This window comes from Marilutibacter spongiae, assembly GCF_014145325.1.
GTDB lineage: Bacteria > Pseudomonadota > Gammaproteobacteria > Xanthomonadales > Xanthomonadaceae > Marilutibacter > Marilutibacter spongiae.
On sequence record NZ_JACHTF010000016.1, the window covers coordinates 57,672 to 101,201 of the forward strand.

General features: G+C 70.1%; 45 protein-coding genes (1 of these 45 cut by a window edge). 29 read left to right on the top strand and 16 right to left on the bottom strand.

The features are described from left to right. The 3 genes from recD to H4F98_RS13570 all read left to right on the top strand — a co-directional run. Positions 1–1,109 carry the 3' portion of an exodeoxyribonuclease V subunit alpha gene (recD, locus tag H4F98_RS13560; protein WP_182688369.1) on the top strand. 748 nt of this gene lie to the left of the window's left edge, so only the last 1,109 of its 1,857 coding nucleotides appear in the window; the start codon falls outside the window, past its left edge; its stop codon occupies positions 1,107–1,109. Positions 1,110–1,356: 247 nt separating this feature from the next. Further along, the gene (locus tag H4F98_RS13565) at positions 1,357–2,067 is read left to right on the top strand and encodes a DUF899 family protein (RefSeq protein WP_182688370.1); all 711 of its coding nucleotides are present in this window, start codon (positions 1,357–1,359) and stop codon (positions 2,065–2,067) included. A gap of 91 nt (positions 2,068–2,158) precedes the next feature. Further along, positions 2,159–2,569 carry a VOC family protein gene (locus H4F98_RS13570; protein ID WP_182688371.1) on the top strand — a complete coding sequence of 137 codons (411 nt, stop codon included), beginning with the start codon at positions 2,159–2,161 and terminating at the stop codon, positions 2,567–2,569. A gap of 265 nt (positions 2,570–2,834) precedes the next feature. Here the strand turns inward: H4F98_RS13570 and H4F98_RS13575 are convergent, their stop codons facing one another. Together H4F98_RS13575 and H4F98_RS13580 are read right to left on the bottom strand one after the other, a co-directional pair. Continuing rightward, positions 2,835–3,611, bottom strand: a complete 777-nt coding sequence (locus H4F98_RS13575; RefSeq protein ID WP_182688413.1) for a M23 family metallopeptidase — start codon at positions 3,609–3,611, stop codon at positions 2,835–2,837. Positions 3,612–3,699: 88 nt separating this feature from the next. Beyond that, a complete protein-coding gene (locus H4F98_RS13580; protein ID WP_182688414.1) occupies positions 3,700–4,665 on the bottom strand; it encodes a L,D-transpeptidase family protein in 966 nt (321 codons plus the stop codon). Between the two features lie 845 nt (positions 4,666–5,510). On the opposite strand from H4F98_RS13580, the gene H4F98_RS13585 reads away from it, so the two are divergent. From H4F98_RS13585 to H4F98_RS13600, 4 genes are all read left to right on the top strand, one after another. After that, the gene (locus tag H4F98_RS13585; protein WP_182688372.1) at positions 5,511–6,932 is read left to right on the top strand and encodes a carbohydrate-binding protein; all 1,422 of its coding nucleotides are present in this window, start codon (positions 5,511–5,513) and stop codon (positions 6,930–6,932) included. 263 nt (positions 6,933–7,195) lie between these two features. After that, positions 7,196–7,417 (top strand): hypothetical protein, encoded by a 222-nt coding sequence (locus H4F98_RS13590; RefSeq protein ID WP_182688373.1) that lies wholly within the window; start codon positions 7,196–7,198, stop codon positions 7,415–7,417. Between the two features lie 20 nt (positions 7,418–7,437). Further along, positions 7,438–7,932: a nuclear transport factor 2 family protein gene (locus tag H4F98_RS13595; protein ID WP_182688374.1), complete on the top strand. Its 495-nt coding sequence runs from the start codon at positions 7,438–7,440 to the stop codon at positions 7,930–7,932. A gap of 129 nt (positions 7,933–8,061) precedes the next feature. Further along, positions 8,062–8,241 (top strand): hypothetical protein, encoded by a 180-nt coding sequence (locus H4F98_RS13600; RefSeq protein ID WP_182688375.1) that lies wholly within the window; start codon positions 8,062–8,064, stop codon positions 8,239–8,241. 56 nt (positions 8,242–8,297) lie between these two features. On the opposite strand, the gene H4F98_RS13605 is transcribed toward H4F98_RS13600, so the two are convergent. Together H4F98_RS13605 and H4F98_RS13610 are read right to left on the bottom strand one after the other, a co-directional pair. Then, positions 8,298–9,431: a M23 family metallopeptidase gene (locus H4F98_RS13605; protein WP_182688376.1), complete on the bottom strand. Its 1,134-nt coding sequence runs from the start codon at positions 9,429–9,431 to the stop codon at positions 8,298–8,300. Between the two features lie 35 nt (positions 9,432–9,466). Beyond that, a complete protein-coding gene (locus tag H4F98_RS13610) occupies positions 9,467–11,374 on the bottom strand; it encodes a DUF885 domain-containing protein (protein ID WP_343064773.1) in 1,908 nt (635 codons plus the stop codon). A 238-nt stretch (positions 11,375–11,612) separates the two neighbouring features. Here H4F98_RS13610 and H4F98_RS13615 point away from each other — a divergent pair, with 238 nt between their 5' ends. The 7 genes from H4F98_RS13615 to H4F98_RS13645 all read left to right on the top strand — a co-directional run bounded on the left by H4F98_RS13615 (position 11,613) and on the right by H4F98_RS13645 (position 16,621). Then, positions 11,613–12,401, top strand: coding sequence for an ABC transporter ATP-binding protein (locus H4F98_RS13615; protein WP_182688378.1), 789 nt, complete (start codon positions 11,613–11,615; stop codon positions 12,399–12,401). A gap of 70 nt (positions 12,402–12,471) precedes the next feature. Further along, complete coding sequence (locus H4F98_RS13620; RefSeq protein ID WP_182688379.1) at positions 12,472–13,221, top strand: MlaE family lipid ABC transporter permease subunit; 750 nt, start codon at positions 12,472–12,474, stop codon at positions 13,219–13,221. A 42-nt stretch (positions 13,222–13,263) separates the two neighbouring features. Continuing rightward, entirely contained in the window at positions 13,264–13,812 is a 549-nt protein-coding gene (gene mlaD / locus H4F98_RS13625) for an outer membrane lipid asymmetry maintenance protein MlaD (RefSeq protein WP_182688380.1), read from the top strand. A gap of 37 nt (positions 13,813–13,849) precedes the next feature. Next, positions 13,850–14,506, top strand: coding sequence for an MlaC/ttg2D family ABC transporter substrate-binding protein (locus H4F98_RS13630; RefSeq protein WP_182688381.1), 657 nt, complete (start codon positions 13,850–13,852; stop codon positions 14,504–14,506). A 2-nt stretch (positions 14,507–14,508) separates the two neighbouring features. After that, positions 14,509–14,805 (top strand): STAS domain-containing protein, encoded by a 297-nt coding sequence (locus tag H4F98_RS13635; protein ID WP_182688382.1) that lies wholly within the window; start codon positions 14,509–14,511, stop codon positions 14,803–14,805. A 230-nt stretch (positions 14,806–15,035) separates the two neighbouring features. Continuing rightward, positions 15,036–16,094, top strand: a complete 1,059-nt coding sequence (locus H4F98_RS13640) for an MlaA family lipoprotein (RefSeq protein ID WP_182688415.1) — start codon at positions 15,036–15,038, stop codon at positions 16,092–16,094. 116 nt (positions 16,095–16,210) lie between these two features. Further along, on the top strand, positions 16,211–16,621 hold the full coding sequence (locus H4F98_RS13645; RefSeq protein ID WP_182688383.1) for a hypothetical protein: 411 nt from the start codon (positions 16,211–16,213) through the stop codon (positions 16,619–16,621). A gap of 14 nt (positions 16,622–16,635) precedes the next feature. Here H4F98_RS13645 and H4F98_RS13650 read toward each other — a convergent pair whose 3' ends face one another. Then, entirely contained in the window at positions 16,636–18,105 is a 1,470-nt protein-coding gene (locus tag H4F98_RS13650) for a DNA recombination protein RmuC (RefSeq protein ID WP_182688384.1), read from the bottom strand. 123 nt (positions 18,106–18,228) lie between these two features. On the opposite strand from H4F98_RS13650, the gene H4F98_RS13655 reads away from it, so the two are divergent. Further along, positions 18,229–18,579 carry a GFA family protein gene (locus tag H4F98_RS13655; RefSeq protein WP_182688385.1) on the top strand — a complete coding sequence of 117 codons (351 nt, stop codon included), beginning with the start codon at positions 18,229–18,231 and terminating at the stop codon, positions 18,577–18,579. A 48-nt stretch (positions 18,580–18,627) separates the two neighbouring features. On the opposite strand, the gene H4F98_RS13660 is transcribed toward H4F98_RS13655, so the two are convergent. Beyond that, on the bottom strand, positions 18,628–18,990 hold the full coding sequence (locus H4F98_RS13660) for a helix-turn-helix domain-containing protein (RefSeq protein WP_182688386.1): 363 nt from the start codon (positions 18,988–18,990) through the stop codon (positions 18,628–18,630). Positions 18,991–19,340: 350 nt separating this feature from the next. On the opposite strand from H4F98_RS13660, the gene H4F98_RS13665 reads away from it, so the two are divergent. Both H4F98_RS13665 and H4F98_RS13670 read left to right on the top strand, forming a co-directional pair. After that, complete coding sequence (locus H4F98_RS13665) at positions 19,341–20,183, top strand: hypothetical protein (RefSeq protein ID WP_182688387.1); 843 nt, start codon at positions 19,341–19,343, stop codon at positions 20,181–20,183. A gap of 39 nt (positions 20,184–20,222) precedes the next feature. Beyond that, the gene (locus tag H4F98_RS13670; protein ID WP_182688388.1) at positions 20,223–21,077 is read left to right on the top strand and encodes a hypothetical protein; all 855 of its coding nucleotides are present in this window, start codon (positions 20,223–20,225) and stop codon (positions 21,075–21,077) included. 588 nt (positions 21,078–21,665) lie between these two features. Here H4F98_RS13670 and H4F98_RS13675 read toward each other — a convergent pair. Together H4F98_RS13675 and H4F98_RS13680 are read right to left on the bottom strand one after the other, a co-directional pair. Next, positions 21,666–21,872: a hypothetical protein gene (locus tag H4F98_RS13675; RefSeq protein ID WP_182688389.1), complete on the bottom strand. Its 207-nt coding sequence runs from the start codon at positions 21,870–21,872 to the stop codon at positions 21,666–21,668. A 322-nt stretch (positions 21,873–22,194) separates the two neighbouring features. Further along, positions 22,195–23,364, bottom strand: coding sequence for a class I SAM-dependent rRNA methyltransferase (locus H4F98_RS13680; RefSeq protein WP_182688390.1), 1,170 nt, complete (start codon positions 23,362–23,364; stop codon positions 22,195–22,197). Positions 23,365–23,642: 278 nt separating this feature from the next. On the opposite strand from H4F98_RS13680, the gene H4F98_RS13685 reads away from it, so the two are divergent. The 3 genes from H4F98_RS13685 to H4F98_RS13695 all read left to right on the top strand — a co-directional run bounded on the left by H4F98_RS13685 (position 23,643) and on the right by H4F98_RS13695 (position 25,987). Then, a complete protein-coding gene (locus tag H4F98_RS13685; protein WP_182688391.1) occupies positions 23,643–24,599 on the top strand; it encodes a TerC family protein in 957 nt (318 codons plus the stop codon). Between the two features lie 70 nt (positions 24,600–24,669). Further along, positions 24,670–25,449: a rhomboid family intramembrane serine protease gene (locus H4F98_RS13690; RefSeq protein ID WP_182688392.1), complete on the top strand. Its 780-nt coding sequence runs from the start codon at positions 24,670–24,672 to the stop codon at positions 25,447–25,449. A 64-nt stretch (positions 25,450–25,513) separates the two neighbouring features. Then, entirely contained in the window at positions 25,514–25,987 is a 474-nt protein-coding gene (locus tag H4F98_RS13695; RefSeq protein ID WP_182688393.1) for a cytochrome c oxidase assembly factor Coa1 family protein, read from the top strand. Between the two features lie 18 nt (positions 25,988–26,005). On the opposite strand, the gene H4F98_RS13700 is transcribed toward H4F98_RS13695, so the two are convergent. Beyond that, a complete protein-coding gene (locus H4F98_RS13700; protein WP_425487609.1) occupies positions 26,006–27,490 on the bottom strand; it encodes an ABC transporter permease/substrate-binding protein in 1,485 nt (494 codons plus the stop codon). Then, positions 27,487–28,224 carry an ATP-binding cassette domain-containing protein gene (locus tag H4F98_RS13705; RefSeq protein WP_182688394.1) on the bottom strand — a complete coding sequence of 246 codons (738 nt, stop codon included), beginning with the start codon at positions 28,222–28,224 and terminating at the stop codon, positions 27,487–27,489. Before H4F98_RS13705 ends, H4F98_RS13700 begins: the two co-directional genes overlap by 4 nt. A gap of 69 nt (positions 28,225–28,293) precedes the next feature. Here H4F98_RS13705 and H4F98_RS13710 point away from each other — a divergent pair, with 69 nt between their 5' ends. From H4F98_RS13710 to H4F98_RS13730, 5 genes are all read left to right on the top strand, one after another. Then, on the top strand, positions 28,294–29,994 hold the full coding sequence (locus tag H4F98_RS13710) for a M28 family metallopeptidase (RefSeq protein WP_182688395.1): 1,701 nt from the start codon (positions 28,294–28,296) through the stop codon (positions 29,992–29,994). Between the two features lie 68 nt (positions 29,995–30,062). Continuing rightward, complete coding sequence (locus H4F98_RS13715) at positions 30,063–31,079, top strand: TIGR00266 family protein (protein WP_182688396.1); 1,017 nt, start codon at positions 30,063–30,065, stop codon at positions 31,077–31,079. 91 nt (positions 31,080–31,170) lie between these two features. Then, positions 31,171–31,527, top strand: a complete 357-nt coding sequence (locus H4F98_RS13720; RefSeq protein WP_182688397.1) for a DMT family protein — start codon at positions 31,171–31,173, stop codon at positions 31,525–31,527. A gap of 55 nt (positions 31,528–31,582) precedes the next feature. Further along, complete coding sequence (locus H4F98_RS13725) at positions 31,583–32,623, top strand: patatin-like phospholipase family protein (protein WP_182688398.1); 1,041 nt, start codon at positions 31,583–31,585, stop codon at positions 32,621–32,623. Positions 32,624–32,733: 110 nt separating this feature from the next. After that, positions 32,734–33,285, top strand: a complete 552-nt coding sequence (locus tag H4F98_RS13730; RefSeq protein WP_182688399.1) for an outer membrane beta-barrel protein — start codon at positions 32,734–32,736, stop codon at positions 33,283–33,285. Between the two features lie 531 nt (positions 33,286–33,816). Here H4F98_RS13730 and H4F98_RS13735 read toward each other — a convergent pair. Then, on the bottom strand, positions 33,817–34,308 hold the full coding sequence (locus H4F98_RS13735; protein ID WP_182688400.1) for an Lrp/AsnC family transcriptional regulator: 492 nt from the start codon (positions 34,306–34,308) through the stop codon (positions 33,817–33,819). 156 nt (positions 34,309–34,464) lie between these two features. Here H4F98_RS13735 and phhA point away from each other — a divergent pair, with 156 nt between their 5' ends. Both phhA and H4F98_RS13745 read left to right on the top strand, forming a co-directional pair. Continuing rightward, the gene (gene phhA, locus H4F98_RS13740) at positions 34,465–35,358 is read left to right on the top strand and encodes a phenylalanine 4-monooxygenase (protein ID WP_182688401.1); all 894 of its coding nucleotides are present in this window, start codon (positions 34,465–34,467) and stop codon (positions 35,356–35,358) included. An 86-nt stretch (positions 35,359–35,444) separates the two neighbouring features. Then, entirely contained in the window at positions 35,445–37,034 is a 1,590-nt protein-coding gene (locus H4F98_RS13745; protein ID WP_182688402.1) for a DUF389 domain-containing protein, read from the top strand. 9 nt (positions 37,035–37,043) lie between these two features. Here the strand turns inward: H4F98_RS13745 and H4F98_RS13750 are convergent, their stop codons facing one another. From H4F98_RS13750 to H4F98_RS13770, 5 genes are all read right to left on the bottom strand, one after another. Then, positions 37,044–37,487, bottom strand: coding sequence for a hypothetical protein (locus H4F98_RS13750; protein ID WP_182688403.1), 444 nt, complete (start codon positions 37,485–37,487; stop codon positions 37,044–37,046). Between the two features lie 68 nt (positions 37,488–37,555). After that, complete coding sequence (locus H4F98_RS13755; RefSeq protein ID WP_182688404.1) at positions 37,556–38,341, bottom strand: LytR/AlgR family response regulator transcription factor; 786 nt, start codon at positions 38,339–38,341, stop codon at positions 37,556–37,558. Beyond that, positions 38,334–39,650, bottom strand: a complete 1,317-nt coding sequence (locus H4F98_RS13760; protein ID WP_182688405.1) for a histidine kinase — start codon at positions 39,648–39,650, stop codon at positions 38,334–38,336. The genes H4F98_RS13755 and H4F98_RS13760 overlap by 8 nt, the downstream gene beginning before the upstream one ends. 144 nt (positions 39,651–39,794) lie before the next feature. Then, a complete protein-coding gene (locus H4F98_RS13765; protein WP_182688406.1) occupies positions 39,795–40,493 on the bottom strand; it encodes a helix-turn-helix transcriptional regulator in 699 nt (232 codons plus the stop codon). Positions 40,494–40,578: 85 nt separating this feature from the next. Continuing rightward, complete coding sequence (locus H4F98_RS13770) at positions 40,579–41,349, bottom strand: NIPSNAP family protein (RefSeq protein ID WP_182688407.1); 771 nt, start codon at positions 41,347–41,349, stop codon at positions 40,579–40,581. A gap of 568 nt (positions 41,350–41,917) precedes the next feature. Here H4F98_RS13770 and H4F98_RS13775 point away from each other — a divergent pair. Together H4F98_RS13775 and H4F98_RS13780 are read left to right on the top strand one after the other, a co-directional pair. After that, positions 41,918–42,223 carry a hypothetical protein gene (locus H4F98_RS13775; RefSeq protein ID WP_182688408.1) on the top strand — a complete coding sequence of 102 codons (306 nt, stop codon included), beginning with the start codon at positions 41,918–41,920 and terminating at the stop codon, positions 42,221–42,223. A 103-nt stretch (positions 42,224–42,326) separates the two neighbouring features. Continuing rightward, positions 42,327–43,367 carry a class 1 fructose-bisphosphatase gene (locus H4F98_RS13780; RefSeq protein WP_182688409.1) on the top strand — a complete coding sequence of 347 codons (1,041 nt, stop codon included), beginning with the start codon at positions 42,327–42,329 and terminating at the stop codon, positions 43,365–43,367. Positions 43,368–43,530: the final 163 nt, after the last annotated feature.

Below are 43,530 nucleotides of genomic sequence, written 5' to 3' on the forward strand. Positions count from 1 at the left end.
GTCTGCTTGGGACGATTCCCGAATCGCCCGCCTTCCGCCACGACGCCGCGAACCCGCTGCCGCTGGACATCGTCGTCGTCGACGAAGCCTCGATGGTCGACCTGCCGTTGATGGCCAAGCTCGTCGACGCGGTGCCCGACGGTGCCCGCCTCGTCCTGCTCGGCGATCCCGACCAGTTGCCGTCGGTCGAGGCCGGCGACGTCCTCAGCGGGGTGTTGCGTGCGGCCGAAGGCGCTCGCGCGACGGCCCCGTCCCCCACGCCCGCGACGGGCGACCTGTTCGCCGACGCGACACCCATCATCGCCGGAAAACACGGCGCGTTCGCGGCCGCGCACGTACACCTGGAGCGGGCGTACAGGCAGGCCAGCGCGCTCGACCTCGCTCCGCTCGCACGCGCCATCCGGGAAGGCGACGCCGCGGGCACGCTGGCCCTGCTGCGCGGCGGCACGCTGGCCGGGATCCACTTCCACGAGGACCAGGTCGACCCCTTGCAGCAGCATCGAAGCCGACTGCTGGCCCACTGGAATGCCCTGGCCGAGGCCAAGGACCCCGTCGCCGCGCTGGCGCTCGCCGGTCGCCTGCGCCTGCTGACCGCGCTGCGCGAAGGCCCGCAGGGGGCCCGCACGCTCAATGCGCGCATCGAAGCCCTGCTCACCGGCGGCGGTACCCGCGCGCGTGTCGGCGGCCACTTCCACGGCCGCCTGCTGCTCATCACCGAGAACAGCATCCGCCACCGCCTGTTCAATGGCGACATCGGCATCTGCCTGCGCGACGGGCAAGGCGCGCTCGCGGCCTGGTTCCCCGACGGCGAGGCCGGCGGCACGGGTGCCCGCGCATTCCATCCCGCCGCCCTGCCCGCGCACGAGAGCGCCTTCGCGATGACGGTGCACAAGGCCCAGGGCAGCGAGTTCGATGAGGTCTGGCTGCAGCTGCCCGAGCACGACAACCGCGTCCTCTCGCGCGAGCTGGTCTACACCGGCATCACCCGTGCCCGCCGCGCACTGCACCTGGGCGGCAGCGCTGCGCGCATCGAGGAGGCACTCGGGCGGCACGCCAGCCGCGTATCGGGACTGGCCTGGCGCCTGGGCGTGGCCGCGCCCGAGGCGTGAGCCGGCGCGCTACGCCTGGCGTAGGGTGCAACAAACGAAGGGCACTGCACCGTCAGCGCCAGCCCCCGGCGGACGGTTTCTCCTGGGTCCTGGGAAGGGTCGAGCGAAGCGGTACCCATCGCCCGCTCCGGTCGCGTGTCGATCCAGCGCGCGCTCGACCGTCGTCCACGTGGAGGCGGCACGAGCCGTGCCCGGGTGCCGGCCTCTTTGCAGCACGCCCCACAGCCCCGGCGCACTGGAGAAGACGATGTCCGATCAAGACAGGCGGGTTCCCGCCGCGACCCTGGCCTCGAAGAACGAAAGCCACTTCCCCAACGAAAGCGATGCCTACCGTAGCGCACGCAACGCGCTGCTGGCCGAGGAGATCGAGCTGCGCCGGCATATATGGCGCGTCGGCGAAATGCGCAGGGCCTTGCCTCCCGGTGGCGAGGTGACGACGGATTACCGGTTCGAGGGCGCCCATGGCGCCGTCGGGCTGGACGCGATGTTCGGCGACAAGGACACGCTGATTGTCTACAACATGATGTACGGACCGACGCGCAGGCGCGGCTGCCCGATGTGCACGACCCTGCTGTCTTCCTGGGATCCGATCGTGCCGCATCTGGAACAGCGGCTCGCGCTGGCGGTGGTGGCACGCTCGCCGTACCCGCGCATCGCCGCGTATGGCATCGAGCGCGGATGGAAGCACTTGAAGCTCTACGCCGACCCCAGCGGCGACTTCACCCGCGATTTCGTCGGCGACCGCGACGCGGACATGCCCGCCTACACCGTCTTCCATCGCGACGGCGCCACGATCCGCCACTTCTACAGCGCCGAGGGCAGCCCGGCGATGGCCGACCCCGGCCAGGACCCGCACACCGCCCCCGACATGAACCCGCTGTGGATCCTGCTGGACACGACCCCCGGCGGGCGCGGCACCGACTGGTACCCAACGCTGGACGACAAGACCCGGCCCTAGATAGGGTGGCTCACTGCCGCATGCCGCGCGTGCGGAAGGCATGGGCGATCGAGCGCCCTCCTTTCCCCTCTCATCCAGGAAGCCGTTGCCGATGTTCAGTCATGTCATGGTGGGATCCAACGATATCGAACGCTCCGCAGGCTTCTATGGCGCCGTGCTCGGCGTGCTGGGCGCCGGCGAGCCCTTCCGCGATGTTTCGCCCAGCGGCCACGTGCGCCTGTTCTATCGCCACGACGGCAGCACCTTCTGCGTGAGCGAACCCATCGACGGCGCGCCGGCGACCTGCGGCAATGGCGGCACCATCGGCTTCAAGTGCACGTCGCCCGAGCAGGTGCACGCATTCCACGACGCCGCAGTCGCCGCCGGCGGCACCTCCATCGAGGACCCCCCCGGCCTGCGCAGCAACGACAAGGGGGCCTTGTACCTGGCCTACGCGCGCGATCCCGACGGCAACAAGCTCTGCGCATTGTTCCGCCCCCGCCCGGCACCGAAAGTGGCGTAACCATGGCGGGGCCGCGGCTGGCGTCCGGCCTCGAGCCCGGCAGCGTCAGCGTGCTCCGCCACGCGCCCGCGGCGTTCCTGCGGATGATCGCGATCCACCCGCGGGCCCACGCCCAGGGAACCCCGGCGACGCAGGAGGGGTCGAGCGGAGCGATACCGATCGCCCACTGCAATCGCCACGCCTGGCGCGGCCTCGAAAGCCGGGCGTCGCGTGGGTCACGACGGCCGCATCCCAGCGTTCGCCGGGATGACGGACTGGGCTGCCTTCAATTCCCGATGGCACGCCCCGTCATGGGGCGCATGGGCGGGCCTTGTTCGCCCGCCAGCAGGGGATAGGGATTGATCGGGTCACCCTCCCACCAATGCCGCTCGGGCCCGAGCCTGAAGATCGCGAAATGCAGGTGCGGGGCGTCTTCAGCCGCGTTGCCGGTGCTGCCCACGTAGCCGATCACCTCGCCCTGGCGAAGCGGCTGGCCCTCTTGCAGCCCGGTCGCGTAACGATCCAGGTGCGCGTAGTAGTACGCATAGCGTCCACTGGGCTCGAACTGGTAGACCGTCAGTCCCCCGCGATCGCTGTCGAAGAGTTTTTCCACCGTGCCGTCGGCGACCGCGACCACGGGCGTGCCACGCGGCGCCATGATGTCGATCGCATCGTGCCGCCGGCCTTCGCCACGGGCGTCGTCGTAGGTGTTGGCGAGCGCTCGCGCGACCACGCCCTGGACCGGAATGCGGAGTCCGGCCGGCGCCTGGCCGGCGCTGGGCGCTGGCGTTGCAAGGTCGGGGGTCGGCGTCGCCGCTGCGGTCGGCGCGCCGGCCTGACCGGCAGGCGGTGCGGGCACCGAAAGGTCCGCGGGCTCCTCCGCCGGCGGCTGCGCTGTCGCTTCCCGCGGCGGCACGGGCACCGCGTCATCGGCCGGCGCGACCGGCGCATGGCTGACGTGCGGACTCGCCTCCGGCGCTCGACCCGACCCGCGGTGCATGGCGAAATAGGTGAGGTTGGCGCCCAGGAGCAGGCCGACCAGCACCAGCAGGAAGGACCTCAGCACGCCGGTCTCCGGCGCCCCCGGGGGCTGGCGCCCGACACATGCCGACCGCTTACGGATGCATCCACGATGCCGCGCGCGCCGCCCATCACTCGCGCAGGACCGCGACCGTACCCGGGGCGACCGCCTCTGAGAGCGCCCTCGCGCTCCAGTTGGTCATGCGGATGCAGCCATGCGATGCGGTCTTGCCAATCGTGGACGGTTCCGGCGTGCCATGGATGCCGTAGTGCGGCTTGGACAGGTCCACCCACACCACGCCGACCGGGTTGTTGGGGCCGGCCGGGATCACCGCCTTGTCGTCGGAGGCGTCGGCGTCCCAGAACAGGTCCGGGTTGTAGTGGAACACGGGGTCCCTGGCCACGCCGTTGATCGTCCATTCGCCGATCGGCAGTGGGTCGTGTTCGCTGCCCATGGTCGCCGGGTACTGCGCCAGCACCCTGTCGGCCGCATCGACCAGCATGATGACCGCGTCGGACTTGTCGACCACCACCTTGCCCGCCTGGGGCAGCGGCGCGACGCCGTCGAGCACGTTCGGGACGCGGATGGACTCGCCCGCGGCGAAGCGCGCGCCCGGATTGAGCCGGCGCAGCAGGTCCGGACTTGCGTGGAAGCGCTCGCCGAGCGCTTCCACCGGCGATTCGTAGCCCAGGGCCTCGAGCTTGGCCTTGGCCTCCATGTCGTCGGGCATCTCGACGAACGGGCCGGCGACGTCCGCCGCCGCGATCGTGCGCTCGACGGTCGGCGCGGGCGCCCCGTCGGTCAGCGCGCGCCAGGTGGCGGCATCGAGCTCGCCGCTGGCGTCCAGCCCCGCATGGCGCTGGAAGCCGGCGATCGCGCGCGCCGTATTGGAGCCGAACACGCCGTCGATCTCGCCCGGGGAGAAATGCGCGCGATCGAGCAACACCTGCACGCGCAGCCAGCCGTCGGCGCGCGGGTCGTCTTCGGCAGGCGGCGAAGCGGACGGAGCGTCCGCGGGCGGCGCGGCGCGAGGTGCCTGGGACGCGCTCGCGCCGGCCTGTTGCGACAGCGCCGGCAGGGGCAGGCACAGGGACATGGCCAGGGCCAGCATGCCCAGCCGCGTGCGCGGCAGCGGGGCGGACGGTACTCGATCTTGCGGGTCGATCACGGGCATCACCGGTTCGCGAAGGTGCCGACGATGCTGCGCGAGCGGATCGGGGCTCCACGTGAAATCCATCGCCCAGGCTTGCTCGCAGCTGAAGCCACGGTGTCGCTCACTTCCTCCTCACGCGACGTGTATCGGCGCCCCGGGATGGGTCGGGCACGCTCCCCATCAACCGGGGGAATGCCGCGCCTGGCCCGGCATCCAAGCCCCGGTGTCGCATGGAAGGCAAGTTGGGGTTCCAGCGCTTGCCGGGGCGGGGTGAGACCGTTTTCGCGGCCGTGCCATGCGGTCTTGCCGAACGCCCAGCACGCTGCGCTGGGCCGGGTCGCCAAGCCCAGGGCACGGGCCGGGTCCCAGCGTTCGCTGGAATGACGGCAGTAGCCTGGCTTCCAACGCTCCATGTCGCATCACGGCATGGCGTACGGTGTGCGACCCGCACCGATGACAGCGTTGGACGCCAACTTTGACCCGACAGGTCATCCGGGCGGGCGCTGCAAGCTCACGCATCGGCGGTGCCGGGCAACCTTCGCTCCCCGTCGCCGGCTGCCTGGCCGTTTTCGTTTGCGCGCCAGCAGCCCGCAGGTGTTGCTACCACGGCGTTGGCCGGAAATCCCGACGACCGGTTGCCTGGGCCGCTACGGGTGTGACCGGAGACAAGAAATAGCTCCTTTGGCGGATGATAGCGTTGTCATCGATGCGCCCCCACCGCCGCTCGTGCAGGCGCCGCATCCCACGACACGCACGATTTCAAACCCACAAGGAAGGAGGACGGCAACATGAAGTTCCCGGCAAAGTGCATGGCAATCCTGGCCTTTTCGCTCATCTCGGGCAGCGCGTTCGCACAGAACTGGCAGCTGGTCTGGAGCGACGAGTTCAACGGCTCGATCGGACCCGACTGGGTGTTCGAAACCGGCAACGGCAGCGGCGGGTGGGGCAACAACGAGCTGCAGTATTACCGGCGCGAGAACGCCACGATCGAAAACAACACCCTGGCGATCACCGCCCGTCGCGAAGATTTCGGCGGGTTCCGCTACACCTCCGCGCGCATGAAGACGCAGGGCCGCAAGACCTTCAAGTACGGTCGGATCGAGGCGCGGATGAAACTGCCTTCGTTCATGGGGGCCTGGCCGGCCTTCTGGATGCTCGGCGCGAACCTGCCCCAGGTCGGCTGGCCCGCTTCGGGCGAGATCGACGTGATGGAGCACGTCAACAACGAGAACCGCAGCTACGGCACCATCCACTGGCAGGACCACAACGGCAACTACGCCCAGTACAGCGGGCATACCGACGTCACCGTGCAGGACTGGCACGTGTACTCGATCGAGTGGGACGCCAACGCCATCCGCTGGTACGTCGACGGCAACAAGTTCCACGAGGCCAGCATCCAGGGCGGGGTCAACGGCACGCAGGAGTTCCACAACGACTTCTTCCTGCTGCTGAACTTCGCCATCGGCGGCAACTGGCCGGGCTTCAACGTGGACGAGAGCCGGCTGCCGGCGAAGATGAACGTCGACTACGTGCGCGTGTACTCCGGCGACGGCGGCACGCCGGGCGTCGCCTCGGTCCACCAGCACTGCAACTACGGCGGTTACGGCGTGTCGCTCCCGGTGGGCCGCTACACCCTCTCGCAGCTGCAGGCGCGCGGCGTCTACAACGACGACATCTCCTCGCTCCGCGTGGGCAGCGGCTACCAGGCCACGCTGTACGAGAACGACAACTTCAGCGGCGCCAGCGTCGTGAAGACGGCCGACACCGCGTGCCTGGTGGGCGACAGCTTCAACGACCGCACCTCGTCGATCGTCGTCGCGCCGTTCTCGCAGGGCTGGACGCGGACGATCGAGGCGGAGAACTTCAGCCTGCAGCAGGGCGTGCAGACCGAAGCCTGCTCCGAGGGCGGCCTCAACGTGGGCTGGATCGACCAGGGCGACTGGTTGTCGTACGCCGGGGTCAACTTCCCGGCCAGCGGCAGCTATCGCGTCGAGTATCGCGTGGCCAGCCCCTCCGGCGGTGCGCTGTCGCTCGACCTCAACGCGGGCGGCATCGTGCTGGGCAGCGTGCAGGTGCCCGCGACCGGCGGCTGGCAGAACTGGACCACCGTGTCGCACACGGTGAACGTGTCGGCCGGCACCTACGACCTCGGCCTGTACGCGGCCCAGGGCGGCTGGAACATCAACTGGCTGCGGATCACCCGCCTGTAGGCAGGCATTGCGGGCCCCGGAGGCCCGTCGCAAACCCGACCCCCCGGCGCGCGAGGCCGCGTCCCGAAGCCGGCCCGGCCCCGGGGGTTCGTCACTGCCAGGCGGTCCCGCCGCCCTGCGGGGTCGGCGACGGAGCGCCGGTCGCCGCAACCCCCGGTTCGTCGGCGCATGCCCCGGTTCGTCGCATGCCGCCTTGCGGGGCGGGGTCGGGCCTCGCAAGGTGACGGGGACGGGCATCGCCCGCCCATTCGAGGACCCCGCGCATGAAGACCCTGATCGCCCTGCTCGCCTGGTGCCTGCTGCTGGTGCTGTGCTGGCCGCTGGCCCTGCTGGCCCTGGTGCTCTGGCCCCTCGTGTGGCTGGTGTCGTTGCCGTTCCGACTGGTCGGGGTCACGTTCTCGGCGCTGTTCGCATTCCTGCATGCGCTGCTGACACTGCCGGCACGCCTGCTCGGCTGGCGCCCCGCGCCCGCGCATTGCGCCTGACACCGCTGGAGCCGGATCCGATGAAGACACTTGCAGGCCTCGTGCTCGCGCTGGGCAGCATGCCGGCATGGGCGGCCCCGCCCCCGTCCGCCGACGACGCCCCCGACGTGGCGGTCGATGCCCTGTTCGACACGGTGGCCACGCTGGACGCGGCGATGTTCGATGCCTTCAACCGCTGCAACGCTCCAGAACAGCTGGACAGGCACGCCGGCTACTTCGCGCCCGACGTCGAGTTCTACCACGACATCGGCGGTGTGACCTGGTCGCGCGAGGCGATGATCGCCAACACCCGCGAGCACGCCTGCGGCCACTTCAGCCGCGAGCTCGTGCCCGGGACGCTGCGCGTGTACCCGATCAATGGCTTCGGTGCCATCGAGCAGGGCACCCATCGCTTCTGCCAGGCCGACACCGGCCGTTGCGACGGCATCGCCGACTTCACCATCGTCTGGCGGCACGTCCAGGGCCGCTGGGAGGTCACGCGCGTCCTGAGCTACGGCCACCAGGCCAGCCTCTAGTCCGCACGGCCCCGTGCACCGGCCACCCCGGTGCCGTCGTTCCGGGGGACTTCGCTCACTGCGAACACCGAGGGCCGCCGCCAGGGTGGATCCTGCGCCCGCCCCGAAACGCATTCCAAGGGGACGACCGTGGTCCAGGCCCTCCTGCAAGCCGCCCTCGTCCTGTCCGGCCTGGCGCTGGGCGCCATCGGCCTGGTGAAGGGGCAGACCGCGCTGATCGTCATCGGCGGCGCGCTCCTCGTCATGGGGGTCGCGGCCTGGCGGCGCGCGCGGCGGGTACGACGCTCGGCGGGCACCCGCGAGAACTGAGTTGGAACGCTTCGTCGGAGGGGCGACAGGGTGGGCGGCGGACTGCGCCCCGCAGCTCAGTGCTGCGCGTCGAAAACGACCACTGCACCCCGTGCGGGCATTTCATCGCGTCGCGTCCCGGCCGCCGCGCCGGCCGCCGTCCAGGGCTCCGATCCCGCGCGCGAAGGGTCGGCATAGCGACCGCTCAGCTCGAAGGCGTCGAAATGGAACGGCAAGCCTTCGCTGGCGTGTTCGTCTACCGCGTCGGTGATGGCGAAATGCAGCTGCGGGGCCGAGGCGCCGCCACTGAATCCGACCTCGGCGATCTTGTCGCCGCGGGCCACGCGGTCGCCCTTCGCAACGACGATGCTGCCCGGCCGCAGATGTGCGAAATGGGCGAAACGGCCGTCGCCCAGATCCAGCACCACGGTGTTGCCGCTGCCTTCGCGGCGCGCGCGCGCGCGATCGATGACGTCGTCCAGGCGGCTTCGCTCGGGCACTTCGTCGCGCACGAGCGCCACGCGCGCGTCGGCCACGGCGAGGACGTCCTCGCCATGGCTGTAGGCCTCGCGGGCCAGCGTCGCTCCCTCGGGAGAACGCCGCCCGTCGGCGTCGAGCCTGGCCCAGTCGACGGCATGCCGGCCGGGCGTGCGCAGGCGGCCGTCGACCGCGTAACCGACGCGGCGATGGCCGCGCGGCCACCGGCTGTCGCTGACCGCGACCCACGGGCCGCCCCGCAACGGTGGCGAAAGCGGGCTGCCGATCGCGGTCGATACGGGGGCCGATGCGCCTTCGATGCGTTGCACGTGCATGTCGCCATCCGTGTCGCGCGCGCCGACCTCGATGCGGTGTTCGAGCGCGGCAGGCGGCATGTCGCCGGCATCCAGCGCGATGTCGATGAAGACGACCGCCTCGCCCCCGGGCGGGATCGGGGTCGCCGCGGCGATTGCCTGCTGGGAACCGGAACGGTCGAGCCGCGCCTCCAGGCGTTCGCCTGCATACCGGGCCAGGACCGCATCGCCCGCCCGCACCTCGACCGCGCGCGGATCCAGCGCGTGTGCGGAGCGGTTGGCCAGGCGCAGTTCGTAGGACAGCACCTGGCGGCCCTCCACGCTCGCCGCGATCGGGGGGTGCGGGATGGACGGGGTGAGCGACTCGCCCCGTCCGGCCACCAGGGCCCCGGCCAGCAGCAGTCCCGGAACCAGCAACATCGCCGGGCGCCCCATCCCTGGCCGGGCGCGGGCGATCACGCCGCCTTGGCGTCCGCCGCCGGGGCCGCGGCCTTCTGGCTGTCGATCCAGCGGTCCACGCGCTTCTCCAGCAGGTCCAGCGGCATGGCGCCGCCGCCGAGCACGGCGTCATGGAAGCCGCGGATGTCGAAACCGTCGCCCAGCTCGCTCTCCGCCTTCCGGCGCAGGTCCTGGATCTTGATCATGCCGATCTTGTAGGCGGTCGCCTGGCCCGGATTGACCAGGTAGCGACGGATCTCGGAGCGGATGGCCGCGTCTGGCACCGAACTGTTGGCGCGGAAGTAGTCGTAGGCCTGCTGTTCGGTCCAGCCCTTGGCATGCAGGCCGGTGTCGACGACCAGGCGGATCGCGCGCCACATCTCGGACATCAGGCGGCCGTACTCGGCGTACCAGCTCTGGTAGGTCCCCGGCATCTCCTTGGCCAGCCACTCCGAGTACAGGCCCCAGCCCTCCGAGTACGCGGTGCTGCCGTACTGGGTGCGGAACTTCGGGATCCCGGTCAGCTCCTGTGCGATGGAAATCTGCATGTGGTGGCCCGGCAGGCCCTCGTGGTAGGCGATGACCTCCAGCTCGGTCTTGGGCATGGCGTTCATGTCCGACAGGTGCGCGTAGTAGATGCCCGGGCGCGAGCCGTCCGGCGTGGCCGGGTAGTAATGCTGGGCGGCACCGTCCTGCTCGCGGAAGGGCTCCACGCGCTTGACCACCAGGTCGGCCTTGGGCAGCAGGCCGAAGTAGTCGGGCAGGTGCTGCTTGATGTTGGCGATGTCGGCGCTGGCTTCGTCGATGTAGGCCTGGCGACCGGCGTCGGTGTTGGGGAACAGGCGCTTGGGATCGGCCTGCACGTGCTTGAAGAAGCCTTCCAGGTCGCCTTCGTAACCGGCGGGCGCCTTCAGCGCCTCCAGCTCGCCGCGCAGGCGCGCGACTTCCTTCAGGCCGAGTTCGTGGATCTGCTCGGCGTTCATGTCGGTGGTGGTGTTCTGCTTGAGCTGGTAGGCGTAGTACGCCGCGCCGTCGGGCTGCGAGGTGCCCACGCCGGTGGCGTCGTCGGCCGCGTTGGGCAGGTCGGCTTCGGCGAAGGCGATGATCCGCTCGTATGCGGGCTTCACGTGTTCGAGCAGGGCCTTGCGGGCCTCCCCCTTCAGTTCGGCCGCGCGCTCGGCGCTGATCGTGCCGGCTTCGACCAGGGCATCGGCCTTGGCCTGCGCGTCGGCCCACAGCGCACTGTCGGGACCCTCGCCGAAGGGCGCACCGGTGATGACCTTCTTCGACTGGTCGATCACGCCCTCATAGGCGAACTTCGGCGGGCGAATGCCCTCGGCGGTGGCCGCGCGACCGCGCTCGAGCAGCTGGTCGAACGCGACCTCCGACTTCTGCAGGCGCGAGACGTAGGCGAGGTAGTCCTTCTCGTCGTCGACCTTGTGGAAGTTGATCATGAACATCGGGAGGATGTTCTGCGCGCCGTTCATCTGGTCGAACGGATAGCCGTGGGCGATGAAGGGCAGGCCGTCGCGCGCATCCTCGTACTGGCGCTTCCACAGGTCCCAGGACAACTGGGTCTCCGGGTCGAGCCGGTCGTAGTCGAACGTCGACTCCATGGCCTCGACCGAGGCCTTCATCCAGTCGACGCGCTTGCGCGTGCCGGCCTCGGACAGGTCGTCGATCTGGTCGTTGAGGTCCTTGCGGCCGAGGAAGGTCAGCTGGATCGGACTGAACTGCAGCTGCTCCTCGTACTGTTCGTCGAACCAGGCATTCAGGCGCCGGGATTCGTCCTCCACCTGCTCGGCGGTGGGCGCCGCTGCGTCGGCCGATACCGTGGCGTCGCCGCCGGCGGGCTGGGGATTGCAGGCGGAGAGGCCAAGCGCCAGCGCGAGGGCGAGGGTGTTGCGGGCGGAGACGATGCGCACGGACGGATACTCCTTGTCGGGTGATGCCCCATTCTGGGCGGTGGAGGGGCCGCCTGCCCCCTGTGGATGGTCATGGGCCACGCGACCGGGCGCACGTCGTGCAGGGACGGCGCCAGCCTGCGACAATCGCGGTCCGCCCCCTGCGCATGCCGTATTCGCCGGAGCCGGCGATACCCGCCGTTCAGGCGGTCGCCGCCACTCTCGGCCATTGGCTCGCCGCCCCTGTCCCTCCGATCCCATGACCGAAGCCGCCCCATCGATCGTCCACCTGCGCGACGTCCGCCTCGAGCGTGGCGGCCGCACCGTGCTGCGCGACATCAGCCTCGACGTGCCCAAGGGGCAGGTGATCGCCGTGCTGGGCCCCTCGGGCAGCGGCAAGTCGACCCTGCTCGCCGCCCTGACGGGCGAATTGGAGGCGGCGGCCGGCACCGTCGAGGTCTTCGGCCGCCCCATCCCGACCCGCAACCGCGACCTGCTCGAGCTGCGCAAGGGCATCGGCGTGCTGCTGCAGGGCAATGGCCTGCTGACCGACCTGACCGCGGCCGAGAACGTGGCCCTGCCCCTGCGCGCGCATACGCGCCTGCCGCGGCCTGTGATCGACCGCCTGGTGCGGATGAAGCTGCACGCGGTCGGCCTGCGCGCCGCCGCCGATGCCTTCCCGCGCGAGCTCTCCGGCGGCATGGCGCGCCGCGTCGCTCTGGCCCGGGCGCTGGCCCTGGATCCGCCCCTGATGATCTACGACGAGCCGCTGACGGGTCTGGATCCGATCGCCAGTGGCGTGGTGATGGCGCTCGTGCGCCGGCTCAACGACACGCTCGGCCTGACCAGCATCGTGGTGACCCACCATGTCCACGAAACCCTGCCGGTCGCCGACCATGCGATCGTGATCGCCAACGGCGGCATTGTCTTCTCCGGCAGCCCCGATGCCCTGTCGGCCAGTCCCGATCCGCTCGTGCAGCAGTTCCTGAAGGGCGAGCCCGACGGGCCGATCGGCTTCGACGCCGCACCGCGCACGGAGGCCGCATGACCCCCCGCTCCAGCCGCCTGTCCCCACCGACCTCGCCGTCGCACGGCCCCACCCCCATGGAGGGTTGCTGATGGCCTTCGTCGAAGCCACCCGCTCGCTGGGTCGCGCCGGCCTGTTCTCGCTGGCGGTCCTGCGCGCATCGCGGCCGTCGGCCGACCTGTTTCGCGAATTCGTGCGCGAAATCTACAAGATAGGCGCGCGTTCGCTGCCGATCATCGCCGTTGGCGGCGCGTTCGTTGGACTTAGCGTCACCCTGCTTGGCTACCGGGCACTCGACACCTACGGCGCCGCCAACCAGGTCAGCGCGATGCTGGGCCTGGGGCTGTACCGCGAGCTGGGCCCGGTGCTCACCGCGCTCCTGTTCATCGGCCGCGCCGGCAGCTCGATCGCCGCCGAACTGGGCCTGATGCGCGCCACCGACCAGATCACCGCCCTGGGGCTGATGGCGATCGACCCGGTGGGCAAGGCCGTCGCGCCCCGTTTCTGGGCGGCCGTCCTGTGCGTTCCGCTGCTGACCGCCTTCTTCTGCAGCCTGGCGATCTCGGCCAGCTACTTCGAGGCCGTGCACGTGATCGGCATCGACTCGGGCATTTTCTGGCAGGTGCTGAAGGACAGCGTCGATTTCGGCAAGGACTTCGGCATGGCCTTCGTCAAGGCGGCGGTGTTCGGCGCGGTCGCCGCGCTGGTCGCGGCCTACGTGGGCTTCCACGCCGAGCCCACCATCGAAGGCACCTCGGTGGCGACCACCCGCGCGGTGGTGAACGCCTCGCTGCTGGTGCTGATGTTCAATTTCGTCATGTCCGCCCTCCTTTTCCGCTGAGCGTCGCGTCGCGCAGCCGTCCACACCCGTGAGTACCCGTCCATGAGCAGTCGTGCCCCCCGAATCGAATTCGCCGTCGGCGCCTTCCTGTTGCTGGCCCTGGCCTCGTTGCTGGTGCTGGCGATCGCTTCCACCAATGGCAGCTTCGGCTTCGGCGGCAGCACCTACTCGGTGACCGCCCGCTTCACCAACCTCGGCCCGCTGCGGCCCAACGCACCGGTCAAGATCGGCGGGGTGGCGATCGGCAAGGTCGAGGCGATCGGCCTGGACCCGGTCAAGCTGGACTCGGTCGTCACCCTGGCCATCGACAGCCGCTACGACGACCTGCCGGCCGACACCAGCGCCGCGATCCTGACCAGCGGCCTGCTCGGCGAGAGCTATGTCGGCCTCGCCCCGGGCGGCGACCCGGACCCGCTCAAGGAAGGCGACGAGATCTTCCTGACCCAGTCCTCGGTCGACATCATCCAGATGGTGGGCAAGTACATGTTCAGCGGCGGTGCGGGTAAGCCCGGCGAAGATGCCGCTACGGGTGCCGGGGAAACGCCGCCCGCCGACGACGGCGCCGACGACGTGCCCGACTACCTGAAGTAGCCTCCTTCTCCGAGCCCTCCCCCCACAGGAGTAGCCCATGAATCGCTTTGCCCGACCGCTGTCCCTGCTGTTGATCGCCTCGGCCGCGGCCTTCGCCGCGCCGACCGCCGCGCTCGCCCAGGCCGAAGCCGTGTCCCAGGCACCGGCTGGCTCGCCCAGCAAGCTCGTGCTCGACAACAGCACCCGCATCCTCAACACGCTGGAATCCCGCCGCGCCGAGTTCACCGCCGACCGCGGCAAGCTGCGCGCGTTCATGGCCAGCGAGTTCAACCTGATCTTCGACCGCGACTATGCCGCCCGCCTGGTGCTGGGCACGCATGGTCGCGGCGCGTCCGACGCCGACGTCAAGCTGTTCGCCGACGCGCTCGCCGACAGCCTGATGGGCCGCTATGGCGCCTCGCTGCTGGACTTCAACACGCGCCTGCAGGTGCGGGTGAAGTCGGAAACGCCGATCCGCGGCGGCGCCATCGTCAAGGTGTCCAGCGAATACCTGCGCCAGGGCGGCGAGCCGGTGCCGGTCGATTACCTGATGCGCCAGAGCGGCGGCCAGTGGAAGGTGTTCGACGTTATGGTGGAGGGCGTCAGCTTCGTGCAGACCTTCCGTAACCAGTTCGACACGCCCCTGCGGCAGAAGTCGATCGCCCAGGTGGCGGCCGACCTGAAGGCCGGCAACCTCAAGGCGGCGGCGAACTGAACATGGCCGACACGGCGCCCGCCACCGCCAGCGCGCGCCGCGAAGGCGACGCGCTGGTGTTCGCCGGGACGCTTGACCGCGATGCCTGCGCCGCCGTCTGGGCGCAGGCGCGCGGGCTGCTCGGCGGCGTCGTGCGTTTCGATCTCGCGCGCGTGGCGCGCATCGACAGCGCCGGCCTGGCGCTGCTCGCCGAACTGGCCGACCGCGCCGAAGCGGTTACCATCGAGGGCAGCCCCGAAGGCCTGGCCGAACTCCGCAGCGCCTACCGGCTCGACGCGCGGCTTGCCTACGGCGGCTGATTCCCCTTTCCAATACACAGTGTTCCGGTCGCCAACGCAGGATCGCGTGGCCGGCGCCCCCGCCCCGGACGTACACTGCCCCCATGCGATTCCCCCACTCGCACCCCCGTCCCATCCGCTTCGTGATGTGCCTGGCCGCTGGCCTGCTGGCCCTGCCGGCCCTGGACGCCGGCGCGCAGATCATCACCCGCCCGCTGTCGGCCCGCGAACAGGCGGCCTACCAGCGCTGCATGGAAGCGGCCGACAACGCGCCCTCGGCGTTCCAGCGCTGCCTCAACGAGGCCACCGGTGACGCGCAGGGCGAGACCGACCCGACCCAACCGGCGATCCCGGCCCCGGTGACGCCGCCGGCGGAGCCCGTCGAGCCCGTCACTCCGGTGGAGCCCGTCGAACCCGTCGAAACGACCGAGCCCGGGGAGGCCCCGCCCGTCGAGCCGGTGCCGCCGGGAGCAACGGTCGAGGGCGCCGTCGACGACGCGGCCGATGCGCCCACCCAGGCCGAGATCGACTACCTCGACATCTACGGCGATCCCTACAACCCCGTCGCCGATTCCACCCTGCCGGCGCCGGCCGAAGTGGCCCCCAGCTACGATCCGTGGGAGCGCTACAACCGCAAGATGCACCGCTTCAACAACGCGGTGGACCGCAGCGTCGCGCGCCCGCTCGCGCGCGGCTACGTGAAGGTCGTCCCGCGCCCCGTGCGCCTGGGCGTGAGCAACTTCTTCAACAACCTCGGCCAGCCGGTGGCCGCGGTGAATGCGCTGCTGCAGGGCAAGCCCAGACAGGCCGGGCAGTCGCTGGGACGTTTCCTGCTCAACAGCACGCTGGGGATCGCGGGCATCTTCGACCCGGCCAGCGACGCCAAGCTGCCCAATCGCAGCGAGGACTTCGGCCAGACCCTCGGCGTCTGGGGCTGGAAGCGCTCGCGCTACGTCGAGCTGCCGCTGTTCGGGCCGCGCACCCTGCGCGACAGTTTCGGCATGGTCGGCGACGCGCCCCTGAGCCCGCTGCGCCAGGTCGAGGTCGACAAGGTACGCATCCCCGTGCAGGGCCTGCAGCTGGTCGACGTGCGTGCCCAGTTGCTGGCCACCGACAGCCTGCGCGAGGGCGCCGAGGACGATTACACCCTGGTGCGCGATGCCTGGATGCAGCGCCGCAGCTACCAGATCTTCGGCGATCGCCAGCTCGAGGAAGACGACTCGCTACCGGACTATCTGCGCGAGGAGAACAACCCCACCGTGCCGGTCGATGCGATGCCGGTGCTGCCGGCCGACAGCGGCGGCGGCTGACGTCCCTCGCCGCGGGGGTGATGCCTGACCCCGTCGCCTGTTAAGGTGTCGCCGTCCCGGCGCGCCCGCTCCGTCGAGCGCCCTCAAGGATCGACCCACCAGAGAAGGACTTTGCGATGCCCCGTTCGCCATCCCCCCTCGGCCTGATCGGCCGGGTTTCCACCCTCCTGGCCCTGGCCGCCGCGTCCAGCGCCTGTGCCTCCACGCCCGAGGAGGTCGTCCCGCCCTCGACGATCCGTGGCCAGTACATCTTCCAGGACGGTTCGCACCTGATCCGCCCGTGCGGCAACCAGGCCCCGCTGTGGGTGGTCGGTTCCGAGGACGTGCTCGAGCCGCTGCGCACGCGTTCCACCGCGCATTCGATGGCGCTGGGCGTGCCCAACCAGGGCGTGTATGCCGAGATCACCGGCACGCTGGAGTCCAGCGATGCCCCGGGCTACCCGCAGAAGCTGCGTGCCGCCGAGGTCGAACGCCTCGACGACCACCTGCCCGATACCTGCGCGGTGCCCAACGCCGCGACCGGCTGATCCGGCCGCGCCGGTCAGTCGGCGTCGACCGCGTCCCGCCCCAGCGCCGGACCGTCGGCCTGGGGCAGGCGGCCCGGTGATTCGGACTCCGCATCATCGGCCGGCAGCAGCTTCTTGCCACGTGCGCCCATTGCTTCAAGGCGGCGTGCCCGCTCCATCACCGATTGCGGCGACTCTGTCAGGCGCCTGCGCGCGCCGTCGTAGCTCTCGCGGGCCTGGCGCAGGCGTTCGTCGACCTTGTCGAAGTCGGCCAGGAAGCCATTCAGTGCGTCGATCAGCAGGCCACCACTGCGGCTGATCTGCATGGCCTGCTTCTGCACGCGATCGCGCGTCCATAGCCGGTCGACGACGCGGAGCACCGCCATCAAGGTGTTGGGCGACGCCAGGACCACGCGCCGGTCGAACGCGAACGCCTGCAGTTCGGCGTCGGCGCCGAGTGCAGCCGACAGGGCGCCCTCGATCGGCACGAAGGCCACCGTCACTTCCAGCGTGTCCTCGCCCATCGCACGCGGATAGTCGCGCTCGGCGAGGTCCTTCACGTGCTGCCGCAGCGCGACCGCGTGCCGTCGCAATGCATCCTGCTGGTCCAGTGGCTCTTCCGCATTCATCGCCTCCTGCCAGGCGATCAGGTTGACCTTGCTGTCGACGACGATGCGTCGATCATCGGGCAGCCGCACGACGATGTCCGGCCGGAGCATCCGCCCGTCGGCATCGCTCGTGCTGTGTTGCCGCTCGTAGTGTTCGCCCTCCTGGAGCCCCGAGCCACGCAGCACGCTCTCGAGCATCAATTCACCCCAGTCGCCACGCACCTTGGCGTTGCCCCGCAACGCGCGGGTCAGTTCGAGCGCCCGCTGCGCCATGTCCTGGTTGAGCGACTTCAGTTCGTTGACCGCACCCGCCAGCGATGCACGCTCCTTGGCTTCTTCGGCATACAGCACGTCGACGCGCTGGCGGAATTCGCCGATCCGGTCGGCGAACGGCTTGAGCAGGACCTCGATGTCGCTGCGCGAGCGCTCGGCGCTGCTCTTCACCGTGTCCGAGAAGGTCTTGCCGGCCAGCTCGGCGAAGGCCGCGGACAATCGCTGCTGGGCCTGCTCGAGGAACTGCTTCATTTCGAGGTTGGCCCGCTCCCCATGCTCCAGATGGGCGCGGGCACGGGCCAGCTCCGTTTCCATTTCGCTGCGCGCCTGCCGCAGGCGCGTCGACTCGCCGTCCAGGGCCGCGACCTGGGCCAGGGCTTCCCCGGTCCGCGCGTGCGCCGACTCGAGCTCGCCTTCGCGGGACGCCAGGCGCTCCTGCAGGCGGGCGGCCTCGGCAGCCAGCACCTGGCGCGCGTCGCGCTCGGCATTCAACTCGTCCCGCAGGCGCGCCTGCGATGGGTCGGACGCGACATCGGGCCGGCGCAGCAACAGGACCACCAGCAGGCCCACGGCGACCAGCACGGCCAGCAGGAGGATCAGGACGAGGACTTGGATGTCGGGCATGCCGCCAGTGTAGCGGGCCCTGTCGCGCCGACCGAGACTGGCCGGTGATTCGCTCGCCATGCAGGCGTATGGTCTGCACCACGGTCCCCCGGGGCCACCCGACAACGACAAGGAGACGACGAGATGACCACCCACACGGGAAGCTGCCACTGCGGGGCGGTGGCGTACGAGGTCGAAGGCGACATCGACGGCGGCCTGGACTGCAACTGTTCGATCTGCCGGCGCAAGGGCGCGCTGCTGTGGTTCGTGCCGCGCGCGGCGCTGCGCATCCACCAGGGCGAGGACGCGCTGCGCGCGTACACGTTCAACAAGCACGCCATCCAGCACCGGTTCTGCGGCACCTGCGGCATGCATCCGTTCGGAGAGGGCACCGACCCGAAGGGCAACGCGATGGCGGCGATCAACCTGCGCTGCCTGGACGGCGTCGACCTGGCCGCGATCCCGGTCCAGCACTTCGACGGCGCCGCACTCTGAAGCGGCGCGCGGGGCCGGTACGCCGGCCCCGGTCCCGCCGGCGCGGGTTCAGTCCTCGAGCAGCGCCAGCAGGCCCTTGCGCCGGCTCGGCTTGAGCGCGCGGAAGTGCGCCAGCAGCGCCGCCTCGTCCGCATTCCCGGCAACCGCGGCGGGATAGTCCGGCGGCGCCTCGGCGACATGGCGGCCGCCGCCGTCGGCGCGGCCGATGCCGTCGATCAGGTAATCCAGGCTCAGGCCATAGCGCGCGACCAGCCGCCGGATCTCGGAGAGGTTCTCCAGGCGCGGCTGCGCCCGGCCGCTTTCCCATTTGGAAACGGTCGCCTTCGATACGTTGAGTTCGAAGCCGATCTGCTCCTGGGACCATCCATGGACGTCCCGGAAGCGTTTGAACCGGGCGCCAAAGTGCTCCATGCCCGCATTCTCGGCAGATCATCCCCGGCTGTCGTTTCCCTTTGTTGACAATTGTGGTTTCCTTATGGAAACATCAAGCCTGGCTTCGAGGAACGAACGCGATGCACGGACGGCATGCCACCGGGAAAGTCCCGCGCTGCCGCTCCGCCCGGCCGGCGCCCCCGGCCATTGGGCGGCCACGCACGCCACACGAGACCTGCCGCCGCGCCCGCTCCCGCGGACGCGCGGCAACACGCAACCGGCATGAGGCCGGCCACCCGGCGCACGGCGTCTGCGCCGGACGTCTGCAGGGCAACGGACGCACAGGGGAACGGGACGCCCCACCACCTTCCAGAAAAGGACTTTGAACCATGACCATGAACCTTCGACTCCCCACCACCCTCCTGGCCTTCCTGGGTCTCGCATTCGCCTCCGGCGAAGCGCCCGCGGGCGGCGTGGTGGTCTGCAACAACTGCACCTCGGTCGCCCAGGCGGCCAAGCAGGGCGGGAACGGCCTGGTGATCGTGTCGGACTTCAGCCGCAAGAAGATCTGGGGCTTCCGCAACGAATACGACCGCGAAACCGGGGGCTTCCTGCCGATGCCGGTGCCGATCCCCGGCGCCATCAACCACAGCCACCAGCTGACGATGTCGGCGGTCACACCCGCATCGGCCGACATCGTGCTCCGACAGGACGACCCGGGCAGCAACGCCTTCCCCTTCCCCGCCGGCTTCGAAGGCTGGAGCGCGTACGAGGTGGCCACCGACACCAACATGCGCGCCCAGTTCGGTCGTGCGCTCGCGGCCAGCTACGCAGGCGCGACCACCAGCTCCAACACCTGGAACAACCTGGCCACGTCGCTCAAGTCGCTCGCGGTCGACTGGATGTCGGGCAGGCTGAACTTCGACTTCATCACCATCACCGTCCACTGGAGCGACGGCAGCATCACGCCCATGGTGATCCGCAAGGGCAACGTCACCCTGGCCGAACCCATCCAGGGGCAGAGCTTCGATGCCGACGGCAACCGGATTCCCGACCCGGAAGTCACCCAGGATGGCAGCGACTACGTCGGCAATTACCGGTTCCGCTCCGACGCCAATCTCGACAACTGGCTGTACGCCGCCAATCGCTATGGCGTTCCCATCACCGGGACGCCGAGCCGGCGAATGAGCTGCAGCTGGGACGGCCAGACGCTCCGCTGCCACTACTACTGATTCCGCATCAATCCCGCACACGCGAACAGGAGGTTCAGCATGGGCGACACGCGAATCCCGCACCTTCGACCCGGCACGGCCTGGGTGGCCACCCTGCTGCTGGCCGGCACGTTCGGGCCGGCCGTCGCAGGCGGACTGGTGGTCTGCAACGACTGTAGCGATCCGGCCGACGCCGCCGAAAAAGGAGGCGGCGGCACGGTCCTGGTCTCCGACTTCCATGGCCGCAAGCTCTGGGCCTTCGAGAACCGCTTCGACGGCGATGCCCAGCGCTATCGGGCCCGGCCCAGACCGGTCCCCGCCTCCATCGCCGAGGCCTTCGCACGCATCGTCAACATCACCGATGCCACGCAGGCCGTCATCACGGTAAGGCAGGGCATCGTCGCCGGTACCGGCATGATGTTCCCCGACGGCTTCGAGGACGCGAACGCCGCCCTCGTCGCCGCCGACAGCGATATGCAGCAGCTGCTGGGCACCGCCCTGGCCCGGCGCTTCGCGGGTGCAGGTCCCGGCTCGGCGACCCTCAACGACCTGGCCTTCGAGCTGACCGCGTTGGGCCTGGACTTCACCGGCAAGGCGATCGGGCTGGACGGTGTCACCGTCAACCTCGTCTGGCGCGACGGCAGTCGAACGATGATGAAGCTGCGTAGTGACGCGATCACCCGGGCGGAGTACGTCGTCGGCGCCAGCGAGGACGCTGAAGGCAACAAGTTGCCCGACAGCAGCATCGCCAGCGACGGAGGCAGCTACGTCGGCGACTATCGCTTCAGCGACCCTGCCTTGATCGACGATTGGTTGCACGCCGCCGCGCAGTTCGACATTCCGATCCGGGGCACGCCGGGACCACGGATGTCCTGCGTATGGGAAAACCACGCCTTGGCCTGCCATTTCCACTGAAGCTTCGGTGCGGGGGTGGTCCCTTTCGCCACAACGCCACACTCCCGGGGCCATCCCCCACCACCGCACTCGGACAAGAACCAGGGGAGCATCCGTCGCCTTCGCCTCCACTCCACCGGCGCCAGCGACGTTGGCCGCGAACCGTGCGTGACCCGTGGCACGCATCTTTCGCGGTCTTTTTTTTCATCGCAGGATGGGTTGCGCCAAGCAAAGCCATTCCTGCGCCCATGCGTCACGATTGCCGGCGACGGTGGGTATCGCCTTCGGCTCGACCCACCCTACGCCGGGACCACAACCACGTCTTGGCCGGTAGCCCCCACGGGCCGTCATCCCAGCGAACGCTGGGATCCAGCTCTTGCCGTCCAACGTGCCGCGAACCATCGCCCCCGGGTGCGCTGCGCTGACCCGGGGTTACGCAACCGGGATGACGCGGAGTGGTGGCGTAGCACCGTAGGATAGGTTGCTCGAAAGAAGGCCAATCCTGCGTCCATGTGTCGCGCTTGCCATTGACGGTGGGTTTCGCCTTCGGCTCTACCCACCCTACGGCAAGACCGCAACCGCGTCTTGACCGGGAGCCCCCACAGGCCGTCATCCCAGCGAACGCTGGGATCGAGTCTTTGCTTTCCAACTTTCCGTGAACCATCCCCCCCCGGGTGCGCATCGCCTACCCGGGCTACGCCGCGCGTTGCCGTTGCCGTTGCCGTTGCCGTTGCCGTTGCCGTTGCCGTTGCCGTTGCCGTTGATCTTGATCTTGATCTTGATCTTGATCTTCGCGACTTTGAGGCCGCCGAGCACCGCAGGGCGTGGCGGCCGAAGAGGCGCCCTTGTCTGAGCGCAGCGAGTTTGGGCGCCGTGCCGCCACGACCGAGAAGCGCAGGGCACCGGCGCGGCGAAGCCGTGCCGGCGGCCGATGGAGCCGCCGGTTTTGGTTCCTTTTGACAAGACAAAAGGAACCCGCCCACAGGGCGGAAGCCTTTGATCTTGCCTTGCGACCAAATCACCCCGCGAATGATGGGTTGCGCGATGCAAAACCCATCGCTCCTTGTGGCTGTGAGCGACGGTGGGTATCGCCTTCGGCTCGATCCGCCCTACGGCGACGTCGCAACGGAAGGCGCGATCAGTCGATCACGCGGCAGAACACGGCCTTCAGGTAGCGCGACTCCTGCACCCCCGCGATCCAGGGGTGGTCGGGCCCGGCGCCGGCGACCTTGAGCACCTGCACGGTACGCCCGGCATAGAAGGCCGCGCGGCGCAACATGTCCAGGAACTGTTCCTCGCTGACCAGCCCGGTGCAGGAGAACGTGGCGAACAGCCCGCCGGGCTTCACCACGCCCAGGGCCAGCTTGTTCATGTCGAGGTACTTCTTGAGCGCCGGGATGACCTGGTCGCGATCGCGCGTCATCTTGGCCGGGTCGAGGATGACGACGTCGTACGCCTCGCCGGCGTTGGCCGCGTCGCGCAGCCAGGGGAAGATGTCGGCCTGCACGAAGCGCGGGCGCACGTTGTTGAGCCGGGCGTTGCCCTTGGCGATCTCGATCACGTCGGCATCGATGTCCACGCCGACGACCTCGCTGGCGCCGCGGACCGCGGCGTAGACGGCAAAGCCACCGGTGTTGCAGCAAAGGTCCAGCACCGATGCGCCTTCGACGTGCTGCGACAGCCACTCGCGGTTCTCGCGCTGGTCGGCGAAGAAGCCGGTCTTGTGGGCTCCGGCCGGGTCGGCGCGGAACTTCACCCCATGCTCGCTGATGACCGCCGGCGGCACCGGCGGATTGCCGCGGAAGTCGAAGCTTTCCTGTTTCTGCACGTGCTCGTCGGCAAAGCTGTAGAAGCGGCAACCCGGGAACTGCTCGGTCAGCGCCTCGTAGATCCAGTCGCGGTGGCGGAACATGCCGGCACTGAAGAACTCCACGACGAGCAGGTCGTCGTAGCGATCGACCACCAGGCCGGACAATCCGTCGCCCTCGCTGTGGACCACGCGCCAGGCGTTGCCGGCGCCATCGAGCTTGAGCGTTTCGCGTCGCAGGGCGACGGCCTCGGCGATCTTGCGCGAGAACCAGCCCGCGTCCACCGGGACCTCGCGCCGGGTCTCCAGTATGCGCACCGCGATGCGCGAATGACCGTTGTAGAAGCCCCGACCGATCCAGTCGCCCTCCACCCCGATCACGTCGACGATGCTGCCCGGCTTGGGCCGCTGGGTGGGCTTTTCGACCAGGCGCTGGAAGATCCAGGGATGGCTGGATTTCCAGGCGTTCTTGAGGCGGACGGTAGGGACGGGTGCGTTCATCGGAATATTGTACCGGCGCACGCACGCGGCGATTGACCTTTGCCGGGCGCGCACCCAGAATCCCGGGCTACAGAAGGGGAGTAGCTCCCAACTTCGCCGTCGTCATTACGAGCGGTGGGACCGCGTCCCACTCCTCCGGCCCGAAGGCGGTCCAGGTCCCATCGGGAACCGGGCCGCGAGCAAGACCTTCGCCGCAAGGCGGAGGTCTGTCCGGAACCCACGGAAACAGCCCGAACCCTGCGGTTCGGGCTTTTTCATGTTCCGGAGACGCATCAGCAATGGAAACGATCGGCAGTCCCCTGCTCTGGGGCGCTTTCGCCCTCCTCGTGGTCCTGGCCCTGCAGGTCGACCTGGTGCTGATGCGCCACGGCGGACCGCACAAGGTCACCGTGCGCGAAGCCGCCTGGTGGAGCCTGGGCTGGGTGGCCCTGGCCCTGGCCTTCAACGCCGGGCTGTGGTGGTACCTCAAGGGCACGGCGGGGCCGGAGGTCGCGCATCGGATCGGCCTGGAGTTCCTGACCGGCTACCTGGTGGAGAAATCGCTGGCGGTCGACAACATCTTCGTCTTCCTGACGATCTTCACTTACTTCGCGGTGCCCGAAGAGCAGCGCCAGCGCGCACTGGTGATCGGCGTGCTCGGGGCAATCGCGCTTCGCGCGGTGATGATCTTCGCCGGCGCCGCGCTGCTGGCCCGCTTCCACTGGATGCTCTACGTGTTCGGCGTCTTCCTGCTGGTGACGGGCGTGAAGATGTGGATCGCCGCCGGCCAGGAACCCGACCTGGCGCGCAACCCGGTGCTGCGCTGGATGCGCGGCCACCTGCCCCTGCTGCGCAACTACCAGGGCAACGCGCTGAGCGTGGTACGCAACGGGCGCCGGCTGTACACGCCCTTGTTCGTCGTCATCGTCATGATCGCGATCACCGACGTGATCTTCGCCGTCGACAGCATCCCGGCGATCTTCGCGATCACCTACGATCCGTTCATCGTGCTGACTTCCAACGTCTTCGCCGTGCTCGGCCTGCGGGCGATGTTCTTCCTGCTGGCGGGCATGGCCGACCGCTTCCACCTGTTGCCCTACGGCCTGGCGCTGGTGCTGGCCTTCATCGGCACCAAGATGCTGATCGTCGAGTGGTACAAGATCCCGGTGCTGGCCTCGCTCGCGGTCGTGGCATTGGTGTTGGCCGCGACCATGGTCCTGAGCCTGCTGCTGCCGCCGCGCGTTCCCGCCGATTGATCCCCATGCGGGACGCTGGCGCCCGCGGGCGGGACTTGCAATCGCGGCCACGGGCTGCCATCTGATGGGCATGAAGCTGCCCACCGATGCGGACATCCTCGACACCCCGGCCCAGCGGCAGGCCGACAAGCGCCGCTGGCTGCGGGCGTTCAACCTCAGCCTCGGCTTCGCCCTGCTGCTGACGGCGGTGTTCCTGGGCCAGCCCTACTTCGACGTGGAGCGCTGGACGGTGACGCCTGGGTCGGTGGCCGGCCTGCTGGGCGTGCTCGGCGCCCCCCTGCTGCATGGCTCCTTCGAGCACTTGGCCGCCAACGCCATCTCCCTGCTGATGCTCGGCACGCTCGCAGGCGGCATGTACCCGCGCGCCACCGTCCGCGCCCTGCCGCTGATCTGGCTGGGCTCGGGCCTCGTGGCCTGGCTGCTGGGCGACGCCGGCAGCCACCACCTCGGTGCCAGCGGCCTGACCCACGGCCTCATGTTCATGGTCTTCCTGCTCGGCCTGCTGCGACGCGACCGCCCCGCGGTCGCGGCCTCGATGGCCGCCTTCCTGTTCTACGGCGGCATGTTGTTGACCGTGCTGCCGCGGGAGCCCGGCGTGTCCTGGCAGGCGCACATGGGCGGCGCGATCGGCGGCGTGGTCGCCGCCTGGCTCTTCAGCCGGCTCGACCCGCAACCGCCGCGCAAGCGCTACAGTTGGGAGGACGAGGACGAGATCGATGCCCGGGCCGAGGCCACGCGCGCGGAGCTCGAACCCGGCGCCCCCGAGGACGTACCGGTGATCTGGCACCGCCCCGAGCCCGGCGACGACGAGGAACGCGGCGTGGTGCTGCGCTTTCCGCCCCGCAAGTAGCGCTGCGCCTGTCGTCCCGGTGCACGACCCGCGCCGCCAACGCCACCGCTGACAAGGAGAGGCCATGTCGACCCAAGCGCCAGCGCGAAGCTGGTGGCAACGCAACTGGAAGTGGTGCCTGCCGCTGGCCGGCGCGGGCCTGCTGGCGGCGTTCGCGCTGGCCATGTTCGGCATGTTCTCGCTGCTGTTCGGCCTGCTGGCCCACTCGGCGCCCTACCAGCACGCCATCGAACGGGCGCGCGCCTCGACGGCGGTCGTGGCCGCGCTCGGCGAGCCGATCGAAACCGGGTTCATGACCCAGGGCCACCTGAACACCACGAACGACGAAGGCGAGGCGAACCTGCGCGTTCCACTGGAGGGCCCCAGGGGGAGGGCCTCCGTGCACGTGGAAGCCACGCGCGCGAATGGCCTCTGGACCTACCAGACGCTCGACGCCGTCCTGGCCGACGGCAGCAGGATCGACCTGCGCGAGGCCAACGGCAACGACGCCGGCGATCCCCCGGCGCGCTATCGCAAGGCACTGCCGGAACGCCCCTGACGGCGGCCTACCCAGGCCCTACTGGCGGGCTGCGATGCGCAGGCCGCGCGGGGTCAGGCCTCGTTCGATCGCCTCGAACAGGCCCTGCACCGCCAGCGCCAGCAGCGCGGCCGGGATGGCGCCTTCCAGGATCATGCCGATGTCGTCCAGGCGGATGCCGGTGAGGATCGGCTGGCCGTAGCCGCCCGCGCCGATCAGTGCGCCGAGCGTCGCGGTGCCCACGTTGATCACCGCCGCGGTCTTGATGCCGGCCAGAATCGTGCCCAGGGCGAGCGGTAGCTCCACCCGCCACAAGCGCGTGCGCGAGGGCAGGCCGATCGCCGCCGCGGTTTCGCGCAGGTCGCGGGGAATGCCGGTGAGCCCGGCATGGGTGTTGCGGACGATCGGCAGCAGGCTGTAGAGGAAGAGGGCGGCGATCGCCGGGCCGGCGCCGATCCCGAACAGCGGGATCATGAAGACGAACACGGCCAGCGAGGGCAGGGTCTGCAGCAGGCCGGTGAACGTCAGCACGAGCTGGCCGAGGCGCGGCCGGCGCGCGGCGACGACGCCCAGCGGCAAGGCGACCAGCAGCGCGAGCGCCAGCGACATCGCCACCAGTTGCAGGTGCTCGAGGCTACGACGGGCGATGCGTGCCGTGCGGCCACCGGCACGCGGCGCCTCCACGCCCAGCCAGTCGGCCGCGACCCGGGCTTCGGTCTCGCGCCCGAGCTTCACCCGCGCGTTGAGCCCGCGCATGGTCGCGGCATCGATGCGACCGGCCATCGCGTCGAGCGCGGCGGTCCAGTCGGGCGCCCGCATGGAGAGATCCTCGCGGTAGAGATAGACCGCCTGGTAGGACGGGAAATAGCGGCGATCGTCGTCCAGCACCACCAGGCCGTAGTGCGCGATCTCCGCATCGGTGCTGTAGAGGTCGATGACGTCGATCGCACCGCTTTCCAGGCCCCGGTAGGCGAGGTCGTGGTCCAGGCCGTTGGCCGCCTGCGGCAGTCCGTAGGTGGCACGCAGGCCGGGCCATCCGTCGGCCCGTTGCATGAACTCGTTGCTCAGGCCGACGCGCAGCCCCGGGTGCGCCGCCAGGTCGGAGATGCTGTCGACCTGGAGCTCCAGCGCGCGGTCGGCGCGCATGCCCAGGGCATAGGTGTTGTCGAAGCCGAGCGGGGCGGTCATGCGCAGGCCGCGCGTGGCCAGTGCATCGACCAGGTCGTCCTCGTCGGCACCGGGCATTTGCAGCAACTCCTGCGCGAGGGTGCCGGTGTACTCCGGGTACAGGTCGATGTCGCCCTCCTCCAGCGCGCGCCAGAGGATGCGGGTACCGCCCAGCTGGCGGCGATGCTCGACCGAGTGGCCCTGCTGGCGGCCGACGCCGGCGGCGATCTCGCCCAGGATCACCGACTCGGTGAAGTTCTTGCTGCCCACGCGCAGGCTCTCGCCGGCGAAGACGCCGTGGCTGGCGCACGCCAGCAGCAGGCACAGGCAGGCGGCGACGGCCGCGGCAGGCCTCACAGGCAGGCCTCGAGGCTGCGCTGGGCCTGCAGGAACTCGCGCACGAAGGGCTCGGTGGGCGCGTCGTGCAGGGCGCGCGCCGAGCCCTCCTGGACCACGCGGCCGGCTCGAAGCAGGACCAGGGTGTCGGCGAGGTACGCGGCCTCGGCGACGTCGTGGGTGACCATCACCACGGTCTTGCCCAGGCGCGCGAACAGCTCGCGCATCTGCGCCTGCAGGTCGTGGCGGATCACCGGATCGAGCGCGCCCAGGGGCTCGTCGAGCAACAGCACGGGCGGGTCGAGCATCAATGCGCGCACCAGTCCCACGCGCTGGCGCTGGCCACCGGAAAGCTCCGCGGGAAAGCGCTGCAGCGCATCGAAGGGCAGCTGGCACAGGGTCGAGAGCGCCTCCAGGCGCTCGCGTATGCGCTCGCGCGGCCAGCCCAGGGTGCGGGCGAGCAGGGCCGCGTTGTCGCCGGCGCTCAGGTGCGGGAACAGGCCGCCTTCCTGGATCACGTAGCCGATGCGCCGGCGCTGCTCGAGCAGGGCCTCGCGCCGCAGCGGCTCGCCATCGAAGCGAACCTCGCCGCGATCCGGCCACTCCAGGCCGATCAGCATCCGCAGGACGGTCGACTTGCCGGCCCCGCTGGGCCCGATCAGGGCGGTCCGGTGGCCGGCCGCGATGTGCAGGTCGACGCCGTCCAGGGCGACGGTCGACCCATAGCGCTTGTCGACGCCGGCAAGGGTGAACATGCTGGCAGCTTAGCGCAGCGGCCCGCGGCCCGGAGCCGATACCATGGGGCTGCCTACCCGGGATCCGCCATGCAACTTCGCCGCTCTCCACTCCTCCTGGCCGCCGCCGTCGCGCTCCTGCTCGCCGCCTGCTCGCCTTCCGCGCCTCCGCCGGTCGAACGCGAGCCCTACGACGCGAGCGCGTCGGCCGATGCGCGACGGATCGAGGCCGACGTGCGCTTCCTGGCCGACGACCTGCTCGAGGGCCGCGAGGCCGGCACCCGCGGGCATGCATTGGCATCGCTGTACGTGGCCCAGCGCTTTCGCGCCACCGGCCTGGCCCCGGCCGGGGAGGACGGTTACTACCAGGCGGTGCCGATGCTGGAAGCCCGCCGCGTCGAGACCGGTGCCCGCTTCGTGGTGGAGCGGGCGGGTCGCGAGCTCGCGCTGCGCTACCGCGACCAGTACCTGCCCGACGTCAACTTCAACACCGGCGACGCCAAGGTCGAGGCGCCGATGGTCTTCGTCGGCCAGGGCGTCCATGCGCCAGCGCTGGGGCACGACGATTTCGAGGGCCTGGACGTGCGCGGACGCGTCGCGGTGCTCTTCAACGGGGCGCCCGCGCGCTTCGACACCGACCGCCGCGCCTTCCATGCCTCGCAGCGCGAGAAGTTGCGCGAACTCAGCGCGCGTGGCGCGGTCGGCGCGATCTTCGTGGCCACCGACCGCGACGAGGCACGCTCGCCCTGGGCACGCGGCGTCGCCAACTGGGAGCGGCCCTCGATGCGCCTGCGCGACGCGGACGGCACGGCGCTCGATACCTTCCCGGACCTCAAGGTCGTGGCCCGGGTCAGCGCGGCGGCGGCACCGCTGCTGCTCGATGCCGGCGGGCACGAGGCCCGCGCGCTGTTCGAGGCCAACGCGGCCGGGACCCTGCGCGGCTTCCCGTTGCCGGGCACCGTCCGGCTGGCGGCACGCACCCGGATCGCGCCGGCCGAATCGCGCAACGTGGTCGGCCGCCTGGCCGGCAGCGATCCCACGCTCGCGGCCGAGCACGTGGTGTTCAGCGCCCACCTCGACCATGTCGGCATCGGCGCGCCGGTGGACGGCGACGCGATCTACAACGGCGCACTCGACAACGCGCTGGGCGTGGCGATCATGCTGGAGGCAGCCAAGCGGCTGGCGCAGTCGGACGCGCCGCCGAAGCGCTCGATCCTGTTCGTCGCGGTCACCGCCGAGGAGAAGGGCCTGCTGGGCGCGGAGTGGTTCGCGCGGCACCCGACCGTCGCCCCCGGGTCGCTGGTCGCGAACATCAACATGGACATGCCGGTGCTGCTGGCACCGACCACCGACGCGGTGCCGGTGGGGATCGAGCATTCCAGCCTGCAGCCGCTGGTGGAGGCCGCCGCGCGCGAGGTCGGCGTCGCGCTCTCGCCCGACCCGGTGCCGGAGGAATCGATATTCGTGCGCAGCGACCAGTACGCCTTCATCCGCAGCGGCGTGCCCTCGGTCTACCTGGTCGGCGGCTACACCGGCCGCGACGGCGTCGACGCCCGCGCGATCAACGGCGCCTTCCTGCGCGAGCACTACCACCGCCCCGGCGACGACGCCTCCCAGCCGATCCGCTACGACGACGCGGCGCGCCTGGCACGCCTCAATGCCGTGATCGGGCAGAAGGTCGCCGATACCCCGGAGCGACCCCGATGGAACGACGGCGACTTCTTCGGCGAACACTTCGGCAGCACCGCCATGCCCGCCGAACCGGCGGTGAACGCGTCCGCGCCGGAATGACCTCCGGCCGGTGACGGCGCGCGCGCGGTCGCTACACTCCGGGCATCCCTCACACAAAGGAATGCACGATGAGCCAGTGGTACTTCGTCCCCGCCAACGGTGAGCGCGTGGGCCCCTTCGACGCCGAGGCCGCCCAGGCCTGGGTTCGCGCCAACCCGACCGCGCAGTGCTGGCGCGAGGGCATGAGCGGCTGGCAACCGGCGCGCTCGATGCCGGAGTTCGCCGAGGCCACCGCCGCCGGCGCTCCGTACCTGCCGCCCGCGCCGCCGCCGGTGAAGGGCCGGAGCGACGACATCGACTACCGCATCGTCGGCACCGACATGCAGTTCGTCGAGGTGGAACTCGATCCCGGCGAAACCGCGATCGCCGAGGCCGGGGCGCTGATGTACAAGGACGCCAGCGTGCAGATGGACACCGTGTTCGGCGACGGCTCGCACAGCGGCCAGGGCGGCGGCGTGTTCGACAAGCTGCTGTCGGCCGGCAAGCGCGTGGTCACCGGCGAGAGCCTGTTCACCACGACCTTCACCCACACCGGCAGCGGCAAGGCGCACGTGGCGTTCGCCGCGCCCTACCCCGGCACCGTGCTGGCGATGAAGCTCGACGCGCACGGCGGGCGCCTGATCTGCCAGAAGGACAGCTTCCTGGCCGGCGCCCGCGGCGTGTCGCTGGGCATCCACCTGCAGCGCAAGATCCTCACCGGCCTGTTCGGCGGCGAGGGCTTCATCATGCAGAAGATCGAGGGCGACGGCTGGGTGTTCGTGCATGCCGGCGGCACCATCGTCGAGCGCGAGCTGAAGGCCGGTGAGCGGCTCGACGTCGACACCGGCTGCGTGGTCGCCTTCCACGACAGCGTGGACATGGACATCCAGCGCGTGGGCGGCATCAAGAGCATGCTGTTCGGCGGCGAAGGCATGTTCCTGGCCACGCTGAAGGGCCCGGGCAAGGTCTGGCTGCAGTCGCTGCCGTTCTCGCGCATGGCCGGCCGCATGCTGGCCGCGGCGCCGCAGAGCGGTGGTCAGAACCGCGGCGAGGGTTCCATGCTCGGCGGCCTGGGCCGCCTGCTCGACGGCGACAACAACTTCTGAGTGGCCGCATCGGGCCGTGCCGCGCCGGCATGGCCCGATGCTTCCGGTTTCCGGCGCATGGCCCGCGAGGGCCGTTCCCGCGGAGACCTCCATGCGTGCATTCGGATTGACGGTGCTGATGCTGTCGCTCAGCAACGTGTTCATGACCTTCGCCTGGTACGCCCACCTCAAGGACATGAGCCAGAAGCCCTGGATCGTCGCGGCGCTGGCCAGTTGGGGCATCGCGCTGTTCGAGTACCTGCTCCAGGTCCCCGCCAACCGCATCGGCTACACCGTGATGACGCTCGGGCAGCTGAAGGTCCTGCAGGAGGTCATCGCCCTGTCGGTGTTCGTGCCGTTCGCGGTGCTGTACATGAAGGAACCCCTGAAGCTCGATTACCTCTGGGCCGGGCTGTGCCTGCTGGGCGCGGTCTTCTTCATGTTCCGCGGCCAGTGGTCGCCGGCCTGAGGCGGGCGCGCGCGCGTTTGGCCCGCAGTCGGGGTCGCACCGGTATCCTGCGCCGATGAGTGCCCTCGCCGTCCCGCAACTTCACCGATCCTTCCTGCTGCTGGCCACGCTGGCCGCGCTGCTTGCCGCGTGCGGGGGGCCGACCCGGCCGGTCGCCCCGGCACCGCGCGTGCAGGCGCCGCCGCCGACGGAAGTCCGCATCGGCCTCGCGCTGGGCGGCGGCGCGGCCAAGGGCTTCGCCCACATCGGCGTCATCAAGATGCTGGAGGCCAACGGCATCCACGTCGACACGGTCGCCGGCACGAGTGCCGGCAGCGTGGTGGGCGCGCTGTACGCCAGCGGCATGGACCCGTTCCAGATGCAGGCCCAGGCCGTGGCCCTGGACGAATCCTCGATCCGCGACGTGCGCCTGTTCTCCGGCGGCCTGGTGCAGGGGCAGGCGCTGCAGGACTACGTCAATGCCCAGGTGCGGCAGAAGCCGATCGACGCCATGCCGCGCCCCTTCGCCGCGGTGTCCACGCAGCTGGAAACCGGCAAGCGCACGGTCTTCGTGCGCGGCAACACCGGGCAGGCCGTGCGTGCCTCCAGCAGCATCCCGGGGGTCTTCGAACCGGTCGCCATCGGCGGCAAGCACTACGTCGACGGCGGCGTGGTCAGCCCGGTGCCGGTGGACGCGGCGCGCCACCTCGGGGCGGATTTCGTCATCGCCGTGGACATCTCGACCAAGGCCCGCGGCACCGCGCCGGCCGACATGCTGGGGATCGTCAACCAGTCGATCGCGATCATGGGCCAGCGCGCGGGCGCCGAGGAACTCGCGCGGGCGGACGTGGTGATCCGGCCCGAGGTCGACACGATCGGTCCGGCCGATTTCGAGCAACGCAGTGCGGCGATCCTCGCCGGCGAACGCGCCGCCCTGGCCGCCCTGCCCGGTATCCGCGCGCGCCTGGCCGAGCACTCGATGCAACGCTCGAAGGCGGCCTACGAGCAGGCCCTGGGCCGTGCGCGCGAGGAGGCCGCCCGTGCCCGGGCCGAGTGCGAGGCCGAGCAGTCCCGAGTGGACCGGCTGTTGCGCCGTGATGCCTGCCAGATGCAGTGAACCCGGCCGCCCCGCAGGCTCTCTTAACGAAAATTTGACGCCGGGTCCCGACCCATGCACGATGCCCGCGCCCAAACGGGGCGACATCACTTTTATGGACGATTGACTGCATGAAGAAGACCCTGATCCTCGCCGGCGCCAGCCTGGCCATCGCGCTGTTCTCCAGCGCCGCCCTGGCCGGCCAAGGCTTCCTGCGCGCCGAAGTCGGCAACAGCGAGATCGAACTCGACTACGCCGGCCTGCGCGACGACGACTCCGACACCTCCGCGGTGTTCGGCGGCGGCTACTGGTTCAACCCGAACTTCGCCGTCGAGGGCCATGTCGGCAGCCTGTACAACGCCGACCTGGGCAACGACCAGGAGGCGGACCTGATCACCGTGGGCGTCGGCATCGCCGGCCGCACGCACTTCGGCCAGGCCAACACCGGCTTCTTCATCGACGGCCGCGTCGGCGTCGCCCGCCTGACCGCGCAGGTCCGCGAGGACACCTTCGACGTGATCGACGACGAAAGCTCGACCAAGCCGTACTACGGCGTCAGCGTCGGCTATGACTTCAACCCGAACTGGGGCATCAGCCTCAACTACGACCGCCGCCAGGGCGAGTTCGACGGCGTGGACGTCGACGTGGACACCGTCAGCCTCGGCGGCGAGTGGCGCTTCTGATCCTGCCCCGGCAGCGATCCCGGAACGGCCGCCTCGCGCGGCCGTTTCCTTTTCCGGGCCCGGACGCGCGCGCGACGTGGGAGGGTCCCGGCCCCTCGTACCGGAAGACGGCGCTCGACACCGCAGGAGGGGCAGCGCCAAGCAAGCCCCGTCATTCGCCGTCCATGCGAGAACGCGACGGTGGGTTTCGCCTTCGGCTCTACCCACCCTACGATGACGGCGCGGCTGAATCCCGTCCGGCAGCCCCAAGACACCCTCATCCCAGCGTTCGCTGGGATGAGGAAGGGTGGTGGCGCAGCACCGTAGGATGGGTAGCGCGAAGCAAAACCCATCGGGCGTCCTGGCCGGCAGCGGCGACGGTGGGTTTCGCCTACGGCTCTACCCACCCTGCGGTGCGTTCGTACCTTCGCCGCCGGCCGCGCGGCGCAATGCACGTCTCCATCCCACCCCTGTCGGCGGGCCATCGGACCCGGTGCTGCCCACATCGCGCCCCGGCCGCCCGCAGCGCGCCGCATGCGGTTCCGGCGCGGCTCAGGGCGTTCCCTGGCCCGCCACCGGCAACGGCAGGCCCCGGAACGGCTTCACGGTGCGCAGCACGAAACTGGAATTCACGTCGTCGACGCCCGCCTGGTTGAGCAGGCGGTCCAGCAGGAAACGCGAGAAGTGCTCCAGGTCCTGCACCGCGATGTGCAGCAGGTAGTCCATGTCGCCGGTGAGGGCATGGCAGGCGATGACCTCGTCCCACTGGTTGACGAAGCGGCTGAAGGCCTCGATCGCCGGCCCGCCATGGTCGGCCAGCTGGACGCGTACGAAGGCCTGCAGGCCCAGGCCCAGGCGGTCGGCGTCGACCTCGGCGCGGTAGCCGGCGATCACGCCATCGCGCTCCAGGCGCTGCACCCGTCGCAGGCAGGCGGAGGCCGACAGGTGGACCCGCTCGGCGAGCTCGGCGTTGGTGAGGCGGCCGCTGTGCTGGAGCTCGGCCAGGATCAACAAATCGGTCCTATCCAGTTCCGTGGCCTTCATGTTCAAGCGCTCTTTACTCTATTGACGCAACAATCATGCGTCCAGACGCCATTGGCGTGCAACTTCGCAAACCTGTTGCGCGCACCCTTGGCTAGAGTGGAAGGTCAGCCCCGGAAGGGCTGTCCCGTTCCACCCGCCCGTAGAGAGGAGCCCGCCATGAATGCCACCCCCAAGCGCGTCGAGCACCAGCTGACCGACAAGGGGTACGTGCCGGTCTACACCACGGCGGTGGTCGACCAGCCCTGGGACAGCTACACCGACGAGGACCATGCGGTCTGGGCCACGCTCTTCGAACGCCAGCGCGAGGTCCTCAAGGGCCGCGCCAGCGACGAGTTCCTCGCCTCCCAGGAGGCGATGGGGATGACGCCGGGCCACATCCCGAAGTTCAGCGACCTCAACCCGATCCTGCGCGAGGCCACCGGCTGGGAGCTGATCGGGGTCGAGGGCCTGTTGCCGGAACTCGACTTCTTCGATCACCTCGCCAACCGCCGCTTCCCGGTGACCTGGTGGATCCGCAAGCCCGACCAGCTCGACTACCTGTCCGAGCCCGACCTGTTCCACGACCTGTTCGGACACGTCCCCTTGCTGATGAACCCGGTCTTCGCCGACTACATGGCGGCCTATGGCCGGGGCGGGGTGAAGGCGCACGGGATCGGACCCGAGGCCCTGGTCAACCTGACCCGGCTGTACTGGTACACGGTCGAGTTCGGCCTGATCCGCCAGCCCGACGGCCTGCGCATCTACGGCAGCGGCATCGTCTCGTCCAAGGGCGAGTCGATCCATTGCCTGGAAAGCGACGCGCCCAACCGCATCGGTTTCGACCTCGAGCGCGTGATGCGCACGCGCTACCGCATCGACACCTACCAGAAGACCTACTTCGTCATCGACAGCTACGAGCAGTTGATGGAAGCCACCGGCCCGGACTTCGCGCCGATCTACGAGAAGCTTGCCCAGCTGGAGTCCATCCCGGCCGGCGACGTGCTCGAAAGCGACACCGTCTTCAACAAGGGCACCGGCGAGGGCTGGCTGGACGAGGGCGGCGACGTCTGAGTCCACGCGTCATGACGGCGCGAGCACTGCGTGCGTGGCGGGGAGCGGCTAAGCTCTAGCCCGGTTCCCCGGACGAAGCCGCGCCCATGCCCTCCACCCCCGAAGCGCTCTGGCGCTGGCTGCGCCAGTGGCGCGCGACCCACCTCAATCCCGATCGCGCCGACGTGGTCGCCCACGTCGACGAAGGCGGCGAGCTGGGGCCGCGCTACGCCTTCATGATCCTGATGTCCTGCGGCATCGCCACGCTGGGCCTGCTGCAGAACTCGGTGGCGGTGATCATCGGCGCGATGCTGATCTCGCCGCTGATGGGCCCGATCGTGAAGATGGGCATGTCGCTGGCGACCTTCGACCTGCGCAGCCTGCGCGATGCGCTGAAGACGCTCTCGGTGGGCGTGGCGCTGTCGCTGGCGATCTCGGTGCTGATCGTGCTCGTCTCGCCGTTGCAGGAACCGACGCCGGAGATCGTCGCGCGCACCGCGCCCAACCTGTTCGACCTGCTGGTGGCGGTGTTCTCCGGCCTGGCCGGCGCCTATGCCACGGTCACGCGCAAGGGCGAGACCATCGTCGGCGTGGCGATCGCCACGGCCCTGATGCCGCCGCTGGCGGTAACCGGCTTCGGCATCGCCGTGGGCAACATGAGCATCGCCGGCGGCGCCGGCTTCCTGTTCATGACCAACCTGCTCGCGATCGCGCTGTCGGTGACGATCATGGCCCGCTGGTACGGCTTTGGCCGCCAGGACTCGCCCAAGCAGACCGCGGCGCAGGCGGCGGTGATCGTCACCACCTTCCTGCTGCTGTCGATCCCGCTGGGCGTGGCCCTGCGCGACATCGCCGCGCGTGGCCTGGCCGAACGCAGCGTGCGCACCGTCCTCGACGACGCCGCCCGCGAGGTCAACGGACGCATCACCACGCTGCGGGTGGACCGCGACAACGAGACCGTGCTGGTCGACGCGGTACTGCTGACCCCGAAGAACCGCCCCGACCTCGCGCCGCAGATCGAGCGCAACCTGGAGGACGAACTGGGACGGCCGGTGCGGGTCGAGTTGCGCGAAGTGCTGACCGCCAACGACGCCGAACTCGCGCAGAACAAAGCCAACCTCGCGCAGCTGCGCGAGAGCGTGCTGCGCCTGCAGAGCGCGCAGCGCGACGACGGTGCCGCCCGGCAAGCGGACGCGGCGGCGATCACTGCGCTGGAGAAGCGCGCGCTCGCCCACTTCGGCGCCTTCGACGTGCTCGATGCCGGACGCCAGGCGCGCTGGCGGCTGAGCCCGCAGGCCGGGCTGGACATCGCCGCGGCCCACCAGCTGGAGTCGTCGATGCTGGCCGAAGGCAACGACGCCGCCCGCATCGAAGTCGTGCCGGCCTTCCAGGCCCTGCCGATGCTGCATTTCGCCGACGACAGCAGCACGGTGGACGCGCGCGCCGCGGCCACCCTCGACGACATCGCGTGGGCCCTGCAGCGCTGGCAGTACGGGCGCGTCGAAGTGCTCGGCCATGCCGGCGGCGATATCGCGCTGGCGCAGGCGCGCGCGGATGTCGTTGCCGAAGCACTGCGCGGCCTTGGACTGGACGTGGTCGGTGCCACCGCGGCCGATCGCGCCACGTCGCGCCAACTGGTGGCCGAACGCGGACGCGACGCGATCCGCGTGGTCGAGGTGGCGCCGGTGGTCCGCTGAGCCGGCGACTCAGCCCGTGGGTCCGGCCACGGCGTCGCGCGTGGCGACCGCCGCCGGCAGTGGTTGCAGGCAGGACGCGGTGATCGCGCCGGGGCGCTCGCGTACGCAGTGGCGGAAGTCCAGGGGCAGGCCGTCCACCTCGCGCTGCTCGCCGACCGCAAGATCGAAGCGCAGCGTCGGCGCGGCCGTCTCCTCGCAGGCGAACCAGGTGCCGGCGACGGCCTGGGCGAGCGGGCCGCAGGCACCGGCGAACACCGCGTAATGGCACTGCCCGCTGGCGCTGGCCAGGCACTCGAAGCGTGCGCTCCCCGGCAGGGTCTCGGCGCGGCTGAGGAAGCCGGGGCTGCCGTCGATGTCCTCGCGCATCACCACGGTCGTGCCGGGGCCGGCGCTGCAGGCGGCGACCAGCAGCAACAGGCAGGGCACCAGCGATTTCAGGAACGTGTACGGCATGGGTCGAATCCTTCCTGTGTCGGGCGCGGCGTGGGCGAGCGGACTCGCCGCATGCCGCGGCTGCGGACTTACATGTGCTTGAACAAGGCCATGAACGGCGCACTCACCGGCAGGGTTTCGTCGCGGTGGCGCAGGCGCAGGCTGCCGCGACCGCTGTCGTCGCGCACGATGGCCGCGACCGCGCGCAGGTTGACGATGGTCGAGCGGTGCACCTGCTTGAACACGGTCGGGTCCAGCACCTGCAGCAGTTCGCGGATGGGCTTGCGGATCAGCGCCTCGCCCTCGGCGGTGACGACCACGGTGTACTTGTGGTCGGCGCGGAAGTAGGCGACGTCGTCGACCAGGATCAGGCGCGTCTCGCGTCCGGCGCTGGCGGTGATCCAGGTCAGCGGCTCATGGGGCGCGAACCGCCCGCCGCCCTGCAAGCGCGCGGCCAGGGCCTCGATCAGTTCACTGTCCAGGCGCGTGGCCGGCGTGGCCTGCAGGCGCTCGACGGTGGTCGCCAGGCGCTCGGGGTCGAGCGGCTTGAGCAGGTAGTCCACCGCGCCGTGCTCGAAGGCCTCAACGGCGTACTGGTCGTAGGCGGTGATGAAGACGATGCGCGTGGCCGGGCTGGCCTCGCCCGCGGCGGCGGCCACGTCCAGGCCGGTCAGGCCGGGCATGCGGATGTCGAGGAAGGCGACGTCCGGCCGGTGCTCGCCGATCGCCTCGATCGCTTCGGCGCCGTCCTCGCACTCGGCGACGATGCGCAGCGCCGGCCAGGCACGCATGAGCTGGTCGACCATCGACTGGCGCAGCAGGGCTTCGTCCTCGGCGACGATCGCGGTGAAGGATGCAGGGCCGGCCTCAGCCATGACCCACCTCCACGCCTTCGACACCCGTATCGACGCCCGCGGCGCGCGCCGGCGTCGGCGGCGGGCTCGCCAACGGCAGGGTGATGGTCGCGGCCACGCCCTGCGGGAAGTTCGCCACCACCGCCAGCTGCGCGAGTTCGCCATAGACCAGGCGCAGGCGTTCGCGCACGTTCTTCAGGCCGATCCCGGTGCCGCTGGTCTGCCGGCGGGTCTCCTCGGTGCCGAAGCCGATGCCGTCGTCGGCCACCGTCATCGCCAGCTTGTGCTCGCTGGCGCGCGCCAGCAGCCACACGGTGCCGCCGCCGGGCTTGGGTTCCAGGCCGTGCTTGATCGCGTTTTCGACCAGGGTCTGCAGCATCATCGGCGGAACCGCCACCGCGTGCAGGTCGTCGGGCACGTCCACCTGCACCTGCAGGCGCGGGCCCATGCGCAGCTTCAGGATTTCCAGGTAGGCCTGCGAACGCTCCAGCTCCTGGCCCAGGGTCGACATGGATTCGTCGGTGCGCGGCAGCGAGCGGCGCAGGTAGTCGATCAGGTGGCCGAGCATGATGTCGGCGCGCTGCGGATCGTGGCGGGTCAGGACCTGCGCGCTGGCCAGGGTGTTGTACAGGAAGTGCGGTTCGACCTGCGCATGCAGCAGGCTCAGCTTGGCCACGGTCAACTCCTTCTCGGTCCGGGTCTGGTGCACCGCCTCGCGCTCGCGACGGCGACGCTCGGCGACGCGACGGGTGATCGCGCGGGTGATGGCTTCGGCGGTGTCGAAGTTGCTGCCGTCGTCGACGCGGAACCAGTCGGTCCAGGCGTCGCTCTCGGGCTCGCACAGGATGGTGGCGCGGCTGCTGCCGTCGCCCGGGACAAGCGTGGCGACCACCCGGCCGCAGGAGGCGCGCACCAGGGTGTCGAGGAACTCAAGCGTCCGCGCGACCCAGCCCTCGCCGGTCGTGGCAAGCGACTGCATGCGCGCCCGCACCTGCAGGCTGTCGCGGGCGCTGTCGACATGGGCGACGCCCGGCAGCTCGCGGATGGCCGCGTCGAGCAGGGCGAAGGCTTCGTCGGCCTCCAGTGGGATCTCCACCTGGCGCCGCTGGCGGCTGGACGCGCTGCCGGCATCGACCTCGTCGGCGACCATCCGCACCCGGCGCAGGTGCGACAGGCCCAGCGAAGCGACGGCCACCGCGGCGATGAAGAAGAACAAGAAGAAGGGCATCACGTCCGGCAGCGGCAACGAGTCCCAGAGCATCGTCAGCACCAGGAACAGGGCGCCCCAGGCGAGGACGCGACGTGCAATGAAGAAGAAGCCGAAACTCATGGAAGCGGGCCGTGGCAGGGGATGGAACGAGAATAGCCAGCGCCCGGCCCTTGGGAAGGGGCCGGGCGACGAAGCGCGGATGCGGGCGACGAAACAAGGGATGCGCGGTACGAAGCCAGGGTTGCAATGGCCCCCTGTGGCCCCTCAGCGCTGGCGTTGGTCCCGCGGCACGCCCAGGTTGTCCAGGTACGCCGCGAGTCCGCGAGCCGGGTCGTCGGGATAGCCGGCCCCGGTATCGCGGTAGCCGACGATGCGGTCCGGGCGGAAGTTGCGGAAGGCCGAGCGCAGGCGGCACCACGCGCCCAGGGTCCAGCTGCCGCCCCAGAAGGCCAGGCACAAGGGCTCGATCTCGCGCTGGGTGGACTGGCCGCCTTCGTCGCGATAGTCCAGCGCCAGCACCCGGCGCGCAGTGATCGCCTCGTGCAGGCCGTCGATCAGCCCACTGTTCTCCAGGCGTTCGACTTCCGGGGCGAAGATGCGGGTGCGGTCGGCGGTGGCGGCCAGCTCCGGCGGCAGCACCGCCTCGATCTTCAGCAGCGCGGACGTCGCTCCGCGTCCCAGGCGCACGCCGCCGAAGGCCCGCACGAAGCGGGTGCCGACGATCAGGGCTTCGAGCTCGTCGGGCGTGAACATCAGCGGCGGGATGTCCGCGCCCTTGCGCAACAGGTAGCCCACGCCGGCCTCGCCCTCGATCGGGACGCCGGAGCGCTGCAGGTCGGCGACGTCGCGATATACCGTGCGCAGCGACACTTCCAGCGTCTGTGCCAGCTGTTGCGCGGTGATGGCTCGGCGGCGGCCACGCAAGGCATGGATCAGCAGGAACAGGCGGTCGGCGCGGCGCATGGGGCATCTTCGCAGGCAGGAAGGGCCGGCTCAATCGCGGCGCGTGGCGGGCCGGGCCGATGGCCCGGGACGAGGGCGAAGGCGCTCATGCACGGAGTTCCGAACGCGGGGTGGGGCGCAGGCGCAACCAGGCCGGCGGCTCGAGCAAGCCCTGCGCACGCGCCCGCTCGATCGCGAGACGCCAGTCGGGATCGCGCGCGAGCGTCGCCAGGTGGACGAGGTGCGCATCCATGCTTTCGAACCCCGCGAACCAGACGAAAACCTGCTCGCCCTCGCGCACCGGCAGTCGCGGGAAGGTGTTGGACGCGGGCTCGGTGACCAGGCATGCGCGCAGCGCGGCGCCGTGTCGTTGCAACAGCGGCCGCAGCTGGGCCTCGAACGCAGCCGCGAAGCCGGCTTCGGCCGGCCCGGCGAGGCGGCAGATGCCGGCGACCAGCACCGTGTCGACCGGCGTATCCGCGGCATCGCGCGGACGCGACGACGCCGCTTGCGCGAAGCCCGCGCCGGCACGGGCCGGTCGCAGCAGCAACACATCGTCGGAGTCGAGCATGGTGCCGTTGGCGGCGTCGCGATGACGCTGCCACACCGGGCCGCCATAGAAGGCCTGCAGGGCGCGCGCGCGTTCTGGCATGGACGCGAAGCCGCGAAGCCAGACGAAGCGATCGGGGCGGTCGAGGTCGTGGAACTGGCCGATGACATGCATGCCGAGTGCTTCCTGCGATTCGACGAACTCGCGCTCGAACAGTTCGACCAGGGTGTCGCGCGTGCCGGGTCGCAGGGTGTACTGGCGCAACTCGACCACGGCGTCCGGCCAGGCGGCGAGGCCAGCGCGCGGCGCTTCGAAGGACGCATTCATGCGCTGGCCCCGCGTGCCTCGCATGGGCCCGGTGCCGCCGGCGCCACGGGGCCCGGGGTCGATCCGGCGATAAGCCTGGGCACCGGCCAGGTGCCCACTAGCACCAACGCGTGCGCGCCCTGGGCCATGCTCGTCGCGGCGGCGTCGAGGCCGCGCAGGAAGTTCCGCCAACTGTCTTCGACCCATGCCATATCCCTAGCTCCCACGCCGTGCTGATCGCACCGGTACAGACTGCGCGGGGGCTGCTGCCAACCTGATGGCAGCAATGCGCGGGGGCGCGGCTGCCCGGTCTGGCTGGCGCCTGAACCGGACCGTGCGTCATCACGCGGCCGCTGCACGCGATGCCCGACCATGCGCGCCCACGGTCACCCGGACGCCGCGCTTCGCGGGTCCGCGAGGCCACCGGTTCGAACCGGTGCCGCGTCATCCAGCGGGCATCGATGAACCGCTTCCAACCGACCCGCCACCGTCATCGCGTGGGCAAACCGCTGTCATCCGCGGTGGCCAGACTGCGCGCGTCGCCCCGCCGTCTCACGCCATGACACCTGACTCCCCCATCGTGAACCGCATGTACACCCGACCCGATTCCCTGCGCGAGGCCCATGCCCGCGCCGAAGCCACGTTCGCCGAAGTGCTCGACCGCGCCGGCCGCGGCCTGGACCCCCTGTTCGAACGCCGCCTGGACCAGCACCAGCGTCAGTTGCGCTCGCTGCTGGGCGAGGACGCCGACGTCGCCAGCGACGCGATCGACGCCGCCAAGCGCGTCATCGGCGCCGCCGACCCCGGCGCGCCGCTGCTGATGCTGGCCATGGCGCGCGAGACCCTGGCCAGCACCGTGCGCCGCCACCTGTCGATGGTGCGCGAGGCGGCCTGACAGCGTTGTCAGCGCTTTTCCCGGCGTTTCCGCCGTAGGACCGCCAGCGGATAGCGTCCGCATCAGCGACAATGGCGCCCCCGTCGCCCGCCGTTTGCCTGCCATGTCCCCGAACTCCGCCTCCCCGGTGTCCCTTACCCGCCACCTGCTCGAGGAGCAGCGCGCCGGCCGCATCAACGCCGACCTGCGCCTGCTGATCGAAGTCGTGGCGCGCGCCTGCAAGTCGATCTCCATCGCGGTCGGCAAGGGCGCACTGGGCGGTGTGCTCGGCGATGCCGGCAGCGCCGGCGAGGCCAGCATCAACATCCAGGGCGAAGCGCAGAAGAAGCTCGACGTGCTCAGCAACGAGATCCTGATGGAGGCCAACGCCTGGGGCGGCCACCTCGCCGGTCTCGCCTCCGAGGAGATGGACCATTCGGTGCCGATCTCCGACGCGCAGCCGCGCGGCAACTACCTGCTCCTGTTCGATCCCCTGGACGGCAGCTCCAACATCGACGTCAACATCTCCGTCGGCACCATCTTCTCCGTGCTGCGTTGTCCCGATGGCGTCGGCCAGCCGGGCGACGAGCACTATCTGCAACCGGGCACCGACCAGGTCGCCGCCGGCTACTGCACCTACGGGCCCAGCACGATGCTGGTGCTTACCATCGGCCACGGCACGCATGCCTTCACCCTCGACCGCGAAATCGGCAGCTTCGTACTCACCCAGCGCGGCATGACCATTCCCGAGGACACGAAGGAATTCGCGGTCAACATGTCCAACCAGCGCTTCTGGGAAGCCCCGATGCAGGCCTACGTCGGCGATCTCCTGGCCGGCAGGGAGGGCCCGCGCGGCAAGGACTTCAACATGCGCTGGGTGGCCAGCATGGTCGCCGACGTGCACCGCATCCTCACCCGCGGCGGCATCTTCAGCTACCCGCTCGACAGCAAGTGCGCGGCCAAGGGCGGCAAGCTGCGCCTGATGTACGAGGCCAATCCGATGGCGTTCCTGGTCGAGCAGGCCGGCGGCGCCGCCAGCACCGGCCGCCAGCGCATGCTCGAAGTCCAGCCCACCGGCCTGCACCAGCGCGTGCCCGTGTTCCTGGGCTCCCGCGCCGAAGTCGAAGCCGCCGTGAAGTACCACGCCGAGCATGATGCGGGCTGATTGGTTGATTGGTGATTGGTTGATTGGTGATTGGTTGATTGGTTGATTGGTTGATTGGTTGATTGGTTGATTGGTTGATTGGTTGATTGGTTGATTGGTTGATTGGTTGATTGGTTGATTGGTTGATTGGTTGATTGGTTGATTGGTTGATTGGTTGATTGGT

Bases quoted from the DNA above. Each gene is read 5' to 3' on its own strand.
- H4F98_RS13565 (WP_182688370.1), top strand. From the start codon at position 1,357: ATGTCCGATCAAGACAGGCGGGTTCCCGCCGCGACCCTGGCCTCGAAG.
- H4F98_RS13570 (WP_182688371.1), top strand. From the start codon at position 2,159: ATGTTCAGTCATGTCATGGTGGGATCCAACGATATCGAACGCTCCGCA.
- H4F98_RS13580 (WP_182688414.1), bottom strand. From the start codon at position 4,665: ATGTCCCTGTGCCTGCCCCTGCCGGCGCTGTCGCAACAGGCCGGCGCG.
- H4F98_RS13585 (WP_182688372.1), top strand. From the start codon at position 5,511: ATGAAGTTCCCGGCAAAGTGCATGGCAATCCTGGCCTTTTCGCTCATC.
- H4F98_RS13590 (WP_182688373.1), top strand. From the start codon at position 7,196: ATGAAGACCCTGATCGCCCTGCTCGCCTGGTGCCTGCTGCTGGTGCTG.
- H4F98_RS13595 (WP_182688374.1), top strand. From the start codon at position 7,438: ATGAAGACACTTGCAGGCCTCGTGCTCGCGCTGGGCAGCATGCCGGCA.
- H4F98_RS13605 (WP_182688376.1), bottom strand. From the start codon at position 9,431: ATGTTGCTGGTTCCGGGACTGCTGCTGGCCGGGGCCCTGGTGGCCGGA.
- H4F98_RS13615 (WP_182688378.1), top strand. From the start codon at position 11,613: ATGACCGAAGCCGCCCCATCGATCGTCCACCTGCGCGACGTCCGCCTC.
- H4F98_RS13620 (WP_182688379.1), top strand. From the start codon at position 12,472: ATGGCCTTCGTCGAAGCCACCCGCTCGCTGGGTCGCGCCGGCCTGTTC.
- mlaD (WP_182688380.1), top strand. From the start codon at position 13,264: ATGAGCAGTCGTGCCCCCCGAATCGAATTCGCCGTCGGCGCCTTCCTG.
- H4F98_RS13630 (WP_182688381.1), top strand. From the start codon at position 13,850: ATGAATCGCTTTGCCCGACCGCTGTCCCTGCTGTTGATCGCCTCGGCC.
- H4F98_RS13635 (WP_182688382.1), top strand. From the start codon at position 14,509: ATGGCCGACACGGCGCCCGCCACCGCCAGCGCGCGCCGCGAAGGCGAC.
- H4F98_RS13640 (WP_182688415.1), top strand. From the start codon at position 15,036: ATGGAAGCGGCCGACAACGCGCCCTCGGCGTTCCAGCGCTGCCTCAAC.
- H4F98_RS13645 (WP_182688383.1), top strand. From the start codon at position 16,211: ATGCCCCGTTCGCCATCCCCCCTCGGCCTGATCGGCCGGGTTTCCACC.
- H4F98_RS13650 (WP_182688384.1), bottom strand. From the start codon at position 18,105: ATGCCCGACATCCAAGTCCTCGTCCTGATCCTCCTGCTGGCCGTGCTG.
- H4F98_RS13655 (WP_182688385.1), top strand. From the start codon at position 18,229: ATGACCACCCACACGGGAAGCTGCCACTGCGGGGCGGTGGCGTACGAG.
- H4F98_RS13660 (WP_182688386.1), bottom strand. From the start codon at position 18,990: ATGGAGCACTTTGGCGCCCGGTTCAAACGCTTCCGGGACGTCCATGGA.
- H4F98_RS13665 (WP_182688387.1), top strand. From the start codon at position 19,341: ATGACCATGAACCTTCGACTCCCCACCACCCTCCTGGCCTTCCTGGGT.
- H4F98_RS13670 (WP_182688388.1), top strand. From the start codon at position 20,223: ATGGGCGACACGCGAATCCCGCACCTTCGACCCGGCACGGCCTGGGTG.
- H4F98_RS13680 (WP_182688390.1), bottom strand. From the start codon at position 23,364: ATGAACGCACCCGTCCCTACCGTCCGCCTCAAGAACGCCTGGAAATCC.
- H4F98_RS13685 (WP_182688391.1), top strand. From the start codon at position 23,643: ATGGAAACGATCGGCAGTCCCCTGCTCTGGGGCGCTTTCGCCCTCCTC.
- H4F98_RS13690 (WP_182688392.1), top strand. From the start codon at position 24,670: ATGAAGCTGCCCACCGATGCGGACATCCTCGACACCCCGGCCCAGCGG.
- H4F98_RS13695 (WP_182688393.1), top strand. From the start codon at position 25,514: ATGTCGACCCAAGCGCCAGCGCGAAGCTGGTGGCAACGCAACTGGAAG.
- H4F98_RS13705 (WP_182688394.1), bottom strand. From the start codon at position 28,224: ATGTTCACCCTTGCCGGCGTCGACAAGCGCTATGGGTCGACCGTCGCC.
- H4F98_RS13710 (WP_182688395.1), top strand. From the start codon at position 28,294: ATGCAACTTCGCCGCTCTCCACTCCTCCTGGCCGCCGCCGTCGCGCTC.
- H4F98_RS13715 (WP_182688396.1), top strand. From the start codon at position 30,063: ATGAGCCAGTGGTACTTCGTCCCCGCCAACGGTGAGCGCGTGGGCCCC.
- H4F98_RS13720 (WP_182688397.1), top strand. From the start codon at position 31,171: ATGCGTGCATTCGGATTGACGGTGCTGATGCTGTCGCTCAGCAACGTG.
- H4F98_RS13725 (WP_182688398.1), top strand. From the start codon at position 31,583: ATGAGTGCCCTCGCCGTCCCGCAACTTCACCGATCCTTCCTGCTGCTG.
- H4F98_RS13730 (WP_182688399.1), top strand. From the start codon at position 32,734: ATGAAGAAGACCCTGATCCTCGCCGGCGCCAGCCTGGCCATCGCGCTG.
- H4F98_RS13735 (WP_182688400.1), bottom strand. From the start codon at position 34,308: ATGAAGGCCACGGAACTGGATAGGACCGATTTGTTGATCCTGGCCGAG.
- phhA (WP_182688401.1), top strand. From the start codon at position 34,465: ATGAATGCCACCCCCAAGCGCGTCGAGCACCAGCTGACCGACAAGGGG.
- H4F98_RS13745 (WP_182688402.1), top strand. From the start codon at position 35,445: ATGCCCTCCACCCCCGAAGCGCTCTGGCGCTGGCTGCGCCAGTGGCGC.
- H4F98_RS13750 (WP_182688403.1), bottom strand. From the start codon at position 37,487: ATGCCGTACACGTTCCTGAAATCGCTGGTGCCCTGCCTGTTGCTGCTG.
- H4F98_RS13755 (WP_182688404.1), bottom strand. From the start codon at position 38,341: ATGGCTGAGGCCGGCCCTGCATCCTTCACCGCGATCGTCGCCGAGGAC.
- H4F98_RS13760 (WP_182688405.1), bottom strand. From the start codon at position 39,650: ATGAGTTTCGGCTTCTTCTTCATTGCACGTCGCGTCCTCGCCTGGGGC.
- H4F98_RS13765 (WP_182688406.1), bottom strand. From the start codon at position 40,493: ATGCGCCGCGCCGACCGCCTGTTCCTGCTGATCCATGCCTTGCGTGGC.
- H4F98_RS13770 (WP_182688407.1), bottom strand. From the start codon at position 41,349: ATGAATGCGTCCTTCGAAGCGCCGCGCGCTGGCCTCGCCGCCTGGCCG.
- H4F98_RS13775 (WP_182688408.1), top strand. From the start codon at position 41,918: ATGTACACCCGACCCGATTCCCTGCGCGAGGCCCATGCCCGCGCCGAA.
- H4F98_RS13780 (WP_182688409.1), top strand. From the start codon at position 42,327: ATGTCCCCGAACTCCGCCTCCCCGGTGTCCCTTACCCGCCACCTGCTC.